Origin of the sequence: Bradyrhizobium sp. (assembly GCF_004799405.1) — a bacterium.
Classification (GTDB): Bacteria; Pseudomonadota; Alphaproteobacteria; order Rhizobiales; family Xanthobacteraceae; genus Bradyrhizobium.
This window is the reverse complement of record NZ_SSMW01000018.1, coordinates 1-49,876: the sequence shown is the minus strand read 5'-3', so window position 1 is coordinate 49,876 and position 49,876 is coordinate 1. Positions and strand designations below refer to the sequence as shown.

At 58.1% G+C, this 49,876-nt stretch carries 40 protein-coding genes; 19 read left to right on the top strand and 21 right to left on the bottom strand.

Annotated elements, in window-relative coordinates; translation table 11 throughout:
* The first annotated feature begins 36 nt into the window (after window positions 1-36).
* Window positions 37-1,770: a hypothetical protein gene (locus tag E7813_RS03560; protein ID WP_291570949.1), complete on the top strand. Its 1,734-nt coding sequence runs from the start codon at window positions 37-39 to the stop codon at window positions 1,768-1,770.
* 194 nt (window positions 1,771-1,964) lie between these two features.
* On the top strand, window positions 1,965-2,732 hold the full coding sequence (locus E7813_RS03555; protein WP_291570947.1) for a class I SAM-dependent methyltransferase: 768 nt from the start codon (window positions 1,965-1,967) through the stop codon (window positions 2,730-2,732).
* Window positions 2,733-2,763: 31 nt separating this feature from the next.
* On the opposite strand, the gene E7813_RS03550 is transcribed toward E7813_RS03555, so the two are convergent.
* The 4 genes from E7813_RS03550 to E7813_RS03535 form a co-directional block, all read right to left on the bottom strand.
* Entirely contained in the window at window positions 2,764-3,897 is a 1,134-nt protein-coding gene (locus tag E7813_RS03550) for a glycosyltransferase (protein ID WP_291570946.1), read from the bottom strand.
* Window positions 3,898-3,946: 49 nt separating this feature from the next.
* Window positions 3,947-4,651: a glycosyltransferase gene (locus E7813_RS03545; protein ID WP_291570944.1), complete on the bottom strand. Its 705-nt coding sequence runs from the start codon at window positions 4,649-4,651 to the stop codon at window positions 3,947-3,949.
* Window positions 4,652-4,862: 211 nt separating this feature from the next.
* On the bottom strand, window positions 4,863-5,927 hold the full coding sequence (locus E7813_RS03540) for a GDP-mannose 4,6-dehydratase (RefSeq protein WP_291570942.1): 1,065 nt from the start codon (window positions 5,925-5,927) through the stop codon (window positions 4,863-4,865).
* Between the two features lie 49 nt (window positions 5,928-5,976).
* A complete protein-coding gene (locus E7813_RS03535) occupies window positions 5,977-7,272 on the bottom strand; it encodes a glycosyltransferase family 2 protein (protein WP_291570940.1) in 1,296 nt (431 codons plus the stop codon).
* Window positions 7,273-7,365: 93 nt separating this feature from the next.
* Here E7813_RS03535 and E7813_RS03530 point away from each other — a divergent pair, with 93 nt between their 5' ends.
* Together E7813_RS03530 and E7813_RS03525 are read left to right on the top strand one after the other, a co-directional pair.
* Window positions 7,366-8,118, top strand: a complete 753-nt coding sequence (locus E7813_RS03530; RefSeq protein WP_291570939.1) for a glycosyltransferase family 2 protein — start codon at window positions 7,366-7,368, stop codon at window positions 8,116-8,118.
* Window positions 8,119-8,435: 317 nt separating this feature from the next.
* Complete coding sequence (locus E7813_RS03525; protein WP_291570937.1) at window positions 8,436-10,367, top strand: hypothetical protein; 1,932 nt, start codon at window positions 8,436-8,438, stop codon at window positions 10,365-10,367.
* A 267-nt stretch (window positions 10,368-10,634) separates the two neighbouring features.
* Here E7813_RS03525 and E7813_RS03520 read toward each other — a convergent pair whose 3' ends face one another.
* The 10 genes from E7813_RS03520 to E7813_RS03475 form a co-directional block, all read right to left on the bottom strand.
* Window positions 10,635-12,464: a hypothetical protein gene (locus E7813_RS03520; RefSeq protein ID WP_291570935.1), complete on the bottom strand. Its 1,830-nt coding sequence runs from the start codon at window positions 12,462-12,464 to the stop codon at window positions 10,635-10,637.
* Between the two features lie 95 nt (window positions 12,465-12,559).
* Complete coding sequence (rfbC, locus tag E7813_RS03515; RefSeq protein ID WP_291570933.1) at window positions 12,560-13,108, bottom strand: dTDP-4-dehydrorhamnose 3,5-epimerase; 549 nt, start codon at window positions 13,106-13,108, stop codon at window positions 12,560-12,562.
* A gap of 333 nt (window positions 13,109-13,441) precedes the next feature.
* Window positions 13,442-14,428, bottom strand: coding sequence for a glycosyltransferase (locus E7813_RS03510; protein ID WP_291570931.1), 987 nt, complete (start codon window positions 14,426-14,428; stop codon window positions 13,442-13,444).
* Window positions 14,429-14,608: 180 nt separating this feature from the next.
* Window positions 14,609-16,945, bottom strand: a complete 2,337-nt coding sequence (locus E7813_RS03505) for a glycosyltransferase (protein WP_291570928.1) — start codon at window positions 16,943-16,945, stop codon at window positions 14,609-14,611.
* A 157-nt stretch (window positions 16,946-17,102) separates the two neighbouring features.
* Window positions 17,103-18,848, bottom strand: coding sequence for a glycosyltransferase (locus E7813_RS03500; RefSeq protein WP_291570926.1), 1,746 nt, complete (start codon window positions 18,846-18,848; stop codon window positions 17,103-17,105).
* A 234-nt stretch (window positions 18,849-19,082) separates the two neighbouring features.
* Window positions 19,083-19,865: an ABC transporter ATP-binding protein gene (locus E7813_RS03495; RefSeq protein WP_291570923.1), complete on the bottom strand. Its 783-nt coding sequence runs from the start codon at window positions 19,863-19,865 to the stop codon at window positions 19,083-19,085.
* 36 nt (window positions 19,866-19,901) lie between these two features.
* Window positions 19,902-20,711, bottom strand: coding sequence for an ABC transporter permease (locus tag E7813_RS03490; protein WP_291570921.1), 810 nt, complete (start codon window positions 20,709-20,711; stop codon window positions 19,902-19,904).
* A 135-nt stretch (window positions 20,712-20,846) separates the two neighbouring features.
* Entirely contained in the window at window positions 20,847-21,725 is an 879-nt protein-coding gene (gene rfbD / locus E7813_RS03485) for a dTDP-4-dehydrorhamnose reductase (RefSeq protein ID WP_291570919.1), read from the bottom strand.
* 60 nt (window positions 21,726-21,785) lie between these two features.
* The gene (rfbA, locus tag E7813_RS03480) at window positions 21,786-22,667 is read right to left on the bottom strand and encodes a glucose-1-phosphate thymidylyltransferase RfbA (protein WP_291570917.1); all 882 of its coding nucleotides are present in this window, start codon (window positions 22,665-22,667) and stop codon (window positions 21,786-21,788) included.
* Complete coding sequence (locus tag E7813_RS03475) at window positions 22,664-22,843, bottom strand: hypothetical protein (protein WP_291570915.1); 180 nt, start codon at window positions 22,841-22,843, stop codon at window positions 22,664-22,666. Before E7813_RS03475 ends, rfbA begins: the two co-directional genes overlap by 4 nt.
* A gap of 79 nt (window positions 22,844-22,922) precedes the next feature.
* Between E7813_RS03475 and E7813_RS03470 the strand changes: the two genes are divergently transcribed.
* The 14 genes from E7813_RS03470 to E7813_RS03405 all read left to right on the top strand — a co-directional run bounded on the left by E7813_RS03470 (window position 22,923) and on the right by E7813_RS03405 (window position 40,373).
* Complete coding sequence (locus E7813_RS03470; protein ID WP_291570914.1) at window positions 22,923-23,897, top strand: glycosyltransferase; 975 nt, start codon at window positions 22,923-22,925, stop codon at window positions 23,895-23,897.
* Window positions 23,898-23,902: 5 nt separating this feature from the next.
* Window positions 23,903-24,868: a hypothetical protein gene (locus tag E7813_RS03465; RefSeq protein WP_291570913.1), complete on the top strand. Its 966-nt coding sequence runs from the start codon at window positions 23,903-23,905 to the stop codon at window positions 24,866-24,868.
* A gap of 110 nt (window positions 24,869-24,978) precedes the next feature.
* Window positions 24,979-26,574: a glycosyltransferase family 39 protein gene (locus E7813_RS03460; RefSeq protein WP_291570912.1), complete on the top strand. Its 1,596-nt coding sequence runs from the start codon at window positions 24,979-24,981 to the stop codon at window positions 26,572-26,574.
* Window positions 26,575-26,685: 111 nt separating this feature from the next.
* On the top strand, window positions 26,686-27,807 hold the full coding sequence (locus E7813_RS03455) for a glycosyltransferase family 4 protein (protein WP_291570911.1): 1,122 nt from the start codon (window positions 26,686-26,688) through the stop codon (window positions 27,805-27,807).
* On the top strand, window positions 27,804-28,595 hold the full coding sequence (locus E7813_RS03450) for a glycosyltransferase family 2 protein (RefSeq protein WP_291570909.1): 792 nt from the start codon (window positions 27,804-27,806) through the stop codon (window positions 28,593-28,595). The genes E7813_RS03455 and E7813_RS03450 overlap by 4 nt, the downstream gene beginning before the upstream one ends.
* Before the next feature lie 24 nt (window positions 28,596-28,619).
* Window positions 28,620-29,591, top strand: coding sequence for a UDP-glucuronic acid decarboxylase family protein (locus E7813_RS03445; protein ID WP_291570907.1), 972 nt, complete (start codon window positions 28,620-28,622; stop codon window positions 29,589-29,591).
* Window positions 29,592-29,616: 25 nt separating this feature from the next.
* Window positions 29,617-30,966, top strand: coding sequence for a hypothetical protein (locus E7813_RS03440; protein ID WP_291570905.1), 1,350 nt, complete (start codon window positions 29,617-29,619; stop codon window positions 30,964-30,966).
* Window positions 30,967-31,184: 218 nt separating this feature from the next.
* Entirely contained in the window at window positions 31,185-32,468 is a 1,284-nt protein-coding gene (locus tag E7813_RS03435; RefSeq protein WP_291570903.1) for a phenylacetate--CoA ligase family protein, read from the top strand.
* Window positions 32,469-32,479: 11 nt separating this feature from the next.
* Entirely contained in the window at window positions 32,480-34,045 is a 1,566-nt protein-coding gene (locus tag E7813_RS03430; RefSeq protein ID WP_291570901.1) for a hypothetical protein, read from the top strand.
* Window positions 34,038-35,159 carry a UDP-N-acetylglucosamine 2-epimerase (non-hydrolyzing) gene (gene wecB, locus E7813_RS03425; RefSeq protein WP_291570900.1) on the top strand — a complete coding sequence of 374 codons (1,122 nt, stop codon included), beginning with the start codon at window positions 34,038-34,040 and terminating at the stop codon, window positions 35,157-35,159. The genes E7813_RS03430 and wecB overlap by 8 nt, the downstream gene beginning before the upstream one ends.
* A 77-nt stretch (window positions 35,160-35,236) precedes the next feature.
* On the top strand, window positions 35,237-36,370 hold the full coding sequence (locus tag E7813_RS03420; RefSeq protein ID WP_291570898.1) for a glycosyltransferase: 1,134 nt from the start codon (window positions 35,237-35,239) through the stop codon (window positions 36,368-36,370).
* Between the two features lie 80 nt (window positions 36,371-36,450).
* Window positions 36,451-36,573: a hypothetical protein gene (locus E7813_RS03415; RefSeq protein WP_291570896.1), complete on the top strand. Its 123-nt coding sequence runs from the start codon at window positions 36,451-36,453 to the stop codon at window positions 36,571-36,573.
* A 16-nt stretch (window positions 36,574-36,589) separates the two neighbouring features.
* Complete coding sequence (locus E7813_RS03410; RefSeq protein ID WP_291570894.1) at window positions 36,590-38,200, top strand: glycosyltransferase family 4 protein; 1,611 nt, start codon at window positions 36,590-36,592, stop codon at window positions 38,198-38,200.
* A gap of 28 nt (window positions 38,201-38,228) precedes the next feature.
* A complete protein-coding gene (locus E7813_RS03405) occupies window positions 38,229-40,373 on the top strand; it encodes a hypothetical protein (RefSeq protein ID WP_291570893.1) in 2,145 nt (714 codons plus the stop codon).
* 92 nt (window positions 40,374-40,465) lie between these two features.
* Here the strand turns inward: E7813_RS03405 and E7813_RS03400 are convergent, their stop codons facing one another.
* The 7 genes from E7813_RS03400 to E7813_RS03370 all read right to left on the bottom strand — a co-directional run bounded on the left by E7813_RS03400 (window position 40,466) and on the right by E7813_RS03370 (window position 48,965).
* Window positions 40,466-41,692, bottom strand: coding sequence for an AMP-binding protein (locus tag E7813_RS03400; protein WP_291570951.1), 1,227 nt, complete (start codon window positions 41,690-41,692; stop codon window positions 40,466-40,468).
* Entirely contained in the window at window positions 41,689-42,525 is an 837-nt protein-coding gene (locus E7813_RS03395) for an ABC transporter ATP-binding protein (protein ID WP_291570891.1), read from the bottom strand. Before E7813_RS03395 ends, E7813_RS03400 begins: the two co-directional genes overlap by 4 nt.
* A gap of 160 nt (window positions 42,526-42,685) precedes the next feature.
* Window positions 42,686-43,966: an ABC transporter substrate-binding protein gene (locus tag E7813_RS03390; RefSeq protein WP_291570890.1), complete on the bottom strand. Its 1,281-nt coding sequence runs from the start codon at window positions 43,964-43,966 to the stop codon at window positions 42,686-42,688.
* Window positions 43,967-44,022: 56 nt separating this feature from the next.
* Window positions 44,023-45,096: a branched-chain amino acid ABC transporter permease gene (locus E7813_RS03385; protein WP_291570888.1), complete on the bottom strand. Its 1,074-nt coding sequence runs from the start codon at window positions 45,094-45,096 to the stop codon at window positions 44,023-44,025.
* 5 nt (window positions 45,097-45,101) lie between these two features.
* Entirely contained in the window at window positions 45,102-45,995 is an 894-nt protein-coding gene (locus E7813_RS03380; protein ID WP_291570886.1) for a branched-chain amino acid ABC transporter permease, read from the bottom strand.
* A 214-nt stretch (window positions 45,996-46,209) separates the two neighbouring features.
* Window positions 46,210-48,147 (bottom strand): long-chain fatty acid--CoA ligase, encoded by a 1,938-nt coding sequence (locus tag E7813_RS03375; RefSeq protein ID WP_291570883.1) that lies wholly within the window; start codon window positions 48,145-48,147, stop codon window positions 46,210-46,212.
* Window positions 48,144-48,965, bottom strand: a complete 822-nt coding sequence (locus E7813_RS03370; RefSeq protein ID WP_291570881.1) for an ABC transporter ATP-binding protein — start codon at window positions 48,963-48,965, stop codon at window positions 48,144-48,146. Before E7813_RS03370 ends, E7813_RS03375 begins: the two co-directional genes overlap by 4 nt.
* Before the next feature lie 303 nt (window positions 48,966-49,268).
* Between E7813_RS03370 and E7813_RS03365 the strand changes: the two genes are divergently transcribed.
* A partial coding sequence (locus E7813_RS03365; RefSeq protein ID WP_291570879.1) for a GDP-mannose 4,6-dehydratase occupies window positions 49,269-49,876 on the top strand: 608 nt, incomplete at its 3' end.

Below are 49,876 nucleotides of genomic sequence, written 5' to 3'. Positions count from 1 at the left end.
GGATCGAAGAGTATCGAATCCATCCATGAGTGAGTTATGAATATTCGCCGTAGCGTGCACGTAACCTCCATTATCCTGATCATTTCGTCGCTCTCGTTTGCCGGCGTTGCGGAAGGTGAGGGAGGCGGAGCGGATTCAACACCTGCCAACGCTGACGTTTCGGCATCTCCGATCGCCACCTATGCCAACACAGGATCTCCTCTTGGAATTGAGCTAAACGGTATCGCCTTCTACGCCTCCGAGCAGCCTTTCCTCAATATCATGAAGACTGGATCGTGGGTTACTTCTGCTGACTCCATCTACGATACCGGCGAAGAAAACCTTCTGCAGCTCGACGCTGACGGCTATCCAACCTCCATGCTTGGACCTGTCGGTGGTCCCGTCACTTTCACGACGATTCAAACGCCGTTGCTGCATGACTTGCCAAGCCCGTATTATCCCGCCGGGGATTACGTTGTCTTGTATGAAGGTACTGGAACTCTCGCGTATAACTATGCCACGCTGGTTTCCCATTTCCCGGGCCGCGATGTTATCAACCTGACAGCGAGCCGCGAGGGCGTTTTTCTCCAGATTAAATCGACAGACCCAGGTCACACGGGTGATTACATCCGCAACATCCGCGTCGTGTACGCGCCCAACGAAGCTTTGCTCGACTCCGGCGAGATTCTGAATCCTGTCTTCATCAACCGTGTCCAGCCATTCCGCCTGCTGCGCTTTATGGCTTGGATGCGCACCAACAATAGCACTCAGTCGACGTGGACCGGGCGGCCGACTCCCAGTAACGTGTTTTGGAGCGCCAACGGTGCTCCGCTGGAAGTCATGGTGTCTGTTCTGAACAAGGTGCACGCCGATGGCTGGTTCAACATGCCGGCGATGGCCACCGATGATTACATCACCCGGTTTGCAACCTACGTTCACGACCATCTGGATCCTGATCAGAAGGTGTACGTCGAGTACAGCAACGAGACGTGGTACGACCGGTTTTCGCAATCGAGTTTCGTAACAAGCCAGGGCGAAGCTTCATTTCCCAGCTACTCCAGTCCCTTTCAGGCTAACCGCAACTACTACGGCATGCGTACGGCTCAGATCTGTCGGAGTTGGACAGACGCCTGGAGAACAGATGCAAACCGGGTGATTTGTGTGCTGGCCACGGAAGCGCGCGATGTCGCAAATACGCAAGTGGCGTTGGATTGTTCACTATGGTCCGGCGGGCCTTGCGGAAAAAATTACGGAATTGGCGCCGTCGCAATTGGCCCGTACTTCGGATACACTGTTCCGGACTCATGGACCCGTGACCCGGACGGCGGCCTGATACGGCTGTTTCAGGAGATCAATCAAGGCGGCGCGGATCCGGACTGGCCCGGCGGATACCCGACAGGCATGATCCAGCAGGCGATCGATTGGACAACGGCTCAAAAAGCAAATGCCAACTCCTACGGTCTTGACCTGATAGCGTACGAGGGCGGGCAATCCCTCGTGGATTCGGATGATGCGCTCACTACGGCGCTATACGAAGCAGCAAACCAGGACCCCCGCATGGGCGCTGCGTATACGACTTACCTCCACAAATGGAAGCAAGCTGGCGGAGGTTTCTTCAGTGCTTTTGCAGATATCGGGGCAAGGTCGAAATTCGGTTCATGGGGCGCCCTCGAAAACGTCTTGATCGCTTCGTCACCGAAGTACGACGCACTACTTAACTTTATAGCCGACAATCCTTGCTGGTGGAGCGGTTGTACCCGAACCGGCCCTTCTTTCCACGGTCGCCACTGATAAATCCGGCAACTCCGTCATCGCTTCGGTCAAGCCTACCGTCGACAACGCTCCGGCCGGCGTCGAAAAGCCTTATCCCGACATGGAGCGACCTTGTGCCGGAACTGACAGTCCCGACGAAATATTCTAGGCTTGCCTAACGTTAAGGGGCCTGCCCTGGTTCGATGAGCCCAGCGTCCACATCCGGAGTTCGAATGTCGCCGATAGATCGGGTTCGCAGCATAGAATGGCGAAACACGGAGGATTTCCGGCTTGACGGAATCTCGTACAAGAATGCGCTGGGAAGACGTGATCTCAGGACCGATGAGAAGGCCGTGGTTGCACTGAAGGCGCCGGATTTTCTTGAAAAATACGCCCAGATTCTGGAGCGCGAGAAGGTAGACAACATAGTCGAGTTGGGCGTCTTTCAGGGCGGATCGGCGTTGCTCTTTGCATCCATTTTCAGGCCGCTAAAGCTTGTTGGTGTCGATATTTGTGATCCGGTACCGGCGCTGGACAAAATCCTTTCGGAAAACCCGATCGGTCGCTCGATATCGATCTACTACAATACATCGCAGAATGACGAAGCGAAATTGAACGAGATTTTTTCCCGCGAATTCGGCACTGAAGCGATTGATCTAATCGTCGACGACGCTTCCCATCTCTATTTTGAGACACGGGCGTCATTCGAGATATGCTTTCCACGACTGAGGCCGGGCGGCTATTATGTGATTGAGGATTGGGGCTGGGCGCATTGGCCGGGAGAGTTTCAAACAACTTCACGTTTCGTGCATCAGCGCCGGCCCATGAGTCAGCTGATCATGCGCGAATTACGGCAGGCTATCGAGAGCATCCGGATATTTCCGGCAATTGTGTTCATAAGAAAAGGTTGGGCTACTCCGAGCGGGAAACTGAACGTCGACGATCTCTATCTCACGCAGGGTCGCAAGTTTGAATTCTCGGCGTCCTCGCAGGACACGTGATAAGCGATGCCAGCGAAACCCCCGCGGCAGGTCACCTGACAGCCTCTCTGGCTCGCATGGCGTTGTGATACACCGCCGTCATTCGGGCGCGGAAAATATCCTGATCGAATTCGTTGGTTGCCCGGGCGTATGCCGAGGCGCCGAGCCTTTGCGCCAATGCCGGCTGATCCAGCAGGGAATTCAACGCTTGCGCAAAGGCACCGGCGTCGTTCGGTTGGACCGTCAAGGCTTCCTGATCGTGCCGTGCGACCCAGGGAACGGTCGTGCGCAATTTCGCATTGACGACCGGCAACCCCGTCGACATTGCTTCGACCTGGGCAATTCCGAATGCTTCGGCGTCATTGACGGACGGGAAGGCAAATATCCGCGCGGAATGGAACAGTCTCTTGATGTCGCGGCGCTCCAGGCGGCCGGCAAAATGAACACGAGTGGAGACTCCCAGCTCCGTTGCCAACCGGCTCAGTTCGCCATGCAGAGGTCCTTCGCCGACAATTGTCGCGTGCGCATCGACATCGCGCATCGCGCGGATTAGCACATCGAAGCCCTTGTAGCCGACCAGGCGCCCCACAGCCACAATGTGTCTGGGATATTGCTGTTTTATTCGTTCGACTGCTGCGACGTCGTCGGTGTCCAGCGTTCGCCAGTAATCGAGATCCACCCCGTAAGGAAGCACCTCGCATTTTGCGGCGAATGGCTTTAGCAAATCCGAACTTTCGAACATGGCCGTCCCGGAAACGATGATTTTATCGGCCCGTGCCAGCGCGCGACGCAGGATCGGACTGACCAGGCGTTTGAACAGCGAGCGACCGATGATGTCAGCGTGCCAATATACGATGACAGCGACGTCGGATGGCAGACCCAACAAGATGGCGGCATCGGTGAGCGGAAAGGGCGCGTGATGTACCACTATGCCGGCGATCCGTGCCGACCGAAAGAACGCCGAAAAATATCCGGGCGCCATCGGCATCGAATGCACGGTGCCGAGGGAAGTCACGGCTTCAACAGGCACGCCATTCATTGCGTATTTGTGGCCTAGCCCGCAAAGGCGCGCTGAAAGGATGGAATGAAAGGCCTGATCCGTGTTTTGCGCGAGGCAGAACATGACTGAGGGAATGCCCCCATCGGCATCTGGCCAGTAGACCTTGTAGGCATGAAGAATACGCAAGGGGAGCGATCTCTGGATGTCACCCTGCTGCAACGACGTCACCCAACTGTTATCGCTGATCGTTGAAAAAGCGGCAGTTGCGATACAACCAGATCATTTCGTCATCGGTGACGTAGCCCGGTAATTCAACGTGATTCAAGATTCCAAGCTCGGCGAGGTAATCCTGGAAATCTTCCATCATCCACCCTCTGCCCCCGGCGAACACCAGCGGCATCGGCCTGCCGCCGGCATCGAGATACCGGGCATAGGCTTTCGCCAGCAAACGCTGGTTCTTTCTCGGCTCGATCGTTCCGACGCTCAACCAGAATTCATCGCTCCGATGGTCTTTCATGCCCGCCGGCGGCGAGCCTTGCCGCGTCAGGTCGGTGAAGCGGGAACACGGATAAACGACGCGCACGCGATCTCCCGGAAAATGCGGAAATACATTCAGATAGTGCCGCCGGGAATTCTCCGAAATGGCGATGGCCCAATCGGCGCCGACCGACGAGCGAAACGCGCCATCGAAACAGCCGACGCGGTTTGCCTCCGTCGTCCAATCCGCGTTGGCAGCGAATCCGAGGTCGTAGATCGTATAGATAACACGGCTCGATGAAATCTGGATCGGGGCCCAGAAATTATTGCAGTGGACAATGTCCAGCTGACCGATGGCTTTTTCCAGTTCGGCATCGTTCCAGAAGTTGCGGGCGGATTCCCGGGTGAGATGCCGCGGGCCGTAATGTACTTGCGCGCCGCGATAGGGAGTCAAAATGGGCATTTGGGCATCGAAGAAAAAATCGCCGAAGCTTGGGAACAGGGAATACCGGTTTTGCGGGGCAACGGTCATCATCGCCTTGATCAAGGCATCTGCATAATAGCCGCAGCCGGCCTTTTGGGATCCGGTTTGCGAGATGTCGAAGCCTATGTGCATAAAGGGCTTTGCCGCAGGATCTGGCGATCCTTGATCTGTCGTTGTCAATCTGGATGGTCTATTTACCGGCCGGTTGCCTGGATTGCGAGAGCTTCAAAAGTCGAATTCGTTCTTCGACCATCATTGTAACCAGCGCCGGAAAATCGACTTTCGGTCGCCATCCGAGTTGAGACCGAAGCTTCGACGAATCGGCGCGCGTGAAATGGCTGTCTACTTTGCGGACCAAAGATTCATCGACGACTACATACTGTTTCCAGTCAAGCCCTCCGACATTGAAGGCCGCTTCACAGAATTCCGCTATCGAATGAGCCAGACCGGTTCCTACCACGTAGTCAGCCGGGATATCGTTTTGGACAATGAGTTGCATCACTTCGACAAAATCACCGGCAAAACCAAAATCGCGGCGGACGTTGATGTCGCCAAGGTGAAGTTTACCGTCGAAAAGGATCGGCCTGCCGCGTTCGTCCAACTCTCGCGTTTCAGTCAGCCCGATTGAAGCGGCGGCGGCGGCATGCGCAATCTTTTGCGACACGAAGCCGAGATGACGGCGAGGGCTTTCATGGTTGAACAGAATCGCGCAGGATAAATGCAAGCCAAACTGCTCGCGGTAAGCCCCGATGATCTGATGCGCGTAGGCTTTCGCGACGCCGTACGGCGATTTCGGGTTGATCGGTGTACTCTCGGTCTGAAATTGACTGACGGTATCGCCGAAAATCTCCGAGGACGAGGCCTGAAACAGGCGGCATTTCGGACGTTCACGCCGGATGTATTCACAGATCCGATGCGGCACCAGGCCATTCAACCGTGCGGTCTCGATCGGAATGTCCCAGGACTGCGCCGGCCGCGATACGGAAGCCAGATTGTAAATCTCATCGGCAGCCGAGGTTGCGAGAAGCTCGCCGAGAAACAATTCGGACGTGAGATCGCCGGTATGCCAGCTGACACGACCGTCATGAATCCGCGGGTCGATCGGGCTCCTGGACTGGGCGAACACGTCATAGCCGCGGGCCAGCAGCAATTCGATGAGATACCATCCGTCCTGGCCTGCGCCTCCCGTGACCAATGCGCGCTTCTTTACCTCAACCATTCGTGCAACCTTAGGTGACCCCTCTGTGCTCTTCAAGCGAGTAGGCTTTCCCAGCGCGCCACGCCGTCCGGCGGAATCGCGCCAGCTAGTTTATAGAAGGAATGTCGATCATTGCCGACAGAAAACCCGTAAGAGCGAGTTGCGCCCCGACAGCAAGCCCCGTCATTGACAAAATAAGCAATTTCAGCATCTCGGCATATTGCAAGGCGCCAAATCCCGTCGACGCCCAATTGGCCACGCAGTAGAAGAGACCGCTGGCGCCGAGCAAGGCCGGTATTGCTGCGATCAGCAACATGCGTTCGAGCGTCAGCGATGTCAGGGAATCCGAAAAATTCCCCGGGGGCAGCCAACCGCGCAGCGTCGCGAAGCGACGCGTAATGACGGAAAAGCTGATCGATTGGGTGCCGATAACGATCGAAATACAGCCGATGACGAAGGTGTGGATGTCAAATCCGACGCCACCGATCATGACAAGACCGGGAAAAGTGAGCGCCGTTGCAGAAACGCCGAATAGAACAAGCGCCACGCCCGGATAGAAGAACAGCCATCGGGGGCTGTATAGCAGCAGAAAACTCAGATGGCGCCATCCATCCCGCCATGTCCTCAAGTGCGGCGGCCGGGATCGGCCATCCTTGTTCAAGGTCGTCGGCACCTCGGCAATTCGGTAGCCGCTCAATGCGGATCGGACGATCATCTCGCTGGCGAATTCCATCCCCGAGGTGTGCAGTTGAAGTTGACGGATGCGATCGCGGTGAAAGCCGCGCAGCCCGCAGTGAAAGTCGCCGATGCCAATTCCGAAAAAGAGCCGGCCGATCCGGCTCAGCAGCGGGTTTCCGAGATATTTGTGCAGCAACGGCATTGCTCCGGGAGTAATGCCGCCCCTGAAGCGATTGCCGATGACGAGATCGTTTCCCTCGCGCAGCAGGGTGACGAACGGCATCAGCGCTGAAAAATCATAGGAATTGTCAGCGTCGCCCATGATCACGTAGCGGCCCGATGCTGTGGCAATGCCCGCCCAGAGGGCTGAGCCATACCCCTTCTGCGGTACCGAGACCGTACGTGCTCCCTCCCGTTCGGCTATTTCAAGGGAGCCATCCGTCGACCCGTTGTCGGCGATCAGGATCTCGCCCGAAACCCCGCTTTCGTCCAGGAAGAGCCTGGCTTTTCTGATGCAGAGCGCGAGGGTTTCTGCCTCGTTCAAGCAAGGCATAAGAATCGTAAGCTCAATGCCGGGCTGCTGTTGCGCCGTTTGCGAAAAACGATCTGTCATCAACGAAAAGTCCATGCCGGCAGTGGAATCGGATCGACGATACCTTGATCCCGGTGAATCCTCCGCAGGATACCCTGGATCACGAGAATCTCCCTTGATTTCGAACGACATTTCCGCCATCCAGCAAGCATATCCAGAACCTCTCCCTCGGCGGAGACGGGTAGAACATGTGCGTAAGCGTGTTTTTGGGTTTGTCGGGGCGATATGCTGAACGGTCTGAAAGTCACGGTGATCATGCCGGCTTACAACGCCGCCGCGACCCTGGAGAAGACGTTCAACAGTCTGCCAAAAGAGCTGATCGACGACATCATATTGACCGACGACTATTCAACCGACGCGACCGAGCGCGTCGCTCGTTCGCTCGGTATCTACACCATTCTTCACACCCGCAACATGGGCTATGGTGGCAACCAGAAGACCTGCTACGATGCCGCCATCGCGCGAGGTGCGGACATCGTGGTGATGCTGCACCCCGACTACCAATATTCGCCGCGGCTGGTTCCTGCGCTCGCCGCCATGGTGGCGTCGGGTGAGTACGATTTTGCGCTCGGTTCGAGAATTCTGGGAAACCAGGCGCTGGCCGGCGGAATGCCGCGGTACAAATATTTTTTCAACCGTGTGCTGACCTTGCTGCAGAATATTCTGATCGGACAAAAGATGTCCGAGTATCATACGGGATTCCGATGCTGGAGCCGGAAAGCATTGATGGCTATTCCCTATCATCGCTGTTCCGACGATTTCGTGTTCGACAGCCAGATGGTGTGTCAGGCAGTGTTTTTCGGCCTCCGTCCCGGAGAAATCTCGTGTCCGGCCCGGTATTTTGCCGAGGCTTCATCGATCAATTTTCACAGCAGCGTTGTATATGGCCTCGGCGTCCTGGCGACGTCAGCCATGTTTCGGTTGCACAAGCTCGGCCTGGCCAGATCTCCGCTGTTTATGCCTTATTCGAATGTTTGATCCGTCCAATCCTGCAGCGGTTGGCGCGCTTCTGGCCTTCGTGGAGCTGCTTGCGCTCCCGCAGCAAAACAGCTCTCGTACGGACTGCCTACGTATTCGAATCTTCCGCTCCCGAGTGGAGCGAGCAAGCGAAAAACCATGAGAAAAATCCCGACGCGCCGCTCTTCATTTCACCGATAGGCTGGACGCTTCGTCTGCCAAATTGCGGCGAGTTTCATTGTTGAACCTGGGATACAAAGCTTATGTCATCGGGACTGACGACCACCGACTATTCAGCACCGCGGAAACTCTCAACGGTTCTTCTGATCGGTCTTTGCATGGCGGCGATCGTCAGGTTTATCGTCGTTCTCAATCTGCCCATTTTGTTTTTGCCCGGCGCCGGCCATGATGATGGCCTTTACATGCGTCTTGCCGCAAACCTCGCCTCCGGACGTTGGCTGGGCGAATTCAATCAATTCACTTTGATGAAGGGACCGGGCTATCCCGTGTTTCTCGCTCTGTCCGGTCTGTCGGGGTTGCCGGTCTCGGCGACCCACGCCCTGTTTCAGTTTGCGGCAATCGTGGTGACGGCATGGGCCGTGTATCGGTTGACGGCTTCGCACGCGATCGCCGCGCTGACGTTTGTCAGCCTTACTTTCTATCCTGTCGGATTTATGCCCGAACTTCTGAGAGTGGTCCGGGACCAGATCTACTGGGCGCAGACGCTGCTGGTATTTTCCCTCCTCGCGGTCGTTTTCTTTGCGCCGCCGCGCGGGGGATTCGGCGCGGCGCTTGTCGCCGGTTTTGCCGGGTTGATCCTTGGCTGGGCATGGCTGACCCGCGAGGAAGGCGTCTGGCTTATTCCAGGCCTCGGGTTGCTGGCCGCCGGAGCCATTCTGATCCACCGAAGACAACGGCGCGAATTGCTGGCTCTTGCACGAAATATCGGCGTCACGGCGATCGGTTTTGTCGCGGTAAATGCGGCCTTCATGACCGGTAATCACTTCGCCTATGGATCGTTCGTCGGCGTTGACTTCAAGGAGCGCAATTTCAAGTCCACACTTGAGGCGCTGGAAGATGTCGATGCCGGTCCTGTCATTCCATACGTGCCGGTTTCCAATACCGTGCGTGCAGAGGTTGCGAAAGTCAGTCCTGCATTCGCCCCGTTGAGCGCAGCGCTGGCTCCGGGCCAGCTGATTTTCGCCAGGTGGAATAAGGCCGGATGTTCCATTTACCGCGAGACCTGCGGCGATATCGCCGGCGGCTGGTTCATGTGGGCTTTGCGCGACGCCGCGGCCGAAAGCAAATTTTACCGGACTCCGGCGGCGGCATCGGAAAATTTTGGAAAAATCGTCAGTGCGATAGTCGCCGCATGTTCTGATGGCAGGCTGCGCTGCCATCACCGATGGTTGAGCTATATGCCGCCGTTGACTGCGCGAGACAGGGCCGCCATTCCAGGCGCACTGCTCGCCGTCATCGACCGGATCATTTTCTTCCGTCCACCGATGCCGGCTGTGGTCTACCCGTCGTTCATAAAAAGCAGCGACGAGCAGTATCTAACGTTTCTCCACAATCCGCGCATCGACACTCCGGTTCAGCGTAGCTATGACATGACGGTGCGAGGCTGGTTTCGGGATCCGTATTCATCCGATTGGCCGGCATTCAAGGCCTATGCCGAACAGGATGTCGAAATTCCGTCATCCACTACGAGGCTGGCCAGCCCCGATCTTCAGCAACATTTTTCCGACCCCTCGGCGGACCAAAACCGATATGAGATGTCATTTCGCTGTCCCAATACTTGCACGATCGCTGCGCCGACGTCCGGTCATCAGGACGTTCGCATTACCGTCGATCGGGACCGCCCGATGGAGGCCAGTTCCGGCAGCGCCGTGCTTTATGTCGATTCGGTCACCGGCGCGAACGCGAGCAGACTTATCAACCCGGGGGAGACGTTCGCGGGCCGCGTACGGCTGTGGCTGGTTCGAATTTACAAGATTCTGATGCCACCACTGATATTTGCCGGTCTTTTCGCCGCCGCAATAGCGATCTGCCGCGCCGTCAGAGCGCGGGCACTTGACGCAGTGCTGGTGGCGGCGTTCGCGGCGTGGGCGCTCGTTGCCACGCGTGTCGTTATACTGGCGCTGATCGAAGCCAGTTCGCTGCCGGCGGTGAATGACCTTTATGCCGCGCCAGCGATTTACCTGGCGGTCGTGGCGGCATTTCTGTCGATTGCCGCCCTCCACGACAGACCGCAACCGGCGCGAGTTTGACGCATCAGCTCACTCGCAAAGCATCGCTGAGCTCTGGCAAATTCTCGTCTTTCCGCGATAGAAACGGACCCTGTTTAATCTGCCACGGAAACGCGATCGTGGGATCGTTCCCATCGGATGCCTACTTCACATGGCGGAGCATAAAGGCGGGTCACTTTGAACCGGCAAAGTTCGAGGACCAATATGAAGCGGCGAAAAGTTACCAAAATTCCAGCATCAAACAAGAGTGCTGCGGTGAAGCACAGGTGCGACTCGCCGCGCGTCAGATCACGGCCGCCGGATGCGCCATACCGGCAATGGTCCAATTGGTGTTTGCTGACGCACGAACTCAACGCCTGGAATCGCTGCCTGATAAAGTGTTTCAGTGGGTTGCGGTACAACTAGCAGAATATTCGCTTCGGTCGGCAGCGCTGCAAGCGCCTCGGCGGTCGGCAGTCCATTCAGTTCCCGACCCTGTGGAACTCCGCGCCGAACGAAAGAACCGTTCGCTATCCGGCAGCCGGTCAGAATTTCCGCGTACTCCAGCGGTCTATAATGCTGCACGGTAAGCAGGCCATCGACCATGGTGTGACTTTCCGTAATCAAAAAACAGGGTTCTTTGCCGCCGAAAACATCCCGGACATTCGTCAGGTCGGAACGCGAAATGCGCTCCTTCTGGTAAACGCCGGCAACGTGCACAAGGTCGCCGGCTGCCAGGACAGCCGCCAGGGCGGCCACTCCTCCCAACGCCCAGCTTGCCGCCCGTGCTGCTCGGCCCTCGCCAATCGCGAAAAAGGCGACTGCGCACAAGGCACAAAACATCAAGGCCGCTTGCGGAAATATCAGATACCAGCGCGTAAAGTCGGGCGTGATCCCGACCGGGAAAGCACCTGTCGCAAACGCAATTCCGGCCAGCCACATTATACCCCAAACTCCGGCCATACGTGGCAACGCCGATGCGCGCGTATGTACTCCGCGCAACAAATTGGCCGCGGCTAAACAAATTAAGATGCAGCCGACGAGCAACATTCCCCTGTAGGGCGAGTGCCAGAGCGGGAAGGACGGACCGTTAAAGATGAACAGTATTTCGTCATATTCGCTGAACAGGATATCGACGATCTGCCGAATTGCTTGCACCGGGTGGGGCGTACCGAAACTGCTGCCGCGCGGATCGCTGAGCGCCGGCTTCATCAACAGCACGAACACACCGAAGGACGACAGTCCGATAAGGCCCAGTCGCAGAGCGACGATCCACTCGTCCCGTTGACGGGGAAAATGCACGAGAACGTAGGCCACCAGGAATGTGATGACCAAATAGAACATCGAATAATGGAGCAGTATCCCACCGGCGAAAGCCGCAACGGCGAAGGGAATTCCGATGTTTTTCCTTGCTGCGATCAGCAGCAACCCGGCCAGAAACGGGAATAAGACTCCGGCCAGAAGCTGCGCATTCTTTCCATACTGCAGCGTGAATGTAGCTGACCGTTCCAGTCCAAACACAGCAACGTAGGACAACATCAGAGTCAACCAGAACGGTATCGGCAGGTGGAAAATCCGGCAAGCTGTCCAGGCCCAACCGATCGGGAGCAGCGTCACCAGAACGACCGACAACATCTTGAAGACGAACAGGCTTTGTAGAGGGGTGACCAGTCTGCTGATGTTCGAAAATATAATCGGATAACCGGGCGGATAGGCATACCCGGAATCTCCCGGGCGGTAGATATCCATTGTCGTGGCGTGCGAGAGCAATCCATCGGCGAGAGTTGGCACGATGACTGGATCGTTTCCGGCCAGAACGTAACCCGGCGAGGTAACGACAAATAAAACGGTTCCGGGGATGCCAACAATGAGGAAGCATGCCAAGAGCGCTCGGCTATCCAGCGTCGATTTGGCGAGTTGCGGTGGCAAAACCCATTGTTGGAACACCCAGCCTGCCGCACCCGCCAAAGCAAAGGCAAAAATGGGGCGTCCGTGAGCGAGACCCAGCCGCGATACGGCCAGGAAGGTCAAAACATATATCAGGAGAAGAAGGACGGTTGTGAGAACAACGCGCTCCAGTCGAAGCACGCCTAAATCGATCGTTGAGTCGTCGGCACGATCGGCACTGTGAAGTTCCATGACCTTTTTTCCAACAGTCTTAGGACCGGCGTGCGCGTCGAGAGAATCGCGAGGACCTGATCGCGGCGGGCCGCAATCGGCGCGAACTTGACGCGTTAGCTCACTTTCAAAGCGTCGCGGAGTTCAGGCAAGTTCTCGTCTTTCCGCGACAGAAACGGGCCCTGTTTAATCTGCCACGGAAACGCGATCGTGGGATCGTCCCATCGGATGCCTACTTCACATTGCGGAGCATAAATATCGCTCACCTTGTAAATGACCTCGGTCTCGGGCTCGAGGGTCAGGAATGCGTGCGCAAATCCGACCGGAATGAAAAGCTGCCTGCCATCAACCGGCGACAGTTCGGCGCAGGCATACCTGGCGTAGGTCGGGGAGCCGATTCGCAAATCAACCGCGACATCGAGAATGCGGCCTCGGATGCAGCGCACGAGTTTGGCCTGCGCATGGGGCGCTGTCTGCAAGTGAAAGCCGCGAATCGTTCCTGCCATCAGGGACAGCGAGTGGTTGTCCTGCACGAAGTTCAGTTCCAGCCCATGTTCCCTGAACGCCCTCTCACTGTACGTTTCCGAAAACCAGCCGCGGCTGTCGGAAAACCGCTTCGGAGTAATCAGCAATACGCCGGGTATGTTCAACTCATCAATCGTCATTTATTTGTCCGATCCTCGCTCCGGAAGCTCAGCGACGAAATGTCAATCGAGAACCGGTCGGCGGCTTTCCAATCGTAAAATATATACAGGCCAACGGTCCGATCGAACTGCCCGTTTTAGCCGTGCGCCGCCACGGTAGTATGGTACGGATGTCGCAGCAAACCGGGCGATTTCAATAGTTGCGGCCCAAGAGGCGCCACGGTGAGTTTGGAATGTCCGGAGCATTTCGGCGGCGAAAAACGATCAGCGAGCCTGTGAACCCGCACGGCGGCGAATTCGGGCGGGATACCCGCTGCCACTTGCGACTGCAATCGAGACTGGCTTGCCTGCCAGTTATCGCGCAGCCAGGCGCCGCCGGGCGACGGAGTAGACCTCCACAAGCCTCTCGGTGACGGTCGGCCAGCCGAAACGGGAAGCGACATGGGCCTTCAGGTCGGATGTGCGACCCTGAGTTACGGCGGCATCTATGCCGCGGCGAATATCCAGGGGGTCGCGGTGGTCGACATAGTGGGCATGGCAGCCGAAGTAGTCCCGGGTCGAGCCTTCCGAGGTCACGACGACAGGTGCACCCGACGCCGCGGCTTCCAATGCAGCCAGCCCCGGCGTTTCGAGCGTCGAAGGCAGGACGAACGCCGAGCAGGCCCCAAACGCGGAGGCGAGGAGGGGGTCGGCGTGATCCAGCGCGCCGAGGTGGCGTACCCTCGATCCGCCCTCAGCCAGCAGTTCGGAGGCATAAGCTTTGTCGCGCTGATGTCCCAGCAGCACCAGCGGCAAGGGATGGCCCGCCAGGGCGCGAACAAGCCCCAGCTGGTTCTTGCGCGGCTCGATATTGCCGACGTTGAGGATGAACGGACCCTCGATTCCAAAAGCAGTGCGGAACAGGTCGGGATCCTGCGGCTGCAGAAAACGCGGCTCAAATCCGTTCATGACCGTCATAAAGCGGTCGTGCGGTAAACCCAGCACGCGCGATAGCAGATCGGATTCCGTGTCCGAATTCGTGACGACGACGTCAGCCAGCGAAAGCTGCGAGCGGATTTCATCGACGGGGTAGAGGTCGGCCGTCTCCGGTGTCATCCAGAGCGAGGACGAAATCACAAGCGGCAGACCGCGCTGGTGCACATAGTTGCAGAAGTGAACCGAACCGCCGATGCAGGAAAAGAAATGCACGGCGGCGACCTCGGCGAGGTTGGCCCGCCACGGATCGTGCAACCGCACTTCGATGCCGTGGGCAGGCAGGTGCTCGGCGTATTTTTTCAGCTGGATCTCGCCGCCGCCTGGCGTTTCGAATGCCCAGGGATAGGTGCTAAATAATACGCGCACGGTGCAGGGTCCTGGCTTGGTCCAGAATTAGATGTCCATCGGCACGACGCCGAAGTGTTTCGAGGCGCGCGCGCCGCGCGGATGCCAGCCGGCTCATCGGCATCAATCGTCTCTGTGCGCACCCAGGACGAAGAAGGCAGCAATCACCGACGGCGTCATGCCTCCGGATGTCGGGTGCGATCACACGGATGCGCATTGGCGTCGTGCGGTGAGCCGGACTTCCATCGAGTCCATGTCCAGAAGTTTTGCATAAGCCTCCCCACAAGTCTTGAGGCTGTATTTCGAGGCAATATCGGTGATGCCCAAAGCAACGCGCTGCCGACACTTTCCATCATCCGTTGCGCACTCGCGGAGAGCTCGCGCGGCTTTCTCGACGTCGGGCTCCAGCCATCTCTGACCTTGATGAAATGCATAGTCGCCGGGCAACACCGGAATGAGGTCTCCGTCGATCAGCCAGCTGTTCTCTTCGGTCATGAAATCCAGGTTACCGGAATAGCCCGATGCGATCACGGGAATCCCGAAAGCCATCGCTTCGGCCATCAACCGCCCGAAACCTTCGGCGCGGTGAAGCGAGATCACGGCATCGCACGCCCGCAATAGCCGGTAGTAGGCATCGCGGTCCAGCACGGTATCGATGATAACAATGCGTTCGTCGGCGGCGGCCTTGCGCAGGCATTCCCGCCAAAGCGAGTCATTGTCGGTGTTCATCGCCTTCACGATCAGCCGGGCGTCAACGCTTCCGTCAGCCGGAAACGCGCGCTGGAACGCCAGAATCGCAGCGAGCGGATTTTTCCGGGCGATCGCCGAGGCGCCATCGAAACTGGTGAAAACCACGAACGCCTGCTCGGGCAAGCCGAACGCGGCGCGCGATGCGATTCCGGTGTCCGGAACAGATACGGGCAGGGGAACCTTGATAACCGGTTTGTCGGTTGCCTGCCGAAACGCGGTCGCGGCATGTTCGGAGTGACACCAGATCTCGTCCACCAGAGCCATGGCCAGGTTTGCCGGAGCCGGAAAGCGTTCGAGCTCCCATTGCCAAAAGCCGATCTTTCGCCGCGCCGAGAACGCGCGCGAACCGATCTTGTTCAGCAGCATCACCGTATCGAACGGCGGCATCGCATAGAATATGACATCGGAGTCAAAACCGGCGTCGGCGGCGTCCAGCGCGGGTTCGTCGATCGATTCACGGGCGGTGATATGCCAGGGCGCCTTGACGACAAAGTTGGCTACGTTCGCCTGATCCAGCGCCGCGCGAAGAAGGCGGACATCCTCTCCCAGTCCGAATTCGCCCTTGGCATGGCCGACAAGACAGACCCCCGACTTGCCTGCGCGGGTCGGAGGGGAGGCGGGCGCGATTGATGGTCTGTCGTTATCTACCCACGACCGCGCCGGTGCAGCGGCGAATCCGCCATGAATATTTGCCTGTGACGGCATTTGTGCAGGTTTTTGCGTGTGCGTGCCGAATGTTTCTCGCTCGCCGTACTCCAACCACCAGCGCCACATTCCGGTAATTCCATCCGGTGTGGCGACATCGAACGTGGAGTGCAAGTCCGGCCTGTGACCGTGTATGATGCCCAACAGGGGAGTGAGGCGACGTGCGGCTCCAGAACCTGCCGCGGGCAGGAAATCGAGATGTAGCGACCGCAGCAAGGCCTGGTCGATCTGGGGGCGCAAATCCGCGAATTCGCCGCGGCCATGGGTAAGCCACCAGAACACCAGATCGGAAATGCCGCGTTCGCTGTACTCAAACGCAGCCCGCAGGTCCGGACGGCTTAAGCGGAGAATCGCCAAGTTTGGCGGTATCAAGCCCTTGAGAGGATCTGAAAAATCCGACTGAGTTTGCGAAATCGTATCGGAGATATGCGGCAACCCCCTGTTCGGAAGCCTGAACGTTTTGGCTTCGGACGCCAAAAAAGACTGCCATAAGATGGACGAGCCCGAGGCCGTTTCTATGTCGATCCGCTGTCGGTTCGCCGGGTTGTTGTTCCATGCGACCATGACCATCGCCGTTGGTCGGACGAGTCCTGTTTTTCGGAAAAAAGAGGCGTCAAGACGGTGCAACGCCTTGACCTGCGCAGCAATGAGCCAGGGTGGAGAACCGAAGTATTCCTGAACGCCGAATGACAGCCACCAGTACCACATTTGATCGCAGCCGGTTGCTGTGTCGACGTCAAATAAATCGCGTAAATCGTCGCGATGCCGGTGGATCAACGACAGAAGTGGCGTTAACTGAAGCCGTTCGGCGCGCGGCTTGGGTGTCAGATGCTGTACGTGCAGCTTTTGCAAAATCTCGCGATCGAGTTCGTCGCTAATGCCCGGGAAATTTTTCCGTCCGCCGCGGAGCCACCAGAAGGTCCAATCATCGGCGCCTCGATCCGTCTCCAGGTCAAACGCGAGCTGGGTGACCCGGCCGCACGCCAGCCAGGCCAATAAAAGTCCAGTAGGAAAATCGTAGCCGAATTCCGGGAGGTGTCTGTAGGGCTTTGCGATCAAGCCGGCTATTTGTTCAGTGTCCATTTCTCAAACATTTGCTTTCTTGCGAATTCGAAAGCCTGATTTTCGCACTTACTTCGCAAATCCCGGTCTTGGGTTTGCTGCAAAGGCGCATTTTGAATTGGTTACTCTAGGACAACTTCCTTGGGAAGGGCGAACGCCTTCTTGTACCGGAAACGCATTACAGGTTATTCCAGGGTTTAGTCACGCGCGGTGGGGACGCTAGAAAAAATCTTCCGTTCTCGGACGACATGTTTGGGCTGTAGAACGGGTCTTCGGCGAGAACATTGCTCCAGCGGCTAACCATATAGCTTGCTTCAGAGATAAATTGGGCTGACGTTGTATCGACACCCCGGCTCGCGCTTTCCAGGTGGTACAGCTCGACCGGTGTCCAAATATTGCGATAGCCTTTCTCCTGTATCCGAAGGCAAAGATCAACGTCATTGAAAGCCACCGGCAGATTGATTTCATCAAGGCCGTTAACTTCTTCAAAGATGGGTTTTCTTACCACCAGACAAGCGCCAGTGACGGCAGAGACAGTCGATCTCATAATGCTTCTTCCGAAATAACCAAACTCTTCTCGGGGCAGAAGATGATTGAAATGATTTGCTACTCCACCGACCCCGAGTACCACGCCGCCATGTTGCACGCGGCCATCTGCGTAAAGCAATCTTGCGCCGATAGCGCCGGCTTCGGGAAGCAAGGCCAGCGAGACCATTTCGGAAAGCCAGTTCGGATCGATGACATCAACATCGTTGTTGAGGAGCCCGAGAATTGAACCTCTTGCCTTGGTTGCTCCGAAATTGTTGATGGCTGAATAGTTGAATGGCTGATCATACGGGACAATCCGCACGCGATCGTCTTTTGAAAGTTCCTTGAACAACTGTCGGGTTGCCGCCTCCCGGCTCTCGTTGTCAAGAATCAGGATCTCGAAATTTTTGTAATCGGTATGGCGCAGCAGTCCGGTAACGCACTTCTCCAGAAGATCCGCCTTGTCTCTCGTCGGTATGAGCAGGGATACGAGTGGCGGGACAGGCGGTAAATCGCGCCTGACAAGATGCCAGTTTTTGATAAGAGGGTGGGCGGACACCGTTCCGCGCTCACCTTTCTGGACCAGGTAGTCCGCGATGGCACGCCGTGCAGAATCGCAACATCTCTCCAGCCAGGCTTCTGAAAACGAAGCAGATCCGTACCCGCGGCGCCAATGATAGAGTACGTGGGGAATGTGGTGGACCTTGTCGGAGGTCGTTGCGGCTATGGCTCTTAGCGAAAGGTCGTAGTCCTGGCTTCCCTCGTACCCTTCCCGAAAATATCCGGCCTTCTCAAGCAGGCTTCTTCGATAGACGGTCAGATGACTCATCACGTTGTGACCGAGCATTAGATCCGGATTCCAGCCGGTCTTGAAATAGGGCGATCGCCTGCGGCCGCCGGCGTCGATCTGGTCTTCGTCAGAATAGATGATGTCCACGTCGGGCTTTTCGTTGATGACAACTGCGACATGGTAAAGTGCGTGCCGCGGGATCAGGTCATCATGATCCATCAGCGCGACAAAATCTCCGGTTGCGATCGACAAGGCCGAATTCGAAGCGGCCGATATGTGGCCGTTGTTTTCACGCCTTATGAGCTTGATGCGGGGATCGGCGGCGGCCTCCGCCTGGCAGACGTCCTGAACGTGCGGGGAAGTGGATGCATCATCGGCGATACACAGTTCCCAGTGGGGATAGAGCTGCTCGCGAACCGATGTGATAGCTTCTCTTAGTAGATACGCCGGCGTATCGAAAACCGGCATAATGATCGAAATCAGCGGCTTGTATGAAAGGCGTGCGATGTGTCTTTCGATCAGCTCGCAATCGGCCGGCGAAAGCGTATCGAAATCCTGAATCCAGCTTTGGTATTGATCGTCGGTAATTCCAAACTTGGCCGACATGCAACAAAGTCCCAGCGAAACGTCTAACAGAATGCCGTTAGCTCAAGCGAACACCGGGAATTGAATAAGGACAAATATGGAGTACGTCACTAACAATCGTGCTCTCCATTCCCAAGGCTGGAATGCTCTCAAAACCTCGACAAAACAGCGAGAATAGGCAGCATCCGAGCGTTGTCAAGAGATGCGCATGGCAGGCAGCCGCTTCGAAATTGGCATAAACGAAATCGATCGTCGCTACCCCCTGTCTTCATACCGCTTCATCACCTCGCGCGGATCGCCTGACGCCGCGATGCCGTGGTTTTCGATCAGGAATGCCTCATCGCAAAGCTCGATAATGTTGTGCGCGGCATGGGATACCAGGACGATGGTGCCGCCGGATGCACGGAATTGTCGAATGACGTCGTTGCACTTTGCCTGAAAGGCAAAGTCGCCAACCGCCAGCACTTCGTCGACAAGCAGGATTTCGGGATCAAGCTGCGACACTACCGCAAAGCCCAGGCGCGCCAGCATTCCGCTTGAATAGAAGCGGATCGGTGTTTCGATATGTTCTGCAAGCTCCGAAAACGCAATAATGCTATCGACCCGTCGTCGAACCTCCGAGCGAGAGAAGCCGAGGACCACCCCGTAGAGTTCGATATTCTCCCGCCCTGAAAGATCGGGATGAAATCCCGCACCCAGCTCGAGCAGCGACGAGACCCGCCCGTCAACCGTGATTTCTCCGCTGTCCGGACGCATGATGCCCGCGATCAGCCCAAGCAACGTGCTCTTTCCGACGCCGTTGCGTCCAACGAACGCAACCGTCGTGCCGCGGCGAATCTCGAAGGAGATGTTGCTCAGGACCAAGTGGCTCTTCCGGTATTTCGTGGCCGAAAAACCATTCAAGGCATAGTTCTTAAGCCCGCCAGCCAAAAACGTGCGATCAGAATAGCTCTTCGAGACATTTTCGAATTTGATCGCAATTGGGGCGGTTTCCACCTGTTGTTTCTCGCCAGATCGCAATTCGAAGTCGCGACTCACGCTATGTCGCGGGGTTCGCGCGTGAGGCCCCTGCACCTAGATGACCTCCGCAAAGCCGTGAACCAACCTGCGATACACGACTGTGCCGAACGCAAGCGCGATCGCCGCATAGAGATAGATCAGACCGATGTTTCCCCATTGCAGCTCATTGTTCAGGAAAACCCCGCGCCAGGCTTCGATCAGCGGCGTCATCGGGTTAAATTTCATCCATTCCTTGTATGGATCCGGAACCTGGTCGATCGGAAACAATACCGGCGAAAGATACATCATCATATTGAGCGTGATCGCCAGAATTCGTTCCATGTCGCGAAAAAACAGGTTGATGGATGAAATGGCGAGTCCGATGCCCAGCAGCAGAAAGAATTGAGCCGGGATAAGAAACAGCAGGCCACCAAGGATACTTAAGCCAATCGGAATGTCATAAAAATACATGAAGCATATGGTGATCGGGATCGACATCACGAAGTGGAATGCATCCTGGATATTGAGCGCGACCGGCAAGACCGACCGCGGGAACACGGACTTCTTGATCAAGCTGCCATTGTTGATGAAGACATTGCAGGCCCCGATAAGATAATTGCTGAACCATTGCCACGAGAACAGACCGATGATCAGAAACAGCGGATACCTTGGAATGCTCGATCTGAATATCACCTGCAGCGCAAAATAAAACACCAGCGCCGAAGCGAGCGGATTTGCCAGCGACCAGATGTAGCCCAGTATATTGTTCTTATAACGAACCTTGACCTCTTTGTGAGCGAGAGTCAGGATCAGATCGAGATAGTGCGAAACGGAAAACTTGGGTCGCCGCTTTCTTGGTCCGGCGCTTGCCTCGGCTGTACTCATCGCGTTTTGGTTCCGCATGTCTGTATTTGGGTCGGAGGTTTTTCGCCCTTAGCCCATCATTTGCCCACAAATGTCGCGTGACGACCGTCAAAGTCAAGCAAATGCCGCGCATCGAAACCGGCATGGATGGTCGCTTTAAACCAACAGCCGGTCCAGGCATATCTTTAACCCGGCCTCCCAGGGTTGCGTGGCGATTCCAAATGTGGCCTCGGTCAGCGTGCAATCGAGACGTGAATTGGCCGGGCGCCTTGCCGGCGTCGGATACTGGTCCGTGGTGATGGCAACCAAGGCGGCGGGAGTGCGACGCCCGCGCAGCCGCGCTCCGTCGAAGATGGCTCCGGCGAAACCAAACCAGGTCACTTCGCCACGGCCGGCGAAGTGATAGATTCCGCCCGCCGCTCCTGTGCGTAGTTTCTCGTGCGACGCGATCCGCAGGCATGCGTCCGCGATATCGTCTGCGAAGGTAGGATTGCCGAGTTGATCGTCAACGATCCGCAGTTCGTCGCGTTCTGCGCCCAACTCCAGCATTCGTTTGACGAAGTTCGAACCGATGTCGCTGTAAACCCATGCCGTGCGCAGGATTACGGCGGCGGGGTTCGCCGAAAGGACGGCGCTTTCGCCCGCCGCTTTGGATGCGCCATATATGTTCAGCGGCCCGATCGGGTCTGCCGGTTTGTAAGGTGTCGGCTTCGTTCCATCGAAGACATAATCAGTGGAGAGATGAATAAACGGGACACGATGAGCCGCTGAAATCTCGGCCAGAAGGCGCGGGGCGAACTGGTTCAGCGCATAGGCGGCATCCCGATCGCTTTCCGCCTTATCAACCGCGGTGTAGCCGGCAGCATTGATCAGGGCTTCGGGCTGAAATCGCAATACGGCTTGTTCGATGGCGCGCCTGGAGAAAACATCGATATCGTTGCGACCGAGACATGTCAGTCTATGCCTGCCCGCAGCGCCAAGCCGCGCAAGCACGTTTGCAACCTGTCCGTTTCGTCCAATGACCAAAATTCGCATTCAATCACTCAAACAGCTTAACCATTGCCCCGGCGTAACGGTTGCCGCCACCGGTCACGGCTAGTGTTTAAGCAGGTTGAGAATATACTTGCCGTAGCCGCTGACGATCAAAGGATGGGCAAGCTGTTCCAGCTCTTCCTCGTCGATGAAGCCCATGCGCCAAGCGATCTCTTCGATGCACGCGATTTTCTGCCCTTGTCGCTTTTCGATCGTTTGAACAAAATGACTGGCTTCGAGCAGGGTGTCGTAGGTGCCGGTGTCAAGCCAGGCATCTCCCCGTCCAAGTTTTTCGACCGACAAGGTTCCGTTGGCGAGGTAGGCATTGTTTACATCGGTGATTTCGAGTTCGCCGCGAGCGGACGGCTTTACCCCCTTCGCAATCTCAATCACATCATTGTCGTAGAAATACAGGCCTGTGACGGCATAGTTGCTTTTTGGATTGTTCGGCTTTTCCTCGATCGAAAGCGGCTTGCCGCTTTCGTCCAATTCGATGACGCCGTATTGCCTGGGATCGTTGACCCAATAGGCCAATATCGACGCACCCTTTTCCAGCGCAACCGCGTGACGAATGGCGTTGCCGACGCCGGTTCCGTGGAAAATATTGTCGCCTAACGCCAAGGCCGCATGGGACCGGCCTACAAACCTTTCGCCGATGACGAATGCCTCGGCCAGACCCCTCGCTTCCGCCTGAACCGCGTATTCGAATTCCATTCCGATCTGTCGCCCCGTGCCTAAAAGCTCTTGAAACAAAGGAAGTGCCGGGGGGGTCGAAATGATCATGACTTCGCGAATGCCGGCCAGCATCAAGGTGCTGAGCGGGTAATATATCATCGGTTTGTCGTAGAGCGGGATCAATTGCTTGCTGATCGAGATGGTCGCCGGAAACAACCGGGTGCCTCGTCCGCCGGCCAGAATGATGCCTTTGAATTTTGGCTTGGTCATTTCGCGTCCGCCCCCGAGCTTCCTAGACCACGCACAAAATCCGATACCAAAGCAAAACCAGGAGCGAACAGGATCGCATCGAACGAATTTGGCGGGTTGCGACCACCAACGAGTTGAGGTCGTTCTGATATCGGAGCGATAGCGAAAAGTCCAACAAAATCAGTTAATTTGCTCATTCCCGAGATCAATCACTGCTTGGCAGAAGGGGCGAAAAAAGGTTAAGTCCGTCGTGCTCGGTTTGCGTGAGTGGTGCGAATGCGGTTATTGCTGACAACCTATCATCAGGCTTTTCTGGCACCCGGCGGCGGCGAAACCGAATTTCTTCAACTCGCCGAATACTTGAGTGAAAACGGTGTTCGCGCGGATTTTTACGGACATACTTCACGACCGCTTCGTCAGTACGATGCGGTCATCCATTTCTCGGCCTTTGGCGGCGGCGAAGGGCTGCTTCGCAGCATCCGGGATGCCGGAAAGCCCATTGTTTTGCTGCCGAATTATAATTTCTTCAACGCGGCGTCAACCTCGGCGCAGGTTGTCCGGGAGCATCTCGATCTTGCCGATCTGATCGTCGTCAGGACCCATGTCGAAAGCGAGCTGTGCAAGGCCTCTTTCCATGTCGATGACCGCAAGCTGGTGATCGTGCCGCCGGGCATTAACCCTTCCTTTGCAAAGTTGGTCCCGGACGATTTGTTCCGCTCGGCCTATGGGCTTGAACGTTTCATTCTGTGGGTGGGTGCGCTGGAGCAGGCGAAGCAGCAACTGCAGGCGATCGAAGCCTTGAACGATTACGACATTCCATTGATCTTCATCGGGGGATACCGGGACAGATCCTATTTCGAGAAATGCAAGGCCGCCGCCTCCAATCACGTGCGGTTTTTGCCCTACCTTCAGGCGGGATCCGAAATCGTCCGCTCCGCCATGCAGAGCTGCGAGGTCTATCTCGAACTCGGCGTTGATTTTCCCGGTCATTCGGCAATTGAAGCCGGTCTCGCGGGCGCCCCTTTGGTGCTCCATGAGCATCCATGGTCCCGTGAACTGCTGGGCGATGACGTCACCTATATCGCCGCTGACAATTCCGATATCGGTGAAGGCGTATCACGCGCGCTTGCCGGCAAAAAACGCAACCTCCTGGTCAATCGAATCAAGCAGCAGCTTGTCCAGCCCGAAAGCACGGCGCGGTTGATCCAGGAGATTGAATTGTTGCTCGAAAGATGGCCGGGTCGCAAGTGATGCGCTTGGTCTATCCCATTGATTTATCTCGGGAGCGTCAGTCAATCTCCATGGCATCAGGGATTTTTCAAATCTGCTGGAATGAACGTAGTTTTTCTAAGCTGGAGCCTGGTTTCGTCGCTTTTGACTGGCGCCGGAATCCACATCCAGACCATCGCGAATTTGCGGCCTTTCGAGAGTTGCATGCCAGGGGTGATACGAGAAAATTCGACCTCACTGGAGCGTTTTCGCCAAAGTTCGCGGCCAAGAGCGGCGTATCCGGTTTGGAGTTCAAGCAATGGGTTGGGGACAATCCCGGGTACGATTTCTATTTTGTAGATCCGCGACCTCAGTTTCCGGTTTTTTTCTTCAACGGTTGGATCAATTCATCGCACCAGTTTGGGAGCCGCTTTCTGGCGTGCGCGAGGGAGATTATTGAGCTCGCGGGTTATGAACCCGACGTGTGGATCAATCAGAGAGAGGATTTCTCGAACGCCTTCTGCATGAACTTCTGGGTTGCAAAGAAAGAGTTCTGGGATCGTCTCATGGGTGTTATCGACAATATCCTGTCAGTCGATCGGCAAAAATTACGACCGGAAAGCAGGTCTTTTCTTTTCGAGCCGCGACAGTGGCGCGCTCCCAACCAGCTACCGGTAGCTCAGATTGCGCTTGTTCTCGAGCGAGTTGTCACAAGTCTTGCAATAGCTGACGGATCGCTCAGGAGGCTCGCATACCCTGCTTCCCCTGAGCGCATTAAATATTGCTGTCGTAGTCCGGCAGAGTGGGAGCTTTACAAATCATTTGCGCCAATTGCAGCGAGATTGGATGAGCAAGGGCTGGCATCCTCTGAAGCAGGAAAATCATATTTTGACATGGCGGGCCGTGCGATGACGTCGGTGTCACGTCTCTACACTCAAAGCTTCGGTCACCCCCAAGGCGATAGTGAAAGCGGACTTGAACATCGTCTTCATGATCTCGTCGATGAGGCATGAGGCTCGCACAACGAAATAACAGTGGTGCGGATTTGCCGGTTTGAGCGCGTCGTTTCGTCGCTGATAGGGTAAGGTCCTTTTCCTTCGCATCATTCATGGTCAGGATCGCGGTGCGCACCTCTTTCTCATCCTCTGCAGCGGCGGCGCGTTCGGATCTCGCTCCGGCGCGCTGGCGGCGGCCGTTCCTGAAATGGCTGGGCGGGGTAGAGGCGGGGTGGGCTGTTCCGCTGCTGCTGGCGGGCTTCATCGCCGTCTGGGTGGTCTATCTGCAGATCGCCTATCTCTCCGGCTATCTCCACCCGGACGTTCTGGAAACATGGTCGTTCGGCCGGACCTGGCAGTGGGGTAACTCCAAGCATCCGCCGCTGGTGGGATGGGCGGTCTACCTTTGGACCTCGGTCTTTCCGCTCACCGACTGGTCGTTCCAGCTATTGGCGATGACCAACTCGGCGATAGCGCTCTGGTCGGTCGACCTGATTTCCCGCCATTTTGTCCGAGGCGACAAGCGAATCGTCGTGCTGCTGCTGCTGATGCTGACGCCGGTTTACCAGTTTCATGCGCAACGCTTCAATGCCAACGCAATTCTCTTGGCGACCTGGCCGATCGCGACCTATTGCTTTCTGCGTTCGTTCGAGACCCGCGATCTGCTCTGGGCGGTCGCCGCCGGCGCAACCGCAGCCCTTGCCATGCTGGGCAAGTATTATTCGGTGTTTCTGGTAGGCGGCTTCGTTATTGCGGCGATTGCCCATCCGCAGCGCCGGACATATTTCGGTTCCTTCGCGCCTTGGGTTTCCACTGCCGCGGGCCTGGTGGTGCTTGCGCCTCATTTGTATTGGCTGGCCACGACCGACGCGTCTCCTTTTACATACGCCCTCAAGACGTCTGGCGAAGCGAGCCTTGGCCAATCGTTGATCGATGCCGGATCTTTCCTGTTGGGCATTGGCGCCACGATGGTGTTGCCTGCACTGAGCTGGATCGCGATCGCGGGCTCCCGGCTCAAACAATGGCCTGCGGATTTCAAGGCGCTGAATTCCGGGTTGTTGCTGCTTTTTCTCATCGGCATCGCGACCGTCGTCTTGCCGATGATCGCAGCGGTCGGCCTGAGAACCCATTTTCCGGCGCTCTGGGCCTGGCAAGGCTTGTTTCTCTTTGTCATCGTGGTGGTCTGCGGAGCGGGATTTTCGATCGAGCGGTTTTACCCGGTCAACCTCGCCATTCTCGTTTTTGGCATGGTGACAATCTGCCTTGTCGTGGTCGCTCCCGCTCATGCGATTTTTCGCAACACCCATCCCTTCAAGGAAGGACGCAATTTCTATCGGCCGGCGGTCGCCGAATTGACGAGGCGATGGCACGAAGTGTCCGACGCGCCGCTGCCGTTTGTGAGCGGCACCGACGGGCTGGCATTTGCCGCCGCCTTCTACAGTCCGGATCATCCGCAATATCAGCATGTTTGGGAGCCGGACGATTCATCTGCGCCGTCTCAAGCTACCCTCGAACGAGGATGGGGATCGATGTGCTTCAGCGACGATGAGGGTTGCATCATACAGATAGAAAGGGTTGCGCCGCCTGCTCGGTCGGTCCGATCCGAATTCACCGTTCAATCTGTTTTGATGGGGTTTCCCGGTGTGACGGGGCGGGTGACGGCTCTGATCGTGAGGCCTTACGACGAAAAGAACTGTATCCCGACCGGTCCAAAACAATGCTGAAGTTCAGCTGGTTCGCACGCTTGACAGCGCCCGCTCTGCCCGCTCTGCTATTTCATGCTAATGCATGCGTTTCGCCCGTTCGGCGGAAAATAGATCGGGGAAACTGCAAGTTTGAAGATCCTGCATTTTTACAAGACATATCTGCCAGATTCTCATGGAGGCATCGAACAGTTCATTTACCAGTTGGCCCGCGGTTGCGCTCAACGGGGACTGGAGATCGATGTCCTGTCGTTGAGTTCGGACGTGACCGACGAGAGTAACTTGTATGACAATCACGTTTCTCATCGTGTCCGGAAAAATCTGGAAATAGCCTCGACGGGCATTTCAATCAGGTCTTTTGCGAAGTTCGCCGCCCTCGCAAGCAGGGCCGATATCATCCACTACCATCATCCCTGGCCCTTTGCGGACATCGTGCATTTCGCGACCGGGGTTTCGAAACCGACCGTCCTGACCTATCACTCGGACATAGTCCGGCAACAACGATGGATGAAGTTGTATAAGCCGCTGATGAATCGTTTTCTTGGGAGCATCGATCGAATCGTGGCTACCTCGCCAAACTATCTGGAGACCAGCCAGACGCTGATGGCGTTCCGCGAGAAAACAGAGGTCATACCGATTGGTCTCGACCGCCTCGCATATCCGACGCCCGATGCTTCACGCATCGACCGGTGGCGCGCACAGTTGGGCGAGGGATTCTTCCTTTTCGTGGGGATGTTGAGATATTACAAGGGGCTCCACATTCTATTCGAGGCAAATCGAGGCACGAATTTTCCGGTTGTGATTGTGGGGGCCGGGCCTGTGGAGGCTGAATTGCGCAAGCACGCTGCGGATGCCGGACTTACCAAGGTGACATTTCTCGGGACAATATCGGAAATCGACAAGGTTGCCCTTTTTATGCTCAGCCGTGCGGTCGTGCTTCCTTCCCACCTGCGCTCGGAGGCGTTTGGTATATCCCTCCTCGAAGGTGCGATGTTCGGGAAGCCAATGATTTCGAGCGAAATCGGTACGGGTACGAGTTACATTAACAAGCATGAAGAAACCGGACTGGTCGTTCCGGCCGCCGATCCAGGCGCTTTGGGCGAGGCGATGCGTTTGCTTGTCGACAATCCGGCGCGAGGCACGGAAATGGGTCACCGGGCGTTTCTTCGGTATCAAGAATATTTTTCCGCGAGTCAGATGGTTGACCGATACGTGAATCTCTATGGTCGGGTCATGTCGCAGCACAGAACATGAATAGCGCAGCAAGCTTCCCAACAGTTCCCGGCGTCTCGATCCTGATGCCGGTTTACAATGAGATCGGCAGCATCGCCGACATCATCGGCATCGTTAAGGCGTCGCTTCCCGGCATCTCCAAGGAGGTCGTCATCGTCGATGATGGATCGAACGACGGCACCCGGGCCTGGCTCGCGGACAACTTTCGTACCATTGTCGAAGGGGACATCGCCGGCGGCCCGGCCGCGTCCGTCAATCCGGCAACGGATGAATGCATCATCCGGGTGATCTTTCACTCTCGCAACAAGGGCAAAGGCGGAGCGATTCAAACGGCAATGCGGGTAGCCACGGGAGCGGTTCTGGTCATTCAGGATGCCGATCTTGAGTACGACCCGGAAGACTGGAATGTGATGTATGGATTGATCGCCACGAAGAAGGTCGCCGACGTCGTCTACGGCTCCCGCTTCTACGGAAAGCCGCACCGCTCGCTTTATTTCCATCACTATCTGGCCAATCGCCTGATTTCCATGATTTTCAATGTACTGTGCAATCAGACGCTGACCGATATCGAGACCTGTTACAAGATGTTTACCCGTGAGGTTCTGCAAACACTCAATATTACCGCGAACGATTTTGGAATAGAGGTGCAGATCAGCGCGCAAATCGCGCTGGCACGGAAGTGGAGGATCTATGAAACCGGAATTCACTACTACGGCCGAACTTACCGTGAGGGAAAAAAGATCAACTGGAAGGATGGTCTGAAAGCCCTCTGGTATTTGATCCGTTATCGGATCAGTCCGGGAAATTGATCGCTACGAAGGGACGAGATGGCAATGGCAGCGACGGTGCAGCAGAATTTTTACAAGGGCAAACGCGTGCTGGTGACGGGAGGGGCCGGTTTTCTGGGGTCCTTTCTGTGCGAGCGTTTGCTCGCCGAAGGTGCGGAAGTTCTTTCAGTCGATAATTATTTTACCGGGCGTCGCGCCAATATCGCGCATCTTGTCGGCAATTCCATGTTTGAAGCGATGCGGCACGACGTGACGGTGCCGTTGTTCGTCGAGGTGGATGCAATATTCAATTTTGCCTGCCCGGCGTCGCCTGTGCACTATCAGTTCGACCCGGTCGCCACGACGAAGGTGAGCGTTCACGGCGCCATCAACATGCTGGGGCTGGCCAAGCGCGTGAAGTGCCCCATCCTTCAGGCCTCGACGAGCGAGGTTTACGGCGATCCCAGCGTGCATCCGCAAACCGAGGCGTATTGGGGCAATGTCAATCCGATCGGGCCTCGCGCATGCTACGACGAAGGCAAGCGTTGCGCCGAAACGCTGTTCTTCGATTACCTGCGGCAGCACAAGGTCGCAATCAAGGTCATGCGGATATTCAATACTTACGGACCCCGCATGCACGAGAATGACGGCCGCGTCGTATCTAATTTCATCACTCGGGCGCTGCGCGGACAGCCCATCTCGATTTACGGTACGGGCACGCAAACGCGATCGTTTTGCTACGTTGACGACTTGATCGAGGCTGCCGTCAGATTCATGAGAACGCCGGCGGATGTGACCGGTCCGATCAACATCGGCAATCCCATTGAGTGCACGATTCTCGATCTGGCAAAACAGGTGATCGAAATGACCGGATCTTCGTCGTCCATCGTGTTCCAACAGGCATCGCAGGACGATCCCCAGCAACGGCAACCGGACATTTCGCTGGCCCGATCCAGCCTCGAATGGGAGCCGCAGGTTGCGCTTGAGCGAGGTCTCGAAAAGACCATCGCGTACTTTGAGCGACAGTTACGCAACTGACCGCCTTGGAGAGTCGGAGCGCTTAATGATGCCAGCGGTTGGGTACGCCTGGTCGATCGTCCGACATCCCGCATTTTGGCTTCCGGCCATGCTGGCGATTGGTGTGGATGCATACGTTTACGGCATGCACTTTAACGGCAACGCGATTGGCTCGGACGGCTGGGGATATTACTTGCACTTGCCGGCGATTTTCATTTACGGCGACCCGCATCTTGCCTTTTTGAATCTGCCGAACCTGCCGGGCGACATCGCCCATTATCGCTTTCCAGACGGGCATTGGCAGGGCCTCTCGGTCCACGGCCCCGGATATCTCGACAAGTACACATGCGGGCCTGCCGTCTTGCAACTGCCGTTTTTCCTGGTCGCGCTCTCGGTCAGTTACTTCCGATATGCCTCCATTAACGGTTTCGAGACTACGTTCCAGGTCGCGAACGCTATTTCAGTCATGTTCTATTTTAGCCTTGGTTCGTTTGTCATCTTCCGCGCCTGTCGCTTGCGTTATTCGGCGTTGCCCTCCGCGCTCGCGCTTGCGACGGTTATTCTGGCAACCAACCTGCTCGATTACGCGACAGGAGACGGATCGTTCTCCCATGTCTATGGTTACTGCATCCTGTCCGGGGTGGTTTATCTCACCATCTGGCAGGTGGAATCCGGCAAAGCACCTTCGCTACCGGCATTTATCACGTTCGGCTTTCTGATGGGGCTGGCCGTCATGGTGCGGCCGACCAACGCCGTCTACGCATTGCTGTTTCTCGTTTTTGCACGCGCCGCGCCGCTGCGTCCTTTGCTGGTGGGAAGTACCTGCGCCGTTCTGGCGTCGGCCGTCGCCGCGTCGCCGCAGATGATCCTTTGGTATGTCACCACAGGCCGGCCGATTTACTACAGCTATGTCGGGGAGGGCTTTCATTTCAGATCGCCCGAATTGCGCAACTATCTCTTCTCGATCCGCAAAGGCGTATTTTTCTGGCACCCGCTTTATCTGTTCATGGTAGGCGCGCTGCTGCAACAGCTTCCCCGCCGGCCGTTCGAGGGTCGTATTTCCCTGCTGATGGTGTTGCTTGCGCTTTATGTCGGTGCATCCTGGGGCGATTACACGTTCGGGGACTCCTTCGGCTCCCGCCAGAGCATCGAACTCTTGCCCGTTCTGCTGGTGCCGTTCGCTGGCGGTATCGCTTGGCTGTTGTCGAGCCGATGGAAGTGGTCAGGAGCCATCACCGCCTCCGCGCTCGTTGTACTTAATGCGGTGCTGCTCAACGGCTACATCAATCACACCTTGCCGCGAAATAACGCCAATCTTGCCCGTTATGAAGAATTCTGGGCCACGACGCTTCGATTGCCGGCCGGCAACGAAAAGCGTCAGTCTCCGGACAGGTGAGGCTTCGGCGCACGGCGGATGGCTCAGAAAACGTCTCGCACTGCAGGGGCGTCCAGCCTCGGCGCATTGCGTTTCGGGTACCAATCCGGTATCACCTGCAAGGTTGCCGGGCTGTGTCCATTGAGTTGATAGTGCATCGTACTTTTTACAATGGAATACGCGGTCTTGTCGGGTCCGGTGCCGTTTTTCCAATCGCCGAGCGGCTCGAACGACGGGCAATGCGCGCCAGAGAACGAGATCTGGCCGCCGATATGTCGGTCCCTTTCGGTGAGCGCCGGCTTCGTTCCTGGAATCGGCTGATCGACATAGTACGTTTTGCCGCCGTCAATGTGCCTTACTATCGCGATCTGTTCGCGGGAATTGGTTTCGATCCGGAACTGCTGGTTCGCGACTCCAGGTATCTCGCTGAAATTCCGGTCCTCACCAAAGACATCATCCGCTCGCAGGGCGATCGAATGTTGCGTGACGATCACGCGGACTATCGAAAGCACGTCTCCAAGACTGGGGGCTCAACGGGCCCATCGATGTGCGTGACCTACGATCAACACGCAGCCGACTCGTCGTCGGCGGTGACGCGATATGCCCGCGCGCAAGTGGGTGCCGGCCCGGCCAAAAGCGAGTTGCACTTCGCGGCAAGATTTCAGGACAGGATTCCGATCAGGGCGCGCATGCGTGAGCAAATCAAATGCCTGGCGAACAACCGGTTCAATCTGACGTTCGCATCATTTTCTTCCGACGAACTGAATCGCCTTTGGCAGCGCATCAACGCAATCAGGCCCTATCTCGTTCACGGCCATCCATCGACCTTGTACCAACTTGCCTTGCATGTGGCGGCGCGGGCGGGCCAGAACCGCGCCTTCAGGATTTTTGAATCGTCGGGGGAGATGCTGACACAGGTTCAGCGCGACGTGATTGAGAGGGTGTTCAAGTGCAAGGTTATTAACCGCTACGGACTGGCAGAGGCCGGCGTTCTCGCCTATCAGGTCGATCCGGCAGATGACGCAATGCTTTTCTTTGATCCGGTCGCTTGGCCCGAAGTCGTCGAAGTCGAATTCGGAGGGGAACTTCCGCAACTGGCCGAAAGCCGGACCGGCGAGCTGGTCGTCACCCCATTTGCCAACCGGATGATGCCCCTGATCCGCTACAGCACGGGCGACATCGCCACGCTACGCGAGGCGCCCAATGGCTTCTACATCCAGAACATGGTGGGACGCGTCCATGACGTGGTAAATATCGCCGGGGTACCCGTGCCGACACATCATGTTCAGGATGTTCTGGACAGGATAGGGGGAATACGCGAGTTTCAAATCGAAAGCGATGCCCATCGGCCGGTGTTTCGGATTGTCCCGGAAAGCGATGCCGCGAAAGACCCTATCCAGCACGGATTGCGTCAACTTTGGGCCGACTCCATCGGCATTGAATTCATCGAAGCCTATGCGCTGAAGTTACAAGGCTGGCGATCGAAGTTTCATCACCTCGTGAAACCGCCGGACGCCGAATAGATGGAATTGCAGTGATCCACATCCTGGCCGACAAGCGCGACGCGGCAACCACCGAGATCGTGGTCCGTGCGTTTGAGCGCTCGTTTACCCGCGGCCAGGTTCGCCTGATCGATGCCTATCAGGATATACCGACCAGCAATGCCGTTGTCATCGTTGTTTCGCCGGACGATGAATCGGCGAAAATGCTCGGCCAGCTAATCCGCAACAGAGGCAAAATTGTCCTGCAGGGGTCGCTGGGCCCAGCGGTTGGCGAGATCGCCGGCGTGGAGACTTTTGCGGCCGCGCCGCAATTTTCGGAGTTTGCCGAATGCGGACCCGCGCCTGTCCATGGGACATCCCAGAGCCGTGCCTCGATGGTGTATTCGGATTCAGGGATTGGGACGGCTTCATGCCTTCGCCGCCGCCACTTTGTCAGGTTCGATTTTTCGAACGAATGGAATAATCTGGGATATGGCCGGATCGGTTTCGGTGAGGACAGATGGTCGATTGCCCAGCTAGCCTCCAGGTTTTCGGCGATGGTTGCCGACGTCAGGATCGACCAGACATCGTCTGTTGGCGCCGCCGTGACTTTGCTTGATTTGTCTTTCGGCTCCGTGTTGTGGTTCGCAAGACCGGCGGGGGCCATCGATGGCCAGGACTGGTCGGTGGTTGAAAATTTCATTTCGGCGCACAGGGCAAATGAGTTGCCGTGCCGGCCATTTCTGAGAGGCATTCCTCACGGCTTTGGCGCAGCCGTAAGCATGCGGCTCGATTGTGACGAGGATATAGCGTCGGCGCGGCAGCTGTACGACCTCTATCGATCCCGAAATTATCCCTTGTCCCTGGCCGTAATGACCGGTCAGCCGGATTCACCGGAAAACCGCTCCCTGATGCGGGATGTGCTGGATGCCGGTGGCTCGATCCTGTCGCATTCGGCGACGCATGCCGCGGATTGGGGCGGCTCCGGCGAAGCAGCAGAACGCGAAGCGCGAGACTCCAGAGCGTGGCTGGAGAAGAACATCAGCGGCTTGAAGGTCCGATACGCCGTATCGCCATTTCATCAAAACCCGTCTTATGTTCCCGGGGCGCTCGCCCGGGCGGGATATGACGGCTTCATAGGGGGCAGCATCGCCGGCGACCCGGAATACTTGATGGCGCGCGGCGGGGCTGCGCCGTTCGGGCCCGCGGGCATGATTTCCCACTCGCAGAGCTGTATGTTGCATGGCGACTGCATGCTCGCCGGGGATGATCGGCTGCGTGTGTTCAAGGAAGCTTTCGCGCTCGCGCGCGACAGTGGCGAGTTCTTCGGCTACCTCGATCATCCTTTCTCGGAGCGGTACACTTATGGCTGGCCCGACGAAGAAACGCGACTCGCCGCGCATTCGGACTATCTGGACTTCCTGGAATCCGCCAGCGGGAATGGCGGTCTTCTGTTCGTGAACGAAGATACCTGCATGCAGTTCATCAAGGAAAAGGCTTCCGCGGAAATCGCCTTCGACGTCGTCCAGGAGAAGTACGAGATCACGAAAACCAGCGCGGCAGGTTTCCCGATGTCGCTTGGCTACCACGGAGAAGTTTTGGAGGCGCAGCGTGACTAGGCGCCTCATGGTAGTGCTGGGGACGCGGCCCGACGCCATCAAGCTCGCGCCGGTGATCGCGGCGCTGCGCTCGAAGCCGCAATATTTTGAAACGATCGTTTGCTCGACCGATCAGCACCGCGAAATGCTGGATCAGGCCCTGACGGCGTGCGGAGTGACGCCGGACGTGCGGCTTGACGTTATGCGCCCGGGCCAGACGTTGCCGGGCCTGACCGCCAAACTGATATCCGAACTGACCGCGAGCATCGCCGACATCAAACCCGATCGCCTCGTCCTGCAGGGCGACACGACGACCGCGTTCGCCGCCGCCTTGTCAGCCTACTACCAAAAGATCCCGGTCGCCCACGTCGAAGCAGGGCTTCGCTCCAACGACCGGTATTCTCCATTTCCGGAAGAAGTGAACCGGCGAGCCATCAGCTGCATTGCGGACCTGCATTTCGCTCCGACCAAAGGCGCGGCGGATGCGCTCGCATCGGAGGGTGTGCCGCCGTCGTCAATTCATGTCACGGGCAACACCGTCGTCGATGCGCTGCAGTGGTTTCGACAGGCACTGGAGACGGAGGATCGCCGCCGCCTTGTATCGCCTTCGATACTGGAATTGGCGGATGGCCCCGCGCCGATTGTCCTCGTCAGCTGCCATCGCAGGGAGAGCTTTGGCGACGACCTGCGCGCCATCTGTCGCGCGGTTGCGCGGATTGCCGCGAACCACCGCGATCACCGGATCGTCTTTCCGGTTCATCTCAACCCGAACGTTCGCACCCAGGTCGCAGCGACCCTGGGCAATGAGGCGAATGTCAACCTGATCGAGCCGGTGTCATATCCCGAACTGCTGTTTCTGCTGTCCCGCGCGAAGCTGGTGCTTTCCGACTCCGGCGGAATTCAGGAGGAAGCTCCGAGCTTCAATGTACCGTTATTGGTGCTGCGCAAGAATACCGAACGGCCGGAGGCGGTTGCCGCGGGGTTGTCGTTTCTGGTCGGATCGGACGAAGAACTGATCGTCGCCCGGGCGGAGGAGTTACTGAAAGGCGCGCCTGCCGCTCGCCGCGCGGTCAATCCCTATGGCGATGGTCACGCCGCGGACCGCATCGCCGAAATTCTGGCGCGGACTCCATGACCGCGAACCGGCCCGAGGACGTCATCCTGTTTTCGACGGCTGACTGGAAATCCAGATACTGGACCAACAAGCAACACATGGCGGCGCGCCTGGCGGCACGTGGCCACCGGGTTCTCTACGTCGAAACGGTCGGACTGCGATTGCCGGGCCTGAATGCTTTGGATGCCGGCCGAATTCTCGCCCGGGTAAAGCGGGGGGTCGCGCCGATCGCCCGGGTCCAGGACAATGTGTGGACGTTGTCGCCGCTGACCATCCCTTTCGGCCACCGCAGCCCGGCAATCGCTGCTGTCAACGGCATGCAGCTCCGCACCCGGATCAAAGGCTGGATGTCGGCTATTGAAGTCAAGTCTCCGATGGTGTGGACCTACCATCCCTATATGCTGGACGCGGTCAAATCCATCGACGCTTCGCGGCTCATCTATCATTGCGCCGATAATCTCGCCGCGATACCCGGGGTTGACCCCGAATCGTTCAAGATCGCCGAGCGCGAGTTGCTCGAGCGCGCCGATATCACCTTCACGACGAGCCGCTATTTGCAGAGCCGGTGCGAAGCGGTTGCCGGATCGCGATCGCACTATTTCGGTAATGTCGCAGATGTCGGTCACTTCGGGAAGGCGCGTATCGCCGGAAATATTCCGCCCGAACTTGCTGCCATACCCCGGCCTCGGCTCGGTTACGTGGGCGCGCTGAGCGATTTCAAGATCGATTTTGATCTGCTCGCTCGCATTGCGGACGATCAGCCGGATTGGCATCTGGTCCTGATCGGAGAGGAGCGCGCAGGGCAGTCTGACGATGGCCTGCGGAAGCTTGCGAAACGCCGAAATGTGCATCTTTTGGGGTGGCGTTGCTACGACGACTTGCCGCGCTATTTGAGCGGACTTGACGTCGCGCTGCTACCCCAGCTTATCAACGACTACACCCGAGCGATGTTTCCAATGAAGTTCTTTGAATACCTCGCCGCGGGCCTTCCGGTCGTGTCGACGCCACTGGACGCCATTCGGGATTTCGGACCAATCTGCAGCACGGCACCGGATTCCCGGTCGTTCGTCGACGCCATCCGGAAGCAATTGTCGGACAGGCCGCCGCCGTTGCGGCTGGACGATGCGATCCTGGTGGAAAATTCGTGGGACGCGCGTCTCGACAAAATGCTTGAAAACATCAATTCGGCTCACATGTCCGGGCGTGCGAAGAGGAATAATGTCCAATCCTGACCAGTCAGCCGGTTTGACGGATGAAAGGACCCGGACTCCTCGCATGAATCTGGGAATCATTATTCCGTTGCTGGAAAAGTATGGCGGCGCCGAATACCCATATCGAAGTCTCGGCGGCCAACCGCGAATTGTACGTTCGCATGACGCGCGATTTCACCGAGAGAATGCACGGCATCACGCGCCACGGCGGCGCAAATGAATGAACCGAAAGCTGCCGGCGTGGCCGTGACCGTCGTGGAAAAGGAAATCGTTCTCGATCGCGGCGGCGCGTTCTCCCTCAACATACCCGCCGAATGGATCGCGTCGAATGTGTTCCTGGTCGTCGATCTGTATGACCTCGACAATCCGGTTCATCCAGCGGGACACATCGGCTGGTGGCGATACGAGATCGCTCAGTTATATCCAAGTCCGGCCGGCAGACTGATCCTCGACAGGGACGGCAAGCTGAGGCCCGACTTCAAAGGTGTGGAGGCCGTCGACGAATGGCGCAACCCGGCCGAGGTTGCGGCCAACCGCATCGAGCTGCTGATCGTTCTGCGTTCTGTCATCACCCATGCGATCCTGTCGACGCATCGAATTGCGGTCATGCGGTCCGTTGCGGACCTGGAAGCGTTCAGGTCGAGTTTCGACCGGAATTATCAGTCACCGCGCTATGCGCCGCCGCACTATGTGCTGCCCGCCGATCGGCAGATCCACATTGTTGCAACAAATATCTTTCAGCGAGACGCCGTGGGTAATCTGTGTCTCGGGCTTTACAGGATGCTTAGGCAGCACGAGGTCGGCGTGCGGTTGTTCGCCGGGAACTTCGACCTTGCGATGAACGACGTAATTGATCGCCGGGAAAATTTGCTGTCCCGGCTGAAGCCGAATGACATCATTGTCTATTTTTTTTCGATACACGACAGCAAGCTCACCGAACTGGTCGAAATGAAATGCGCCTGCAAGGTCGCCTATTTTCATGGCGTTACTCCACCCAAGCTGCTGCAGGTATTTGATCCGGAACTCAGCGCCGAATGCGCCAAGGCGATCAAGCAACTGCCTTTGCTGGCAAAGTTCGACCGGCTGGCGACGAACTCACGCGCCAGCGCGGAAACATTGCGGAAAGCGCTCGCTGACGGCGATGTCTCGATGCCAGGGGAAATTGCCGTCATTGCCCCGAAGCTGTTTGGCGCCAGCGAGGCCCGTTTATGGCGTTCGATGCGAACGGAGGCGACACCGCCGTCGCAAGCGACCGGGAAGCCGGCGGCGGCTGAAAGGTTCGTCAAACCAACGTTCATCCATGTCGGGCGCGTCATCAGCCATAAGCGTATTGAAGACGTCCTGCATCTGATCGCGGAGTATCGAAAACTGGATGTGCAGGCGCGGGTCATGATTGTCGGATCATCCGACAGCGTCGCCTACCGCGATTACCTTCGTTGGGTCCAGATCGAGCAGCTCAACCTTCCGGAAGATGCGGTAGACTGGCGGGGCAGCGTTTCGGACAGCGAGCTCGATAGCCTTTACAGCGAGGCGGCGGTTTACGTATCGATGAGTGAGCACGAGGGCTTTTGCCTTCCACTTCTCGAAGCCATGATGCGGAACGTGCTGGTATTTGCCTATGACGAGCCGGCCGTCCGGGAGACCGTGGGCATGGCTGGCGTCATCTTCAGCGACAAGTCTTTCGAAAGTCTAGCGAAGCAGCTTCATCTTTTGCTGTCTTCGCCGGAAATGCGCGAGGCGATCATCGGAGCGCAAAGCCGGCGCGCTGCCGAGCTTGTCGAAGCAATGGACGGCCGCGGCTTTCTCAACCTGCTGGCCGTCGGCGACTTGAGTGCGACCAGATCGAAATGAGAGGATATCCTCCCCGTGCGAGGTTCTCGTGATTGAGTTTTCTGCCCCGACCGGATCGTTGAATAGTGGGCCCGTTGCCGTCGGCGCCCGGTGGAGAAATGCTGTCCCATGGCTGCTGGGCGCATTTGCAATATTGTTGCTCTACGTCTTCATGGCACGTCCCTATCTCGTCACCGGAACAGTCCCCGGAGATCTCGGTGATGCGCGTTTCAATGCCTACATTCTCGAACATACGTTCCAGCGGATAGACACGCGAAACCTGTCCTATTTTTCGCCGAAAATATTCTATCCCTATCCCGGCGCCATATTCCTCAGCGACACCCATATCGGCTCCGCAGCATTCTACATTTTCTTTCGATCGCTCGGAGTAGCCGAATTCCCTTCCTTTACGCTTTGGCTGCTTACCGGGTATTTTTTGACATTCGCGGCAAGCTACTACGTATTGTTGCAGCTGGGATTCAGGCCGGTCGTCGCCGTCAGCGCGGCAATCATATTCACGTTCAGCCTTCCCAGCATCCAGCAAATTGGGCATGCGCAACTGGTGTATCGAGTCGGTGTTCCGCTGGCATTTCTCAGCCTGTTGAACTATCTGCGCAGCGGACTGTTAAAGCATGCTTTCTCCCTGATTGCGTGGACGAGTCTGCAATTGCTGTGCAGCATCTACACCGGCGTGTTCCTGGTGTTTGTGCTCGCGGCGGTCGCCGCATGGTCGCTCTTTCTCAATCGTCGCTCGCTTTCTTTGGTGGCTCTGTTGCGGTTGAGCCAGATCGACGGTCGATCGCTGGTCCATGGATGGTCTGTTCGACGCTGGACCATGTTGCTGGTCGCTGCAGTTCCGGCGGTTGGCGCGATCCTGCTGCTGGGCGCATACCACCACTGGGGCGCGATGTATGGTCTCGGCAGAGGATGGAAAGAGATCGCCACCCAGATTCCGCGTCCTCAAAGCTATCTGCTGATGGATAACCTGCCGTACTGGAAAGTCGTCTATGAAACCCTGATCCGTGCTGACGTCCCGACGCGGCATGAACAGAACATGTTCATGGGATTTGGCGCCTTCAGCCTGTTTCTGATTGGAGCCGCCACGACCATTGCCGGCAACGTCCCGCGATACCAGGATAACCTGGCGAAGACTGCGTTGCTGGCGCTTGTCAGCCTGTTCGTTGTCCTGACGATGTTCGGAAATGAAAGCCTCTATTTCTTTTTGACCTATATCCCCGGACTGAACTCGATTCGGGCCGTGACGCGAATTATCGTCGTTCTGATGTTTCCGGCAGCGATCGTTATTGCAACCGGCGCTGAAGCCCTGTTGCGAACCCAACCCAGGACGCCGGGTCTGAGTGCGGTATGCATTTTGCTGACGGCGTCGCTGCTGGATATAGCCATGGTCCAGAAGGGAGGATTCTCGAGATCGGAATCGGACAGCCGCACCGACGCGATCGTGGATGAAGCCCACCGCCAATCGCGCGGAATCGCAAATCCCATCCTGTTCGTGATGGAGGGCGACGAAGCCCCGTACAAGGCGCACCTCGATGCGATGTTCGCCGCGCAGCAGCTTGGCTGGCCGACCATTAATGGCTATTCCGGAAATTCCGTGCCGGGTTACGACTACAGGTCGACATGCGAAACTCCGGCCCGCCAGATGGCGGCGTACGAGAGCTGGCATAGGCAGCATCACGCCGGACCTGAAATTGGCGAGGGCGAGTTCCTGAGCCGCCTGGTTTTTGTCGGTTGGCCCCGCTGCGATTCCGGCGGAAGTATCGCTGGAGAATCCGATGCGAGTTTTGGACCGCCGCTTCCTCCGGCAATCGCGAAATTCGTTTCCTTGATTCCGTTGTCGCTGGATAAACACGAATCGCAACTCGCGTTTGAAATCGCAATCCGCAACAGTAGCGAGACGCGGATCGCCGCCCGTTCGTTCTCTCCCGTCCGGGTTTCCTGGCGTTTCGTGGAGGCCGGAAAAGATCCGGAGAAAGGAGCGGGGTGGGATCCCCGCTTCCAGATTCCAAAAGATATTCTTCCCGGCGGCGACTTGAAGCTTGCCTTGTCAACCGATCTGCCGAAAAAGCCCGGAGATTTCCGGCTTGAGGTCTCCCTCGTCGCCGAACATGCGTTCTCGTTTTACGACGAGGGAACCGACATTCTGCGGTTCGCACAGATAATATCGGTTCCGTAATTCTTCAGGGGTGCGTCGATCGTGCGCGCGCCGACACGGTTGTCTTCCATGACGGCCGGGAATTGGATAATCCAGACCTCAATCCATCCTTCTCAACCGCGTTCGTCCGCGATCACCTTGCCGTCGTTCGGCAGGCTGCCCGGCGCCACGAGTTCGACGCCGCCGCCGAGCTTGGCGACGGTGCGCAGTGCCGTCGCCACCGCGTCGCGCAACGGGTCGCTTGGCGCTGCCACTTCGGCTCTGAGCGTCATCACATCCGTCTCTGCTGCCCGCGTCACCACGAGACGCAACCGCCCCAACTCGGGATGCCGCTTGCCGATTTCCGCGATCTGCTCGGGCCGCACGAACATGCCCTTGACCTTGGTCGTTTGATCGGCGCGTCCCATCCATCCCTTGATGCGCATGTTGCTGCGTCCGCAGGGACTTTGGCCGGGCAGTGCCGCCGTGAGATCGCCGAGTGCCAGGCGAATCCAGGGGTGATCCGGATCGAGCGACGTCACAACGATCTCGCCGACATCGCCCTCCGCGACCGGCTCGCCGGTGCCGGGCCGCACGATCTCCAGGATCAGATCCTCATTGACGACCATGCCATCGCGTGCCGGCGTTTCGAACGCGACCAGGCCGAGATCGGCAGTGCCAAACGCCTGGTAGGCATCGACGCCGCGTGATTTGATCTCGTCCTGCAGCGATTTGGGAAACGCCGCGCCCGAAACCAGCGCACGCTTGATCGACGAGACGTCGCGCCCGGCGCTTGCGGCGGCGTCAAGCAGGATTTTGAGGAAGTCCGGCGTCCCGCTGTAGCCTGCCGGACGATAGGCCTCGATCAGCTCGAACTGGGTCTCGGTATTGCCGGGACCGGCCGGAATCACCGCGCATCCGAGCGCCCGCGCGGAAGCATCGAAGATGAAGCCGCCCGGGGTCAGATGATAACTGAAGGTGTTGAGCACCACGTCGCCGGACCGGAATCCGGCGGCAAACAGCGCTCGCGCACCGCGCCAGGGATCGGCATGAGTTGCCTCGGGCTCGAAGATCGGGCCGGGCGATGTAAAGAGACGCCCGAACGAGCCCGGAGATCCCATTACAAATCCGCCGAACGGAGGTGCTGCCTTGTGCAGGGCAGGGAGCTCGGACTTGCGCAGCACCGGCAGGGGCGCCAGTGCGGCGCGACTGGTAACTGCAGCGGGGTCGATTCCTGCGAGGCGCTCGGCATAGGCGGGGGCCGCCATCGCCTTGCGCAATACGTCCGGTAGTCGCAAGAACAGGTCCGCTTCACGGGCTGCGGGCTGGCGCGTTTCGAGGGCGTCGTAATAGTCGGTCAAAGCCACCGCTTCCGTCGTTTGAAACTTTTCAGGTTTTTGAAGCTCTTGCGCTGGTCGCCTGCGCCGCCGAGGTAGAATTCCTTGACGTCTTCGTTGTCGCGCAATTCGGCGGCGGAGCCGTCGAGCACCACTTTACCTTGCTCCATGATGTAGCCGTGGCTTGCGACCGACAGTGCGGCACGCGCGTTCTGCTCCACCAGCAGGATGGTGACGCCGAGATCACGATTGATCTTGCCGATGATCCCGAACACTTCCTTGACCAAGAGCGGCGACAATCCCATCGACGGCTCGTCCATCAGGATCATCTTCGGGCGCGCCATCAGTGCGCGGCCGATCGCCAGCATCTGCTGTTCGCCGCCGGAGAGATAGCCGGCGAGGCCGGTGCGCTCCTTCAGGCGCGGGAAATAGTCGTAGACCATCTCGATGTCGTCAGCGACTTCGTTGTCCTTGCGGGTGAAGGCGCCGAGCCGCAGGTTTTCCAGCGACGTCATGTCGGCGATGATGCGACGACCCTCCATCACCTGAAAGATGCCGCGGCGAACGATTTTGTCGGGATCGATGCCGTTGATGCGCTCGCCGTCGAAGATGATTTCGCCGCGGGTGACTTCGCCGTCTTCGGTTTTGAGCAGTCCGGAAATCGCCTTCAGGGTTGTCGACTTGCCGGCCCCGTTGGCGCCGAGCAGGGCGACGATCGCGCCTTGCGGCACCTCAAGGCTCAAGCCCCGCAGCACCAGGATGACGTCGTCGTAGACCACTTCGATGTTGCGCACGGAAAGCAGCGGGGCGCGGGCCTGCGCTGCGGGTGGACGATCGATTTCCGTGGCTTCAGTCATGTTCGAATACCACTACCACCGTCATCACCCGCGAATGCGGGTGATCCAGTATTCCAGAGACGGCTGTGATCAACCGAGGAGCCGCCGCGTACTGGGTCCCCCGCTTTCGCGGAGGACGACAGTTGAACATGGGATGCCGTCGGTCGCCAACCCGCCTACCTTACCACCCGAACCATTCCGGCTTGCGCGGCAGTTCGATGGTCTTGACCTTCTCGAGCTTGATGGTGCCCTTTTTGACCAGGTCGTTGAGATCGCCATCGGTTGGACCGGAGATCTTCGAACGATAGAGGTCAACCTTCATGGTCGGACGATGGTCCTTTTCAGTCCAGGTCGAGGGATTGCAGACGCCCTCCATGCCAGCAGGTACCCAGTTGGCCTTCTGGTAGAAGCCTTTCGCGACATTCTCTCCGGTGGCGCCGCCGTTCTTGACGGCCCAATCGATCGCTTCCTTCAGATACAGCGCGCTACAAACGGCGGCGATGTAATGCACCGGACGATAGACGTTGCCGGTCGGATCCGACATTTTGGAAATTTCCATCACGGTCTTCATGCCCGGTGCGTCGCCGCCCCACGCCACCGCAGTCCGTAACGGGAAGATCACGCCGTCCGCAGCGTCGCCGGCTGTCTTGGCGGCGTTCTCGTCCATGCCCCATACGTTGCCCATGAACTGCACGTCGACGCCGGCAGTCTTGCACGCCTTCAACACCGAGATGTTGGAGGCGGCGGTGTTGCCGAGGTAGGCGTAATTGGCGCCGGAACTTTTCAGGCTCAGGCATTGGGCGCTGTAATCGCCGGGCGTGAGCGCGAACACCAGCGGCGGCAGCACTTCAAAGCCGAGATCGGCAGCGATCGCTTCGCCGGCCGCCTTCGGCGCGTTCGGGTAGGGGTGGTTGGCGCCCATATGCACGAATTTCGGTTTTCCGGGCTTGCCCTTGGCTTTCCAGTCTTCCGCCGCCCAGGTCAGCATCGCCCGCATTGCATCCGAATAGCTCGGGCCGTAGAAGAAGTTATAGGGCGCGGGCTTGGCCTTGCCGCTGGTGCCTTCGGGATCGGTCAGCGCCGCGGCATAGGAGCCGGAGATGTCCGGTATCTTGTCCTGCGCCAAAAAGCCGGTTAGCGCCTCGGTGTCGGCGGTGCCCCAACCCATGATGGCCGCGACCTTGTCGGCGCCGGACCATTTCTTGTAGAGCGCAATCGCGCGCGGCACCTGGTAGCCGTAATCGTTGCTGTCGACGTTGAGCTGCTTGCCGCCGATGCCGCCATTCTTGTTGACCCAGGCGAAGGTGTCCGCGACGCCCTGGCCGTAGGGCGTTCCGACGTCCGACGTGCCGCCGGACAGGTCTTCGAGATGGCCGATCGCGATCTGGGCCTGCGCCGCTGTCGCGGCGCCGCCGAGCAGCAGTGCCAGTGAGACGGTGCCAAGCAGGGATTTCATGGTCATGGTATTTTCCTCCGGTTTTTTTGTTGGTGTCTATTGTAACCCGTCTTGTTCCAACCTCAATGCGAAAACGGGTAGAGTTTCCAGTAAGTCTTGATCTGCCGCCAGCGATGCGCGAGCCCATCAGGCTCGAACATCAGGAATGCGATGATGATCAGCCCGATCGCGATCTCGCGCAAAAACGTGATGTTGTTGTTGAGCGACAACGCCTTGTCGATGGCGCTGCCCTTCAGGCCGGCGCTGATCCACTCCATCGATTCCGGCAGCAGCACCACGAAGGCGGTGCCCATCAGCGTGCCCATGATCGAGCCGGTGCCGCCGATGATGACCATGGCGAGGAAGATAATCGAGCGCTCGATGCCGAAACCTTCGTTAGAGACGACGAGCTGATAATGCGCGTAGAGCGCGCCGGCGATCCCTGCGAAGAATGCCGCAAGCCCGAACGACAGCGTGCGGTATTTAGTCAGGTTGATGCCCATGATTTCGGCAGAGAGGTAATGGTCGCGGATCGCCACCAGCGCGCGGCCGTCGCGGGTGCGCATCAGATTGGTCACCAGCAGATAACTGACCACGAGATAGGTCAGCACGACATAGAAATATTGCCGGTCGCCGCGGAAGACGTAACCGAAGATCGAGAACGGATTGGCGCTGGCCGGCGCCGCACCGCCTGAGAACCAGTCGGCGCGAGAAAAGAAGTCGAGCAGGATATATTGCGCGGCCAGCGTCGCGATCACGAGATAAAGTCCCTTCAGCCGCGCCGCCGGGATGCCGAAGATCAGGCCGACCAGGGCCGTGATGACGCCCGCCAGCGGAATGGCGAAGAATACCGGGATCGGCAGCGTGTTGGAAATATAGGCCGAGGTGAACGCGCCAAACAAAAAGAACGCGGCGTGGCCGATCGAAATCTGACCGGTGAAGCCGACCAGAATATTGAGGCCAAGGGCAGCGATCGCAAAAATCCCGATCTGGATCAGGATGCTCAGCCAGTATTCGCTGAAGGCCAGCGGCGCGAAGCAGATCAGCACGATGCCCGCGATTGCCGCATTGCGGCTGGCTTTGGTCGGAAAGATCGTGGTGTCGGCCGCATAGGTGGTACGGTAATCGCCGGAAGGAATGAGGGAGGGGCCCGCCATCTGGATTACACCCGCTCGATATCGTGGGTGCCGAACAGGCCGTATGGCTTGATCATCAGAATGATGACCAGCACATAGAACGGCGCGATCTCATAGAGATTGCCCCAATGCAGATATTCGCTGTCGATATATTGCGCGATATTTTCCAACAGGCCGATGATGATGCCGCCGAGTACCGCGCCACCGATCGAGTCGAGGCCGCCGAGGATCGCCGCCGGAAACACCTTGATGCCATAGGCCGACAGGCCCGACGACACGCCATTGACCACGGCCACAACCACGCCGGCGACTGCCGAGACGCTCGCCGAGATCGCCCACGCCATCGCAAACACGTTCTTGACGGAAATGCCGAGCGACTGCGCCACCTGCTGGTCGAAGGCGGTGGCGCGCATGGCGAGGCCGTATTTGGAAACCCGGAAGAACCAGGCCATGCCGATCATCATCGCCACCGATACCACGAGACTCATGATGTAGACGGTCTGGATCTGGAGTCCGAGCAGGTTCACCGACTGGCTGGTGAACACGCGCGGAAACGGCTGCGGGTTGACGCCGAAAATCCATTTCAATGAAGCCTGGAATACTGTCGACAGCCCGATGGTCACCATGATCACGGAAATGATCGGCTCGCCGATCATCGGGCGCAGGATCACGACCTGGATCGCGATGCCGAACACGAACATGAAGACCAGCGTCAGCGGCATGCCGGCCCAGAACGGCACCTGGTACCTGGTGAGCAGCGCCCAGCACACCCAGGCGCCGATCAGCAGCAGTTCGCCTTGCGCGAAGTTTACGACCTGCGTGGCCTTGTAGATCAGCACGAACGACATCGCGACCACGCCATAGAGCGTGCCGACCACGAGGCCGTTGACCAGAAGCTGAACCAGGAACTGGAGGTTCATGGTTTCCCGCTCGCGACTGCAGCGTTCTTCCCCTCTCCCCTTGTGGGAGAGGGTGGCTCCGCGAAGCGGAGACGGGTGAGGGGTTCTCTCAACAGCGTGGTGTGTTGCAGCGAACCCCTCACCCGACCGTGGTTAAGCCTACCAACGGAGATGCCCTCTCCCACAAGAGGAGAGGGCGTTACGATTGACACCGCAACGAGAGGTCCGAGCTCACTCATTCCGCCGCCTCCGCTGCTGGCTCTGCCGTCTCGCGCGAAAGATCGACAACCGTCAGCGTGGTGCGGATGCGCTGGGTGGTGCCGTCCTGGAAGCGGATCACGGTGTCGACCGGAATATCGCGCCGGCCGCCATAGATCGCATCGATGATGGTGGCGTACTTCTCGTTGATGACGCTGCGGCGGACCTTGCGGGTGCGGGTCAGCTCGCCGTCATCGGCGTCGAGCTCCTTGTAGAGCAGGAGAAACCTGGAGATGCGTTGCGCCTGCGGCAGCGTGGCATTGACGGCCTCGACCTCCTTGCACAGCAGCGCGTACACTTCCGGCCGCGAAGCGAGATCGGTATAGGTCGTGAACGCGATACGGTTTTTCTCCGCCCATTTCGAAATGATCGAAAAGCGGATGCAGATCATCGCCGCGAGCGCTTCGCGGCCGGCGCCCAGCACCACCGCCTCGGCGATGTAGGGCGAGAACTTCAGCTTGTTCTCTATATACTGCGGCGAGAACCGTTCGCCGCGGGCGGTTTCCGCCAGATCCTTGATGCGGTCGATCACCACCAGTTGCTTGTTGCCGTTGAAATAGCCGGCATCGCCCGACTGCATCCAGCCATCCTTGATGTCGGCCGCGGAGGCCTCCGGGTTTTTAAAATAGCCGAGGAACATATTGGGGTGACGCACCACGATCTCACCGACGCCATGGATGTCCGGATTGTCGATGCGGATTTCGATATCGTCGGCCATCGCCACCCCGGTGGTATCGGGATCAACCTCGCCTGACGGATGCAGCGTATAGGCCCCCAACAGTTCGGTCTGGCCGTACAGCGTACGCAGCGGCACACCCATGGCCTGAAAGAACTTGAAGGTGTCCGGACCGAGGGCCGCGCCGCCGGTTGCCGCCGAACGCAGCCGGGTAAAGCCGAGCCGGTCGCGCAAGGCGCGGAACAGCAAGATGTCGGCGACACCGGAATGTTTGCCCGCCGCCAGCGCCGACAAGCCCGCCTTCATGCCGAGCTGATAGAGGCTTTGCTTGAGCGGCGAGGCATCCATCACTTGCGCACGCACGTCGGCGGCGATCGATTCCCAGACCCGTGGCGCGAACAGCACGAAGGTCGGCGCGATCTCGCGGAAATCGTTCATCATGGTGTCGGGCTGCTCGACGAAGTTGATCTTCATCCGGCACAGCAGGCCTTTGCCGAGCGCGTAAACCTGTTCCATGATCCACGGCAGCGGCAGCACCGAGACGTATTCGTCGTCGGGCCCCTTCGGGTCGAACGACAGGTACGTCGCGCAATGCCTCAGCACCCGCCCGGCAGCGAGCATCGCAAGCTTCGGATTGGCGGTGGTGCCGGAGGTGGTGCAGAGGATCGCAACGTCTTCGCCATGGGTCGCGTCCACCAGCCGGTCGTAAAAACCGGGTTCGCGCGCGGCGCGGTCGCGCCCCAGGCTTGCGAGCTTGTCGGCCTCCATCAGGCGCGGGTCATGATATTTCCGTATGCCGCGGGGATCGGAATAGACGATGTGCTTGAGATGCGGTACGCGGTCGGCCAGCGCCAGCAGCTTGTCGACCTGTTCCTCGTCTTCGGCGAATACCAGTTTGGCTTCGCCGTAGCTGAGGAGATAAGCAGCCTCTTCGTCCAGCACGTCGCGATAGAGACCGAGCGACATGGCGCCGATGGCGTGGATGGCGATCTCGGCCGAGACCCAGTCCGGCCGGTTGTCGCCGATGATGCCGATGACGTCGCCGCGGCCGAGGCCGAGCTCGGCCATGCCGAGTGCAAAGTCGTGCACGCGGGTTTGGTAATCGTTCCAGGTGAACTCTCGCCAGAGTCCAAGGTCCTTTTCGCGCAGCGCAATCTCGCCGCCATGTTCTTGGGCGTTGAGGCGCAACAGCTTCGGATAGGTATCGGCCTGCGCGGCGCGGGCGGCGTAATCCATCATGCCGCGCTCTCCGCGGCCGCCGGGACATCGTCGGGATCGACCAGCACTTCATCCTCTTCGCCGAGATAGGCGCGCTTGACATGGGGGTCGGCCAGTACCGAGGCCGGATCGCCTTCGGCAATCTTGCGGCCGAAATCCAGCACCATGACGCGGTGGGAAATATCCATCACCACGCCCATGTCGTGTTCGATCATCATCACGGTCATGCCGAACTCTTCGTTGAGATCGACGATGTAGCGCGCCATGTCCTCCTTTTCCTCGAAATTCATGCCGGCCATCGGTTCATCGAGCAGGATCAGCCGCGGCTCCAGCGCCATGGCGCGGGCAAGCTCGACCCGCTTGCGCAAACCGTAGGGGAGCGTGCCGGCGATGGCCTTGCGCACCGACTGCAGGTCGAGGAAATCGATGATCTCCTCGACCTTGCGGCGATGCTCAAGCTCTTCGCGCCGTGCCCCGGTCAGCCAGTACAGCGATCCCGTGATGAAATTGTTTTTCAAGAGATGATGCCGCCCGACCATGATGTTGTCGAGCACGCTCATGTGATGAAACAGCGCAAGATTCTGGAAGGTGCGGCCGATGCCGAGCCCGGGCCGCGCATTGGGATTGAGTGCGGTGATATCCTGGCCGCGATAGAACAGCTGGCCCTCGGTCGGCCGGTAGCGGCCCGAAATGCAGTTGACGATCGAGGTCTTGCCGGCGCCGTTGGGGCCGATAATCGAGAACAGCTCGCCGTCGTTCACGCCGAAACTGACGTCGGTCAGCGCGCGTACGCCACCAAAGCGCAGTGACACCCCGCGCACTTCCAAAGCGTGTTCCACGCATCCCCTCCATCAGGGCGCTTTCCGCGCGCTCTTCGTTCCGCGGCTGGCGAGACCAACCCGGTTCGTCCTGACCGGTTAACCTGTTTCACGGACACCGCCACGTCAACGGTTTCGCTGTCGCAGGCATCGGCCCCGCGAAAGGCCGCTCGACATGGTATTAGACTTCACCGGGGTCGAATGCTATGGCCTCGGTCGCGGGGCGGAACGCCTTGCGCGCCCGGTTTTGCCGGGTAATGGGGCTGGATATGTCTTGGTCTACCTCTGTCTGCCCTGGGCCGTTTGGCGGTTTGTGGAGTGAACATGGCGGCTGCGGATTCGAAACGGCGCGTTGCGCTCCTCACCGGCGTCACCGGCCAGGACGGCGCCTACCTGGCTGAATATCTGCTCCGCCTTGGCTACACCGTCCATGGCGTCAAACGGCGGTCGTCCTCGTTCAATACCGCGCGCATCGACCATCTCTATGAAGATCCTCATGCCGGCAATGTGCCGTTCCTGCTGCATTACGGCGACATGACGGATTCCACCAACCTGATCCGGCTGATTCAGCAGATCCGGCCGACCGAGATCTACAACCTCGCAGCCCAAAGCCATGTCGGCGTCAGCTTCGAAAGCCCGGAATATACCGCCAATGCCGATGCGATCGGGGTGCTGCGGCTGCTGGAAGCGATCCGGATTCTCGGCATGGAAAAACAGACCCGGTTCTACCAGGCATCGACTTCGGAATTGTACGGCCTGGTTCGGGAGACCCCGCAGAAGGAAACCACCCCATTCTATCCGCGCTCGCCTTACGGGGTTGCCAAGCTTTATGGCTACTGGATCACGGTCAACTACCGCGAGGCCTACGGCATGTTCGCCTCGAACGGCATCCTGTTCAATCATGAGAGCCCGGTTCGCGGCGAGACCTTCGT

What these genes read in the sequence shown, in the direction of transcription:
- E7813_RS03415 (WP_291570896.1), top strand. Translation starts at nt 36,451, where the DNA reads ATGGCGGCGCCGAATACCCATATCGAAGTCTCGGCGGCCAACCGCGAA.
- E7813_RS03535 (WP_291570940.1), bottom strand. Translation starts at nt 7,272, where the DNA reads ATGTCGTTCGAAATCAAGGGAGATTCTCGTGATCCAGGGTATCCTGCG.
- E7813_RS03380 (WP_291570886.1), bottom strand. Translation starts at nt 45,995, where the DNA reads ATGAACCTCCAGTTCCTGGTTCAGCTTCTGGTCAACGGCCTCGTGGTC.
- E7813_RS03520 (WP_291570935.1), bottom strand. Translation starts at nt 12,464, where the DNA reads ATGGAACTTCACAGTGCCGATCGTGCCGACGACTCAACGATCGATTTA.
- E7813_RS03560 (WP_291570949.1), top strand. Translation starts at nt 37, where the DNA reads ATGAATATTCGCCGTAGCGTGCACGTAACCTCCATTATCCTGATCATT.
- E7813_RS03475 (WP_291570915.1), bottom strand. Translation starts at nt 22,843, where the DNA reads ATGAGCAAATTAACTGATTTTGTTGGACTTTTCGCTATCGCTCCGATA.
- E7813_RS03470 (WP_291570914.1), top strand. Translation starts at nt 22,923, where the DNA reads ATGCGGTTATTGCTGACAACCTATCATCAGGCTTTTCTGGCACCCGGC.
- E7813_RS03445 (WP_291570907.1), top strand. Translation starts at nt 28,620, where the DNA reads ATGGCAGCGACGGTGCAGCAGAATTTTTACAAGGGCAAACGCGTGCTG.
- E7813_RS03385 (WP_291570888.1), bottom strand. Translation starts at nt 45,096, where the DNA reads ATGGCGGGCCCCTCCCTCATTCCTTCCGGCGATTACCGTACCACCTAT.
- rfbC (WP_291570933.1), bottom strand. Translation starts at nt 13,108, where the DNA reads ATGACGATTGATGAGTTGAACATACCCGGCGTATTGCTGATTACTCCG.
- E7813_RS03390 (WP_291570890.1), bottom strand. Translation starts at nt 43,966, where the DNA reads ATGACCATGAAATCCCTGCTTGGCACCGTCTCACTGGCACTGCTGCTC.
- E7813_RS03555 (WP_291570947.1), top strand. Translation starts at nt 1,965, where the DNA reads ATGTCGCCGATAGATCGGGTTCGCAGCATAGAATGGCGAAACACGGAG.
- E7813_RS03500 (WP_291570926.1), bottom strand. Translation starts at nt 18,848, where the DNA reads ATGTCGGCCAAGTTTGGAATTACCGACGATCAATACCAAAGCTGGATT.
- E7813_RS03375 (WP_291570883.1), bottom strand. Translation starts at nt 48,147, where the DNA reads ATGATGGATTACGCCGCCCGCGCCGCGCAGGCCGATACCTATCCGAAG.
- E7813_RS03435 (WP_291570903.1), top strand. Translation starts at nt 31,185, where the DNA reads ATGCGCGCCAGAGAACGAGATCTGGCCGCCGATATGTCGGTCCCTTTC.
- E7813_RS03505 (WP_291570928.1), bottom strand. Translation starts at nt 16,945, where the DNA reads ATGGACACTGAACAAATAGCCGGCTTGATCGCAAAGCCCTACAGACAC.
- E7813_RS03545 (WP_291570944.1), bottom strand. Translation starts at nt 4,651, where the DNA reads ATGCCCATTTTGACTCCCTATCGCGGCGCGCAAGTACATTACGGCCCG.
- E7813_RS03530 (WP_291570939.1), top strand. Translation starts at nt 7,366, where the DNA reads ATGCTGAACGGTCTGAAAGTCACGGTGATCATGCCGGCTTACAACGCC.
- E7813_RS03440 (WP_291570905.1), top strand. Translation starts at nt 29,617, where the DNA reads ATGATGCCAGCGGTTGGGTACGCCTGGTCGATCGTCCGACATCCCGCA.
- rfbD (WP_291570919.1), bottom strand. Translation starts at nt 21,725, where the DNA reads ATGCGAATTTTGGTCATTGGACGAAACGGACAGGTTGCAAACGTGCTT.
- rfbA (WP_291570917.1), bottom strand. Translation starts at nt 22,667, where the DNA reads ATGACCAAGCCAAAATTCAAAGGCATCATTCTGGCCGGCGGACGAGGC.
- E7813_RS03420 (WP_291570898.1), top strand. Translation starts at nt 35,237, where the DNA reads ATGGCGGCGCGCCTGGCGGCACGTGGCCACCGGGTTCTCTACGTCGAA.
- E7813_RS03450 (WP_291570909.1), top strand. Translation starts at nt 27,804, where the DNA reads ATGAATAGCGCAGCAAGCTTCCCAACAGTTCCCGGCGTCTCGATCCTG.
- E7813_RS03525 (WP_291570937.1), top strand. Translation starts at nt 8,436, where the DNA reads ATGGCGGCGATCGTCAGGTTTATCGTCGTTCTCAATCTGCCCATTTTG.
- E7813_RS03490 (WP_291570921.1), bottom strand. Translation starts at nt 20,711, where the DNA reads ATGAGTACAGCCGAGGCAAGCGCCGGACCAAGAAAGCGGCGACCCAAG.
- E7813_RS03395 (WP_291570891.1), bottom strand. Translation starts at nt 42,525, where the DNA reads ATGACTGAAGCCACGGAAATCGATCGTCCACCCGCAGCGCAGGCCCGC.